Source organism: Streptomyces sp. NBC_01471 (genome assembly GCF_041438865.1).
Lineage (GTDB): Bacteria > Actinomycetota > Actinomycetes > Streptomycetales > Streptomycetaceae > Streptomyces.
This window is the reverse complement of sequence record NZ_CP109450.1, coordinates 3,731,322-3,788,041: the sequence shown is the minus strand read 5'-3', so window position 1 is coordinate 3,788,041 and position 56,720 is coordinate 3,731,322. Positions and strand designations below refer to the sequence as shown.

Below are 56,720 nucleotides of genomic sequence, written 5' to 3'. Positions count from 1 at the left end.
GGCGATCATCAGCGCGGGGTCGGAGTCCTCACGGACCACGTTCACCGCGTACGCGTCCCGCACGCTGAACCACTTCTTCGAGATGTCGGCCAGCAGCTCGTTCTCGTACTCGACCGCGAACTCGCGGTCCAGGATGTTCCCGCTGACCTCCAGCTCCGTGCCGTCGACCAGCTTCACGCGGTAGTGGTCGTGCAGCAGAGTGAGCTTCTTCTTCCTGACGGTGGCCAGTTCCTCGCCGTCCCGCTTCAGGGTCATCGTGTCGCTGATGGAGATCAGCTTCTCCTTGAGCGTGATCAGCACCTGTCCGTCGAGATCCTTGAGCTCAAGGGTGTCGCGGATGCGCATCACCTTGCCGTCGACGAGATAGGCCTTGTGGCCGTTCTCGTCCTCGATCCAGTAGTCGTCGCCGATGTCGAAAATACGGTCGCGCACAAGGAATTTCATGCGGATGACGTTACCGCCCGGGCCAGTTGGGCAGCGGGCCGCCGGCGCCCGGTCCGCCCCATCCGCACCATGCCGCAGGTCACACCGTTCGAGGTGGCACCCTTGACGGCATGAACGATGTGACCCCCGCACCCCGTCGCGCCCGTGTCCGCGCCCCCGAGCTGATCGGCAAGGGCGGCTGGCTGAACACGGGGGGTCAGCAGTACACCCTCGCTGACCTGCGCGGACGCATTGTCGTGCTGGATTTCTGGACCTTCTGCTGCATCAACTGCCTGCACGTCCTCGACGAGCTGCGCGAGCTGGAGCAGAAGCACAGCGACACCGTCGTGATCATCGGCGTGCACTCCCCGAAGTTCGTGCACGAGGCCGAGCACCAGGCCGTCGTCGACGCGGTCGAGCGCTACGGCGTGCACCACCCCGTCCTCGACGATCCCGAGCTGGCCACCTGGAAGCAGTACGCCGTCCGCGCCTGGCCCACGCTCGTGGTGATCGACCCCGAGGGGTACGTCGTCGCCCAGCACGCCGGCGAGGGGCACGCGCACGCCATCGAGACGCTGGTCACCGAGCTGGAGGCCGAGCACGCGGCCAAGGGCACGCTGCGGCGCGGCGACGGTCCGTACGTCGCGCCCGAGCCGGTCGCCACCGGTCTGCGCTTCCCGGGCAAGGTGATCACGCTGCCCGGCGGCAACCTGCTCGTGTCGGACACCACTCGCCACCAGCTGGTCGAGCTGGAGGTGGACGGGGAGACCGTCGTACGGCGGATCGGCGGCGAGGGCGTCTTCAACGAGCCGCAGGGGCTCGCGCTGCTGCCCGGCGGGAAGGTCGCGGTCGCCGACAGCGTCCACCACGCCATCCGCACGTACGACCCGGAGACCGGCGGGATCGCGCTCGTCGCGGGGACCGGGAAGCAGTGGTGGCAGGGGTCGCCGACCAGCGGGCCCGCTCTCGACGTGGCACTCTCCTCGCCCTGGGACCTCGCCTGGTTCGGCGGGCGGCTGTGGATCGCCATGGCGGGTGTGCACCAGCTCTGGACCTACGACCCGGAGAGCGGGACCGTCGAGGTGGCTGCCGGGACCACCAACGAGGGGCTGGTCGACGGACCTGCCGCCGAGGCGTGGTTCGCGCAGCCGTCGGGGCTCTCGGCCGCCGGGGACCGGCTGTGGATCGCCGACTCGGAGACGTCCGCGCTGCGCTGGGTCGAATCGGATGCCGAAGGGCGGGCCGTGGTGCACACCGCCGTCGGTACCGGGCTCTTCGACTTCGGTCACCGGGACGGCGACGCCGGGCAGGCCCTGCTCCAGCACCCGCTGGGCGTCACGGCGCTGCCCGACGGCTCGGTCGCGGTGTCCGACACGTACAACCACGCGCTGCGCCGCTACGACCCGGCCACCGGTGAAGTGACCACGCTGGCAACGGACTTGCGGGAGCCGAGCGACGCGGTGCTCGTCGGCGACGACATCGTGGTGGTGGAGTCCGCGCGGCACCGGCTGACCCGGCTGCGCCTGCCCGACGAGGCGGTGCGGGTGGAGAGCGTCGCGCACCGCACGCAGCGGGCGGCCACCGACGTCGCGCCGGGCAAGCTCCGGGTCGACGTCGTCTTCCAGGCACCCGCCGGCCAGAAGCTGGACGTCCGGTACGGGCCCTCCACCCGGCTGCTGGTCTCCGCGACCCCGCCCGAGCTGCTGCTCGACGGGGACGGGGCCGGTACGGATCTCTCCCGGGACGTGGTGCTGAATCCGGAGGTCACCGAGGGCGTGCTCCATGTGTCGGCGATGGCCGCCTCCTGCGACGACGACCCGGCCAACCCGTATCCGGCCTGCCATGTGCACCAGCAGGACTGGGGCGTCCCCGTCCGTGTGACGGACGAGGGGACGGACCGGCTGCCGCTGGTGCTGGCGGGAATGGACGGCTGACCGGCCGGATCCGCGGGTCGGCCGTCAGCCCAGGTGGTGGTGGTCGTCCTCGACGACGGTGGTCGCGGTGGGCACCGTCGGACGGCGACGGCGCAGGACGCTGGTGTAGACGGCGATGCCGATGATGCCGACGAGCATCATGATGATGCCGACCATGTCCAGGTTGACGCCGTTCATGTGCCAGTCGGTTGCGAAGGTGAGGATGCCCCCCACCACGAGAAGAATGATGCAGCCGCCAAGGCCCATCGGTGTTCGCCTCCGAAGTCGTTGTGGCTGTTCGGTCCGTACAGGGCGCGTACCCGGGACCCGGACACCCAATCAACGTGGCGTCGGCGCGGTGGACTTCGGCGGCGGCATCGGCCGGCTCCGCTCAGCGTTCCGGGGGAACCGGCCCCCGGGGAATCAGCCCTCCAGGAAAGCCGTCAGGGAGTTGGCGAGCAGGTACGGGTCGTCGGCCCCGCACAGTTCGCGCGCGCTGTGCATGGAGAGGATCGCGACGCCGATGTCCACGGTGCTGATGCCGTGCCGGGCCGCGGTGATCGGGCCGATGGTCGTGCCGCACGGCATCGAGTTGTTCGACACGAAGTGCTGCATGGGCACCCCGGCCTTCTCGCACGCGGCGGTGAACACGGCCCGGCCGCCGCCGTCCGTCGCGTACCGCATGTTGACGTTGACCTTGAGGATCGGTCCGCCGTTGGCGCGCGGGTGGTGCGTCGGGTCGTGGCGCTCGCTGTAGTTGGGGTGGACGGCGTGACCGGTGTCCGACGAGAGGCAGACCGACCCGGCGAAGGCGCGGGCCCGGTCCTCGTACGTGCCGCCGCGTGCGAACACGGAGCGCTCCAGGACGGTGCCGAGCAGCGGCCCGTCGGCGCCGGTGTCGGACTGGGAGCCGTTCTCCTCGTGGTCGAAGGCGGCCAGCACCGGGATGTGCGTCAGCTCGCCGGCTCCGGGCCCGGAAGCGACGGCGGCCAGCGCGGCGGTGGCGGCGTGCACGGAGAGCAGGTTGTCCATCCGGGGGCCCGCGAGGAGTTCCCGGTCGCGGCCCAGATAGGAGGGCGCCTCGACGGGGCTCACCATGAGGTCCCAGCCGGTCACGTCGTCGGCCGCGACCCCGGCCTCCTCGGCGACGAACCGCATCAGGTCGCCCTCGCGGACCTCGCCGAGGCCCCAGACCGGCTGCATGTGGCGCTGCTTGTCGAGCTTGAGTCCTTCGGTGTGGACCGAGCGGTCCAGGTGGATGGCGAGCTGCGGTACGCGCAGCAGCGCCCGGTCCACGTCGACCAGCCGGTGGCTGCCGTCGCGCAGCGTGAGCCGTCCGGCGAGGCCCAGGTCCCGGTCGAGCCAGGTGTTGAGCAGGGTGCCGCCGTACACCTCGACGGCCACCTGGCGCCAGCCGTCGCTGCCGGTGTCGGGGAGGGGCTTCACGCGCAGGTTCGGGGAGTCGGTGTGGGCGCCGACGATCCGGAACGGGGTGTGCGCCGACGCGTTCTCCGGTACGTACCACGCGATGACGGCGCCGCCCCGCAGCACGTATTTCCCGCCCGTGGACGCGTCCCAGGCGTCGGTCTCCGACACCTGCCTGAAGCCCGCCTTCTCCAGCCGCCCGGCGGCGTTCGCCACGGCGTGGTAGGGCGTGGGGCTGGCCGTGAGGAAGGACATCAGGTCGTCGGTGTGGCCGCGGTCGAAGCGGACGGATGCGCTCATGGCAGCCACCATAACGACCGCGGCGGCGGCCTTGCCCGCCGGAACGGAACGGGGCCGCGGGGCCGGTGGGCGCATGGGACATGTGGGACGGATCGCGGCCGCTGTCAGTGGTGGATGCCACTATCGGCGCATGGTCGAATACGGCGCCGACACCAGGGAGCCCGTGCTGCTGGGCGAGATCCTGCACCACGTGTTCCGCACGACAACCGTCCGCTCCCGCAGGCCCCCGTGCCCGGAGCGGGCGCCCGCGCGAACGCACGGCGCCGACGCGGCCCCGGAGACCGGGACCGCGCCGCCACCGGGGTGAGCGCAGCTTTCCGGACGGTCTAGAACGCAGCCTCGTCCAGGTCCATCAGCGAGGTGTCGACGGTCTCGGCGAGGGCGCGCTGCGCACTCACGTCCGGCAGGATGTTCGCCGCGAAGAACTTCGCGGCCGCGATCTTGCCCTGGTAGAACGCGGTGTCCTTCGCGGAAGCCGTCGGCAGCTTCTCGGCGGCCACCGCGGCACCCTTGAGCAGCAGGTACGCCACGACGACATCGCCCGAAGCCAGCAGCAGGCGGGTGGTGTTGAGCCCCACCTTGTAGATGTTCTTGACGTCCTCGCCGGTCGAGGTCAGGTCGGTGATCATCGCGCCGACGATCGCCTCCAGGTCCACCGCGGCCTTGGCCAGCTGGTCACGGGCGCCGGTCAGCTCCTCGCCGCCGGTGCCGGCCGCGAGGAACTTCTTGATCTCCTCGGAGAGGGTGTTCAGCGCGGCGCCCTGGTCGCGGACGATCTTCCGGAAGAAGAAGTCCTGGCCCTGGATCGCCGTCGTGCCCTCGTAGAGGGTGTCGATCTTGGCGTCCCGGATGTACTGCTCGACCGGGTACTCCTGGAGGTAGCCGGAGCCGCCGAAGGTCTGGAGCGACTGGGCCAGCTGCTCGTACGACTTCTCCGAGCCGTACCCTTTCACGATCGGCAGCAGCAGGTCGTTGAGGCCGTGCAGCGCCTTGGCGTCCTCGCCCGCGGCCTCCTTCTCCTGGATCGCGTCCTGGACGGACGCCGTGTAGAGGACCAGGGTGCGCATGCCCTCGGCGTACGCCTTCTGCGTCATCAGCGAGCGGCGCACGTCGGGGTGGTGCGTGATGGTGACCTTGGGCGCGGTCTTGTCCATGAACTGCGCGAGGTCGGGGCCCTGCACGCGCTCCTTGGCGTACTCCAGCGCGTTCAGGTAGCCGGTCGAGAGCGCCGCGATGGCCTTGGTGCCGACCATCATCCGGGCGAACTCGATGATGCGGAACATCTGGCGGATGCCCTCGTGCTTGTCACCGATCAGCCAGCCCTTGGCGGGGTGGCGGTCGCCGAACGTCATCTCGCAGGTGTTGGACGCCTTGAGGCCCATCTTGTGCTCGACGTTCGTCGCGTACACGCCGTTGCGCTCGCCCAGCTCGCCGGTGGTCCAGTCGAACTCGAACTTCGGCACCATGAAGAGCGAGAGGCCCTTGGTGCCGGGGCCCGCGCCCTCGGGGCGCGCCAGCACGTAGTGGATGATGTTGTCCGACATGTCGTGCTCGCCCGAGGTGATGAAGCGCTTCACGCCCTCGATGTGCCAGGAGCCGTCGTCCTGCCGCACGGCCTTCGTCCGCCCGGCGCCCACGTCCGAGCCGGCGTCCGGCTCGGTGAGGACCATGGTGGAGCCCCACTGCTTCTCGACCGCGATCTCCGCGATCTTCTTCTGCTCCTCGGTGCCCTCCTCGAAGAGGATCCCGGCGAAGGCCGGACCGGAGGAGTACATCCAGATCGCCGGGTTCGCGCCGAGCAGCAGCTCCGCGTACGCCCAGATCAGGGAGCGCGGCGCGGTGGTGCCGCCGATCTCCTCGGGCAGGCCGAGCCGCCAGTACTCGGACTCCATGAAGGCCTGGTAGGACTTCTTGAACGTGTCAGGCACGGGTGCCGTGTTGGTCTCCGGGTCGAAGACCGGCGGGTTGCGGTCGGCGTCGGCATAGGACTCCGCGAGCTCGTTCTCCGCGAGCCTGGCCACCTCGTCGAGGATGCTCTTCGCGGTGTCGACGTCCATCTCCGCGAACGGCCCGGCGCCGTACTGCTTGTCGCGGCCGAGGACCTCGAAGAGGTTGAACTCGATGTCGCGGAGATTCGACTTGTAGTGCCCCATGGCGACAGCCCTCTCGTAACGCGTACCTGTAACGAATACCAGCAAGTAGCTACGATGATGCTACCCGCCAGTAATAAGATGCAACCCCTATCGGGCAAGTGTGACGAGACCGCCCCTGCGGCGGGACCCCTTTACTCAGTACTCTTGCGCGCATGTACGGCTACGACTCGAACCCGAACCAGGGCGCCCAGCAGCAGTACGCCGCGCCGCAGCCCGGCTACGGTGACCAGCCGCTGTACCCCGAGCCGTCGCCGCCCTCGCTCGCCGACGGCGTGCGGGCCTTCACCACCGGCTCGATGGCCGCCGAGGACTTCCAGCAGATCTTCGCCACGTCGAAGGTCTACTGCCCGCGCGGTGACAACCCCGGATTCCTCGCCCTGCACAACACCCAGCAGCCGGTGATCCCGATGTTCACCTCGCTGAAGGAGCTCCGCAGGTACGCGGGCAAGGAGTCCAAGTACTTCGTGATCACCGGCGCCGAGGTGATCGATCTGCTGCCCACCGGGTACGGCTTCGTCCTCGACATGGAGGGTGAGCACCGGATGGTCTTCGACGCGAAGGCCGTGGAGCAGATGGTCGACTTCGCGATGCGGCGGATGTACGGCTGAGGGTTCGCCGTACGCAGCTCGATCCGGTCAATCTCTGGCTTGAACCGCGGGTCCGGCCCGCTCCGGGAATGCGCATGGCTTGCTGGATGTTCACCATTCAACTACTTTGAATGCCGAGCATCCTGCCAGGAGGGCCGCCATGCCTGCCGTGACCGTCGAGAATCCGCTGACCCTGCCGCGCGTCCACGCGCCCGAGGGCGCCGTGCCGCGTCCCGTGCTCGCGGTGTCCACCGCGCCGGGGGGCTTCGAGGGCGAGGGGTTCCCGGTGCGCCGCGCGTTCGCCGGGATCAACTACCAGTACCTCGACCCGTTCATCATGATGGACCAGATGGGTGAGGTGGAGTACGCGCCCGGCGAGCCCAAGGGCACGCCCTGGCACCCGCACCGCGGCTTCGAGACCGTCACGTATCTGATCGACGGCACCTTCGTCCACCAGGACTCCAACGGCGGCGGCGGCACGATCAACGACGGCGACACCCAGTGGATGACGGCGGGCTCCGGCCTGCTGCACATCGAGGCGCCGCCGGAGTCGCTGGTCGTGAGCGGCGGGCTCTTCCACGGGCTCCAGCTCTGGGTGAACCTCCCGGCGAGCGACAAGATGATGGCCCCGCGCTACCAGGACATCGGCGGCGGCCAGGTCCAGCTGCTCACCTCCGCCGACGGCGGTGCGCTGCTGCGGGTCATCGCGGGCGAGCTGGACGGCAATGACGGCCCCGGCATCACCCACACCCCGATCACGATGATCCACGCGACGGTACGGCCGGGCGCCGAGGTCACGCTGCCGTGGCGCGAGGACTTCAACGGCCTGGCGTACGTCATGGCCGGGCGCGGCTCCGTCGGTACGGACCGCCGCCCGGTCCGTACCGGCCAGACCGCGGTCTTCGGCGCGGGCTCCTCGCTGACCGTCCGCGCGGACGAGGCCCAGGACGCGAAGAGCCCTGACCTGGAGGTCGTCCTGCTGGGCGGGCGCCCGATACGGGAGCCGATGGCGCACTACGGACCGTTCGTCATGAACAGCGAGGCCGAGCTCAAGCAGGCGTTCGAGGACTTCCAGCGCGGCCGGCTGGGGACGGTGCCCGCGGTGCACGGGATGTAGTACGTGCCCGGGTGGCGGGCGGGCCTGCCCGCCACCCGGGCAGGTCCGCCACCCGCCCGGCCCCGGCGGACGAGCCGTCGCCCGGCCCCCGTGATCGGCTGGAGGCGTGCATACCCAGAAGCCGCTTCTCCCCGTCCACGCCCGTCGTCTGGCTGCCTGGTGTGTCGTCGCGCTGCTCGTCACGGGCGTGGCCGCGGTCGGGGTCTGGCTCTGTGTCACGCTCAAGAGCGCCGTCACCCCCGTGATGCTCGCCCTGCTCGGTACGGCGCTCCTCGGACCCGTCCACCGGTGGCTGGTCCGGATGCGGCTGAACAAATCACTCGCGGCCGGGCTCACCTGCGCCGTGCTCGTCGCCGTGGTCGGCGGCGCCGGGTACATCGTCGTCACCGCGCTCATCGACACCGGCGACCAGATCGTCGCCTCGCTCAAGGACGCCGGGAAGTGGATCGCCGATCACTTCGGGGTGGCCACCGGCGACGGCGTCACCAGCATCGCCGACAACGCCAAAAGCCTGCTCGGCAAGTTCGGCGCCAACGCGGCCGGCGGGCTGCTCAGCGGCCTGAGCCTGATCGGCACGCTCATCGCGACCAGCGTGCTGGCCCTGCTGCTCACCTTCTTCTTCATCCGCGACCGTGACCACGCCCGCGGCCTGGCGTACGCCATCGCGCCGAGCCACGGGGCCACCATAGAGGCCATGGCCCGCCGCGCCTTCGAGGCCGTCGAGGGGTTCATGCGCGGTACCACCCTGATCGCGCTCATCGACGCCGTCTGCATCTCGGTCGGCCTGCTGATCCTGCGGGTGCCGGGGGCGATCGGCCTCGGTGCGCTGGTGTTCGTCGGCGCCTACATCCCGTATCTCGGCGCGTTCATCTCCGGCGCGGTCGCCGTGCTGGTGGCCCTCGCGGACCGGGGATTCGTGATCGCGCTCTGGGCGCTGGGCGTGGTCCTGCTGGTGCAGGTGCTGGAGGGGCACGTGCTCCAGCCCGTGATCCAGAGCCGTACGGTCCAGATGCACCCGGCGATGGTGCTGATCTCGCTGACGGCCGGGGCCAGCGTCGCGGGGCTCCTGGGGATGCTGCTCGCCGTACCGGTGGCCGCGGCTGCCTTCGGGGTGATCGGCGAACTGCGGAGGCGCTACCCGCCGGAGCCCGAACCGGAGGCGGGGGCCGGTCCCGGCCCGGCATCCGGCGGGGACGGCTGAGCCGAACCGGTCCCGGTGCCCTGCGGGCCGTCCGGCTCCAGTAGTTCGTCGGGTGCGAGGTCGGCCAGGAAGTCGGACAGCAGATCGGCCGACGGCCCCTCGGAACCGTCCCCGGAATCACCGGAACCATCCGAATCCCCGGACCCGGCCGCCCCGTTCTTCGATTCACCGCGCGACTCGTAGAGCTCGAACCAGATCGACTTGCCGGACCCCTGCGGATCCACCCCCCACATGTCCGCGAGCATCTCCATGAGCAGCAGACCGCGCCCCGACGAGGCCATCTCGCCGGGGCGCCGCTTGTGCGGCAGTTCGTCACTGTCGTCGGAGACCTCGACCCGCAGCCGTCTGCTGCCGGGCTCACCGGTGACGTCCGCGATCAGCCTCGCATCGCCGTCCGTGTGGATGAGGACGTTCGTCGCCATCTCGGAGACCATCAGCGCGGCCGAGTCGACCTGTTCACTGTCCGCCCAGTCGTGCAGCAGCTCCCGCAGCTGGCTCCGGGCCGCCGAGATGCGCTCCGGCTGGGCCTGCGCGATCGTCAGGGAGATGTGGCGGGTCGTGCCCGCCCGTGCCGGCTCGCCCGCGCGGGACATCAGCAGGAGGGCGATGTCGTCCTCGCGGCGGTCCGAGAACGGTCCGGTGTGGTGGTGCTCCGGCGGGCCGTGCGCGGCCTGCACCAGTGCGTCGGCGAGGATCTCCAGGTTGTCCCCCGTGTGCCGCTCCAGCGTTCCGCGGATCCGCTCCCAGCCCGTGTCGAGATCGTGGCCGCCGGTCTCTATGAGCCCGTCCGTGCACATCATCAGCGTCTCGCCGGGCTGGAGCACCAGCCGGGTCGTCGGGTAGTCGGTGTCCGGATGGATGCCCAGCGGCAGCCCGCCCTCGACGGGCCGCACCAGTACCGTGCCGTCGATCGTGCGGACCGTCGGGTCGGGGTGGCCCGCCCGGGCGACGTCGAGTGTGCCGGTGGCCGGGTCGACCTCGATGTACAGACAGGTCGCGAAGCGCGGGGCGGGCGGCTCGTCGGAGTCGCCCTGGTCGTACGTGTCCGTGATGCCGTACAGGAAGCGCGAGGCCCGGGAGAGCACCGCGTCGGGCGGATGGCCCTCGGCCGCGTACGCGCGCAGGGCGATCCGCAGCTGGCCCATCATCCCGGCCGCCCGTACGTCGTGCCCCTGGACGTCTCCGATGACCAGCGCCACCCGGCCGCCGCCCTTGCCGTCCTCCTGCGCGGTGCTCCCCGGCAGCGCGATCACGTCGTACCAGTCACCGCCGACCTGGAGGCCGCCCCCGGTCGGCACATACCGTGCGGTGACCGTCATCCCGGGGATGCGGGGGCCCAGCATCGGCAGCATCGAACGCTGGAGCCCGAGCGACAGCTCGCGCTCGTTGTCGGCCACCCCGGCGCGGGCGAGGGCCTGGGCCAGCATCCGGGCGACCGTCGTCAGCACCGAGCGTTCGTCGGGCGAGAAGCTGACCGGATAGGCGAAGGCCGCCATCCAGGCCCCGATCGTCACCCCGGAGTCGACCAGCGGGACGAAGGCCCAGGAGTGCCGGTGGAGGGGCTCCACGGCGGGCCAGTACCGGGGATAGCGGTCGCGGTACGTGGCGGGCGTCGGCAGATAGATGGCCCGCCCCGTCCTGGCGACCTCGGCGGCGGGGTACTGCTCCGACGTGCTCATCGGGAACTCCGCGATCAAACCGTCCTGGCCGGGGTTGTGACCGTGGTGCCCGATGACCGTCAGCCAGTCGCCGGTGATCCCGAAGACCGCGAGGCCGTCCGGCTCGAACCCGGGCATGGAGAGTGAGGCGGCGACCCGCAGCACCTCCTCGGTGGACCTGGCCTCGGCGAGCGCGCGCCCCGCGTCCAGCAGGAACGCCTCGCGGGAGCGGCGCCAGTCACCGGTGATCGGGGTGTGCGCCGCGTCCCCCGGCTGCGGCTCCGCGACCTCCTGGAGGGTGCCGACCAGGACATAGCCGTCCGCGCCGATCAGCGGCTTGGAGCGGGTGCGGACGGTACGCAGCACCCGGCCCGTCTCGTCCACGATGCGCAGCCGGGCCTCGGCGAGGGTGTCCTCGGCGACCGCGAGATTCACCGTCCCGTTGATCTCGTTCCAGTCGACGGGGTGGAACCGGGAGCGGGCCGTGGCCTCGGAGACCGTGGACGGTTCGGCGGGCAGACCGAGGAGCCGGGCGGCTTCCGCGTCGAGCGTGACGATCCCGGCGGTGTTGTCCCATCGCCACAGGCCGGTCGCGATGGCGGCCAGGACGTCCTCGGTGCGCATTGACCCACTTTAAGAAGGTGGGACCGGCAGCCGCCACACAGGGTGCGTCCATGCGGCCTCCCCGGGGCTGTCGGCCCGGGCCGATAAAGGCGTAAAGGCATGGTGTGCCCGGCGGTACCCTGGTGCGAAGTACACCCTTCCCGCCTGTCTCGCGAAGAACTGGATGAACGATGCATCGGTACAGGTCCCACACGTGCGGCGAACTGCGCGCCTCCGACGTCGGCTCGGACGTCCGGCTGAGCGGCTGGCTGCACAATCGCCGAGACCTGGGCGGCATCCTCTTCATCGATCTGCGCGACCACCACGGCATCACGCAGCTCGTCGCCCGCCCCGGCACCCCCGCCAACGAGGCGCTCTCCAAGGTCACCAAGGAGACGGTCGTCCGGATCGACGGCAAGGTCTCCGCGCGCGGCACCGAGAACGTCAACGAGGAACTGCCGACCGGTGAGGTCGAGATCGAGGTCGGCGAGGTCGAGGTGCTCGGCGCCGCCGCCCCGCTCCCCTTCACCATCAACGCCGAGGACGGCGTCAACGAGGAGCGGCGCCTGGAGTACCGCTTCCTCGACCTGCGCCGCGAGCGCATGCACCGCAACATCATGCTGCGCACCGCTGTCATCTCCGCCATGCGGCACAAGATGACCGAGCTGGGCTTCAACGAGATGGCGACCCCGATCCTCACCGCGACCTCCCCCGAGGGCGCCCGTGACTTCGTGGTCCCCTCGCGGCTGCACCCCGGCAAGTTCTACGCGCTCCCGCAGGCGCCGCAGCAGTTCAAGCAGCTGCTGATGATCTCGGGCTTCGACCGCTACTTCCAGATCGCGCCCTGCTTCCGCGACGAGGACGCCCGCGCGGACCGCTCGCCCGGCGAGTTCTACCAGCTCGACGTCGAGATGAGCTTCGTCGAGCAGGAGGACGTGTTCGGTCCGATCGAGAAGCTGATGACCGAGCTGTTCGAGGAGTTCGGCAACGGCCGCCATGTCACCTCGCCGTTCCCGCGGATCCCGTTCCGCGAGTCGATGCTGAAGTACGGCAATGACAAGCCCGACCTGCGCGCCCAGCTCGAACTGGTCGATGTGTCGGACGTCTTCGCGGACTCCGGCTTCAAGGCCTTCGCCGGCCGGCACGTCCGCGCGCTGCCCGTACCGGACACCGCGGGCCAGTCCCGCAAGTTCTTCGACGGTCTCGGTGCGTACGCCGTCGAGCAGGGCGCCAAGGGCCTGGCCTGGGTGCGTGTCGGTGACGACGGTGCGCTCGCCGGGCCGATCGCCAAGTTCCTCACCGAGGCGGACATCGCGGCGCTCACCGAGCGTCTGGAACTCAAGCCCGGCCACGCGGTCTTCTTCGGCGCGGGCGAGTTCGACGAGGTCTCCAGGATCATGTCCGCGGTCCGCGTCGAGGCGGCCAAGCGGGCCGGCCACTTCGAGGAGGACGTGTTCCGGTTCTGCTGGATCGTCGACTTCCCGATGTACGAGAAGGACGAGGAGACCGGCAAGATCGACTTCTCGCACAACCCCTTCTCCATGCCCCAGGGCGGCTATGCCGACCTGGAGGAGAAGGACCCGCTCGACATCCTGGCGTACCAGTACGACATCGTCTGCAACGGCATCGAGCTCTCCTCGGGCGCCATCCGTAACCACGAGCCCGACCTGATGCTCAAGGCGTTCGAGATCGCCGGCTACGACCGGGAGACCGTGGAGCACGAGTTCGCCGGAATGCTCCGTGCGTTCCGTCTCGGCGCCCCGCCGCACGGCGGCATCGCCCCGGGCGTGGACCGTATCGTGATGCTGCTCGCCGACGAGCCGAACATCCGCGAGACGATCGCCTTCCCGCTCAACGGCAACGCGCAGGACCTCATGATGGGCGCCCCCACGGTGCTCGACGAGACCCGGCTGCGCGAGCTGAACATCCAGCTGCGCAAGCCCGCGGCCCCGGCGAAGGACAAGCAGGAGAAGTAACACCTCCCGGTTTCACGTGAAACAGCGGAACAGCCCCCGATCGACTGATCGGGGGCTGTTCCGTGCCTGCGGTGAGCCGTACGGGGCGTACCAGTACGACGTACTGATCGGCGTGCCGGTCAGGATCAAGACAGGGGACGGGGGCACTCTGATTCCGGCAAGTCCGTGTGTGCGCGGCGACGCGCCACGGCTCGCCCCGGAGGGAACTTCGCTGGGTTCCCGCAATGAATCGACGCCTACGGCACACACCAGTCGTTAACGGCGTGCAGCCGATGTGATCCGACGTTGATCCGACGTGAAAATGAAAGGCTCGTACATGTCTCTTCGCCGACTTCCCAGAGGTGCGCTCGTCGCGACCGCGCTGGTCACCGGTGGGTTGGTGCTCTCCGGATGTTCGGGGTTCCCGGGACACACGACAGCCCCGGCCCGAGCGGTCGAGGACAACAGCGGACATGGCGGGCCACCGGCGGCCGCAACACCCGTGACGCCCGCGGCCGGACCGCAGCTCCGCCGGGCCGCGGAGCTCCAGGTCAAGAAGATCCCCGCGCTCGGCCCCAAGACCCTGGCGAAGATCCCCGAGTCCGCCCGGCAGGCCGTCGTCGTCACCGGCGACGCACCGGACTCCAGCAGCTCCACGGCTCTCCTCTACGTCCGTGACCCGGCCAAGGGCTGGGAGCCGGTCTCCGACCCGTGGCCCGCGCACAACGCCCTGCACGGCTGGACCGAGAAGCACTACCAGGGCGATCTCCACTCACCCGCCGGAGTCTTCGGCCTGACCGACGCGGGCGGCCGCAAGGCGGACCCCGGCACCCGCCTGCCGTACGACCACCGGTCCTCCTTCGTCGCTGCGGGCATGGGCTTCGACGGAGAGTCCCTGGCGGGCGCCTTCGACTACGTGGTGGCGATCAACTACAACCACAAGCCGGGCACCACCCCGCTCGACTGGACCCGCCCGATGGGCGCGGACCGGGGCGGCGGCGTCTGGTTCCACGTCGACCACGGTGGCCCCACGCATGGCTGCGTCTCCCTGCCGGAGGACCGGATGAAGGAGCTGCTCCACTGGCTGGACCCGACGAAGGACCCGGTCGTGGTCATGGGGGACGCCGGGATGCTGGGGGAGTGAAGCCGCGCGGGGGCGTTGTGGCGCCCCGTAGGCTGGAGAGTGTCACCTACCCCTGAGGAGACCGTGGTGAGCGTCGTGGAAGAGCGGTGCACCGTCCTGACCCAGGAAGTGTTCGAAGAGCTGGCCCGGCACGCCATACGAACCGACGAAGCGGTGCGTCTGGAGTTCGTGAACGGAACGTTGGGGGTCAAGGCTGTGCCGGACGGGGACCACGGGCGGATCATCGAGTGGCTGACGCGCCTGTGCATGCAGGCCGACCCCAGGTTGTGGCTCTATCCGGAGCAGGGCCTGCGGATCGAGAGCTACCGCAGGGGCAACGCCCGCCCCGATGGGACCCTCGCTCCGAGCGGCACGTTCGTCGGTCAGGGTGAGTGGGCCAGTGCGGACGGTGTGCTGATGGTGGTCGAGGTGACCTCGAACGACGCCGACACCGACCGCCGGGACCGGGTGGAGAAGCCGCGCGCCTATGCCGAGACGGAGATCCCCGTCTATCTGCTGATCGACCGTGACGCGGGCGAGGTCAAGGTCCACTCGCAGCCGGACGGTGTGCGGTACGAACAGGTGGTCACGGTCCCGTTCGGAAAGAGCGTCGAGCTGCCCGGCCCGGTCGGGATCGAGCTGGACACCGAGCCGCTGACGGCCTGGGTGCGCTGACGTACAGCACGGCAGGAGGGCCCGGAACCGAGCACGGTTCCGGGCCCTCCTGCCGTAGCCCGGCCCGGTTACGCGGGCTTCTCCTCCAGGCGGGGGAACAGCACCGCGCCCTTCGTCACCGTCGCGCCGGCCGGGAGCTGACCCCAGGCGCCGGACTCCTGGAGCGGCTGGTCCGCCAGCGCGCCGAGACCCGCCTCGGCGCCCAGCGACTCCCACAGGCTCTGCGAGGTCTCCGGCATCACCGCGTTCAGCAGGACCGCGACACCGCGCAGCGACTCGGCGGCGGTGTAGAGGATGGTCGCGAGGCGGGCCCGGCCCTCCGGCGACTCGTCCTTGGCGACCTTCCACGGTTCCTGCTCCGTGATGTAGCCGTTGACCTGCTTCACGAAGTCGAAGACCGCCAGGATGCCGCCCTGGAAGTCCAGCTCCTCGCCGATCAGCCGGTCGGACGCGGCGACCGCCTTGGCGAGACCGTCCTGGACCGCCTGCTCGGCAGCGCCCGGGGCCTGGGCGGCCGGCAGGGTTCCGCCGTAGTACTTGCCGACCATGGCGGCCACGCGCGAGGCGAGATTGCCGTAGTCGTTCGCCAGCTCGGAGGTGTAGCGGGCGGAGAAGTCCTCCCACGAGAACGACCCGTCGCTGCCGAAGGCGATGGCCCGCAGGAAGTACCAGCGGTAGGCGTCCACGCCGAAGTGCGAGGTCAGGTCCTGCGGCTTGATGCCGGTCAGGTTCGACTTCGACATCTTCTCGCCGCCGACCATCAGCCAGCCGTTCGCCGCGACCCTGCCGGGCACCGGCAGGCCCTGGGCCATCAGCATCGCGGGCCAGATCACCGCGTGGAAGCGCAGGATGTCCTTGCCGACCAGGTGCACGTCGGCCGGGAACGTCTCGTCGAACTTCTGCTGGTTCGCGCCGTAGCCGACGGCCGTGGCGTAGTTGAGGAGAGCGTCCACCCAGACGTAGATGACGTGCTTCTCGTCCCACGGCACCGGGACGCCCCAGTCGAAGGTCGAGCGCGAGATCGACAGGTCCTGAAGCCCCTGCCGTACGAAGTTCACGACCTCGTTGCGCGCCGACTCGGGCTGGATGAAGCCCGGGTTGGCCTCGTAGAACTCCAGCAGCTTCGGGCCGTACTCGCTCAGCTTGAAGAAGTAGTTCTCCTCCTTGAGGATCTCCACCGGCTTCTTGTGGATCGGGCACAGCTTCTGACCGGGGAAGTCGGGCTCGCCCTCGATCAGGTCGCCGGGGAGCTTGTACTCCTCGCAGCCCACGCAGTACGGGCCTTCGTACCCGCCCTTGTAGATCTCGTCCTTGTCGAACAGGTCCTGCACGAACTCCTGCACACGGTCCGTGTGCCGCTTCTCCGTCGTCCGGATGAAGTCGTCGTTCGCGATGTTCAGATGATCCCAGAGGGGCTTCCAGGACTCTTCGACGAGCTTGTCGCACCACTCCTGCGGTGTGACGTTGTTCGCCTCGGCCGTGCGCATGATCTTCTGACCGTGCTCGTCCGTGCCGGTGAGGTACCACACCTTCTCGCCGCGCTGACGGTGCCAGCGCGTGAGCACGTCTCCTGCGACGGTCGTGTAGGCGTGGCCCAGGTGAGGAGCGTCGTTGACGTAGTAAATGGGGGTCGATACGTAGTACGCGTTCGTCCCCTGCTTCTCAGATCCAGTGGCCGCCATGGTCGAAATCCTAACGGCCCAGCGCCGGGCATCCGAACGGGATTGTGCCGGGGCCCCCGTCCGGTGGACGGGGGCCCGGTCGGCCGGTGCTGTCCGGTGTCAGCCCTTGCGCGCTGCCAGCCAGGCCGGGAAGGCCGCGAGCAGCTGCTCGTACACCTCGGAGTCGGCCAGCTCACGCGGGGTGGGACCCGCGTGGAAGAACGCGGCGTGCGGGACGTCCAGCTTCCGCAGGAAGTCGAACGCCTTCGACTCGTGGTCGCCGAAGGCCACGAACTGCCAGAACAGCGGCTTGTCGGCCACCTCGGCGATGGCCTGCTTGGCCACGACCTTGGCGTCCGGGGCGCCGTCCGTCTGGAAGATCACCAGGGCCGGGGCGGTGGGGTCGGCGGACTTCGCGTGCAGCTCGGCGACCTCCTCGACGGCCCGGTGGTAACTGGTGCGGCCCAGCCGTCCCAGTCCGGCGTGCAGCTCGTCGACGCGGCCCTCGTAGGTGTCGAGCGTCAGCTCTCCGGTGCCGTCGATGTCCGTCGAGAAGAAGACGACACGGACGGTGGCCTGCTCGTCGAGGTGCGCGGCGAGGGCGAGGGTCTGCTCGCCGAGAGCCTGCGCGCTGCCGTCCTTGTAGTACGGCCGCATGGAACCCGACCGGTCGAGCACGAGATAGACGGCGGCCCTGGCGTTGCTCAGCCCGGCCTTGTCGATCTCCGCTCCGGCGGCCTCGTAGGCGCTGACGAGCTGGGGCGCGCGAGTCGCGAGGCCGGCGGCGGCGGGGGCGGCGGTCGTCGCCGGGGATACGGGTTCGGCCGCTTCTTCCCCTACGCCAGCCTGCGCGTCTGCGTCGGCCTCTGCCGCTGTCTTCGCCTCTGCGTCTGCCTCTGCCTGTACGGGCTCGGTCGCAGGTGCGGCCTCGGGCTCGGGCTCGGTTTCGGGGACAGCCTCGGGCTCCGTTTCGGTGACCGGCTCTGCCGTCGGCTCGGCGGCCTCTGCCGTGGTCTCGACCTCAGCCTTGTCCTCCGCCTGGGCCTCCGCGTCGGCCTCCGGCTCCGCCTCAGCCACGACCGGTTCCGGCTCAACCGCGACCGGCTCCGGCTCGGCTTCCGCCTCCGCTTCCGTCTCTGTCCCGGTCGGCTCCGCGTCCGCCTTCTCCGGCTCAACAGCCGTCGCCTCGGCTGCAACCGGCTCCGTTTCGGCCTCAGCCTCCGGCTCGACGGCCTCAGCCTCCGGCTCCGCCGCGACGGGAGCGGGCTCCGGCTCGGTCCTCGGCTCCGGCTTCAGTTCCGGCGCAGACACCTCCGACGCCTTCGCCTGGGCCGGGACAGTCGGCTCCGCCTGCCTCGGCTTCGGGTTGTCGAAAGCCTCCGCCACCAGGTCGGACGCGATCCCGGTACCGGACCTGCGCACCGGCTTCGGCGCCGGCTTCTCGGCTGCGGGTACGGAGGTCGACGCCTTGTCGGCCTGGGCGGGCAGTGACACCGTGCGGGGCTTCTCCGACGACGCGCCCTCCGACGAAGTCCGTTCCGACGAGGCCCGTTCCGAAGATGCCTTCCCCGTTGCCGTCTCCGACGACGATGTCACCTTCTCCGGCGAGGACTCCGCAGAAGTCTGTGCCGTCGTTCCGGTGTGCGCCGCCTTCGCGGGCGTCGTCGTACGCTCGGCCTGGGCCGGAACGGTAGTGGCCGCCGACGGCTCACCGGACTCCACGCGGTCGCGTCCAAACACCTTGCGCAGCAAGCTCCGAATGCCCATGGGCGAGACCTTTCGCAATGATTCGCAATGAGTCGAGTACGAGACAAGTCCGCGCCGACGGGAGTCGATCCCTGGCCAGGGCGGACACGTAAGGTTAGCGACCGCCTTGGGCGATCTTGGACCGACCGGCCCTGAACGGCCGGTCTCAGGAGAGGGTAGGACTCACGCCGCCGGGTCGGGCTCCAGGTCGAGCCGTGCGCGGGTCGTGTCGGCGAACAGTGCCGACAGCCGGGCGCCGTCCGGCTCTCCAGGAGCGAACAGCCCGGCCGCACGGGCCCGTACGACCAGCCGGTCGTGCGCGTCCACGGTTTCCGAGACGCCCCGGGTCTCCACCACGTCCCACCAGGCATCGAGGTTCCGGCCGAACCAGTCGGGCAGCCCGCACGGCCGGGACACCGCGTCCCAGAAATCGTCGAGCGAGGCGAGCGGTAGCGTGCGCAGATCCACGACCAGTTCGGAGCCCATGGCAGCGGATGGTACGCGGTAGGTACGACCGGTGTACCGGGCCGACGCCACCCGGACTCGACGGTGGCTCCACGGGGAACACGGCCTCACCCTCAGTGACGGTCTAGAGCAACTCCCCGTAGGCCGCTGCCAGCTCCTCGTACACCACGTCCAGCTCCGCCCCGTCCGTCCCGGGCCGTGCCGCGAGCAGCAGCCGCACCCCGAGGGGGTCCCCGTGCAGCGGTCTTATCACCAGGTCGGGTCTGGGTCTGGTCGTCGGCTGGCAGACCGTGACCACCTCGCCGGACGCGACCAGGGCGAACGCCGTGAGGTAATCGCCGTGCAGCACACGGGGATTGAGCCCTGCCTCGCGCAGCATCCGGCGCATCCCGTCCCACTCGCCGTCCACGGTCGGGTCGACCATCCACTGGTCCGTCGCCAGGTCGGCCAGTTTCACCACCGGGTCGGCCGCCGCCGGATGATCGGCGGCCAGCGTCACGGACTGCGGTTCGCGCTCGACCAGGACGCGGATCTCCAGGCCGTCCGGTACGCGCAGCGGGCACCCCTCGACCTCGTGCACGAAGGCCACGTCCAGCTGACCCGAGGCCACAAGACGCAGCAGCGCGTTGGCCGACACGTCCATGTGGAGCGACGTATCGGTGTCCGGCAGCCGGGTGCGCAGCCGGCGCAGCCAGCCGGGGATGGCACGGCTCGCCGTCGCACCGATCCGCAGCCGGGGCCCGGCCGCGCGCGCGGCGGCGGCCTTGGCCTCGGTGACCAGCGAGCGCATCTCGTCGATCAGCGGCCTGGCCCGGCTGAGCACGGTGCGCCCCAGCGGGGTGGGCCGACAGCCCGTGCGGGCGCGGGAGAAGAGCTGCCCGCCCAGGGAGTTCTCGATCCGGCGGAGCTGTGTGGTGAGCGAGGGCTGGCTCATGCCCAGCTCACGGGCCGCCCGGTGCAGGCTGCCGGTGTCCGCTATGGCGCACAGTGCGCGGAGATGCCGCACCTCAAGGTCCATGGAACCAGAGAGTAGGGGTGTGCCCGGGGCCGCACCAGACCATCAAACCCGCACCGATAGCCCCAAGTTATCGCCAGTTGCCATCATCCCGGCGGGGCGCCCGCACAGCACACTCTCCGGTACCACCCGTTCACCCCCACACCGGACGAGTAGGAGCCCCCACATGAAGCACCGTAATACCGCGTTGTCCGCGATCCTCGGCCTCGGCATCGCCGCCGCCCTCGGTACCGCGGCCCCCGTCCAGGCGGCCACCACCACGGTCGCCCCCGTACCGCACACCGCGGCGCAGGGCGCCCAGCACTACGCGAGTGCGAAGCAGGAGGCGGGCAACAAGGCCTTCTTCGAGGCCGTCGTGAAGTCGGTCGCGAAGAAGCAGGCGGCCCACCCCGGGCTCAAGTCCGTCACCATCACCTACGACGCCTCGGCCGCGCCCAGTTACCAGAGCCAGATAGCGGCCAGCGCGCAGATATGGAACGCGGCGGAGACCAACGTCAAGCTCCAGGCGGGCTCCTCCGGCGCCGACTTCTCCTACCGTGAGGGCGACGACCCGCAGGGTTCGTACGCCTCGACGGACGGACACGGCAGCGGCTTCGTCTTCCTGGACCACGCGCAGACCCAGGAGTACGACTCGGTCCGCGTCACCGCCCATGAGACCGGCCATGTGCTCGGCCTTCCCGACGACTACAGCGGCCCGTGCAGCGAGCTGATGTCGGGCGGCGGCCCCGGCCCGTCCTGCACCAACCAGCAGCCGGACGCCCAGGAGCGCGCCCAGGTCGACGCCCTGTGGGCGAACGGTTTCGCCAAGGCGCTGGCCAAGGCGAACGTGGCGCGCAGGTCCTGACAGCCGGACCGTCGCGTCGGACCCCGACACCCGGATCCTGACGCGGATGCCCTGACGCCACCTCCCCGGCGTCGGCCCCCCACCCCCGCACCCGGCGTCGTTGACGATGCCGGGTGCGGGTGACCTGCCGGGGCGGAACAAGCCGGGCCGGGCCATCCCGGCCCGGCTCCGCCGTGTCCGGGTCCGTGCCGGTCGCTGGAGCCAGGACCGGTGTCCGGCCCTCCGTTCAGCGTTGCGGCGAGGCGATCTCCCGTGCCGCGACGACCTCCTGGCGCAGCGGGGCGAGTACGCCCTCGTCGTCGCCCTCGATCCGGGTCGGTACCTCCACCAGGGTCGCGCTGGACCGCAGCCCCTGTGCCAGTTCCCGCAACTGCTTCGTCACCTCGCCGACTTCCTCCGGAGCGGGCGGCCGGGCCCCGTGGTCGACGCGTACCCGCGCGGCCGTCGTCGCGTCCACGATCCGTTCCGCCGCGACGACCAGTGGCCACCAGGCGGCGGCCCGCTTCCCGGTCGGCGGCGGTTCGGTCAGGGCCCGCTGGAACTCCGTCCGTACGACCGACAGATCGCGATAGAGCCGCCGCCGCAGCCGCGCCCGGTCACCGTGGTCGCCCGGGGCGGCCGTACCGCCGTCCGTCCGCGCCCCCGTGACACCGTCCGTCCGCGTACCCGCACCGCTGTCCGTCCGGCCGGATCCGATTCCCCCGCCGAAGGCGCACTCGACGTAGCGCGCGCTCTCCTCGACCGCCACGGCCAGCCGGTCGCCGATCCGGGTGTGCCAGCTCTCCGGCCAGAGCAGATACCCCGCGATCAGGGTGATCCCGCAGCCGATCAGGCTGTCGAGCAGCCGGGGCAGCACCAGATGGAACCCCAGATGGTTGAGCTGGTCGGAGATCAGCAGGATCACCGGGGTGATGGCCGCGGTCTGGAAGGCGTACCCGTTCGCGGAGACCGCCGGGATCAGCGCCGCGAGCACCACCATCACCGGTACGTCCCACCAGCCGCGCGGCACGACCCCGAGGACCAGCGCGGCGGTGAGCACCCCCACCGCCGTGCCGAGCGCACGCAGCACCGCGCGGGAGAAGACCGAACCGAAGTCCGGCTTGAGCACGAAGGTGACGGTGAGCGCGACCCAGTACGAGCGGGGCACGCTCACCACCGACACCAGCACCTGCGCGAGGCCGATGCAGAGCGCGAGCCGCAGTCCGTAGCGCCAGGAGGTGGGCGAGAGCAGGACGGTGGCGGCGGCGCGGCGGGCCCGTACGCCGAGTTCGGCGGGGCGGCCGAGCCGGTCGTCCGCGCCGTAGTGGTCCGGGTGGTCCGAGTCCGCGTGGTGGACGACGGCGGCCGCGTGCCGCAGCGCCGCGTTCATGGCGCGGTCGGCGGGCCCCTCGGGCTCGGGGAGCACCAGGTCGGGCACCGCGTCCGACCGGCCCGTGGCGACGACATCGGCCAAGTCCCGCACCGCTGCGGCGATCTCGGGACGGCGTGAGGCGCGGCCGTGCAGATGGGCCGCCGCGGCCGCCTCGATCAGCGGGACGAGCACATTGAGCTGGGCGAGCAGCCGCACCATCGACGTGCTGCGGCCGTGGTAGTGGGCGCGCCGGGCGAGGATCAGGTCGTACGAGGCGTTGAGCGAGCCGGTCACGGCCTGGCGTCTGTCGCCGTACGCGGTCGTGCCCGCGGCCGCGAGCAGTTCGGCGGCTGCCCGGTAGGTCGCGGCGACCGCGGTCCGTTCCGGGGTCCGCGCCCGCAGCGGCCAGCCGACCAGCGCGAGCACCAGCACGAAGAGCCCGCCGAGCGAGAGCAGCAGCGGGGCCTTCCACCAGGGGCCCGGCATCGGGAGGCCCGCGCCCACCACGGAGTTGAGCAGGAGCAGCAGCCCCGACACGGACGCCACCGCGCCGATCGTGGAGATCATCCCGGAGACCAGCGCGACCAGCGTGAGGACGGCGACGGCGATCCAGCCGTCGCCGTACACGAGGGTGCCGATCATGACGCCGACCGCGCCGAAGCACTGCGGCACGGCGATGTTGAAGATCCGCATCCGGTACGCGTCTGCGGTGTCGCCGATGACGCCCGAGAGCGCGCCCATGGCGACCAGCGCCCCGTACCCGGGCTGTCCGGCGGCGAGGCCGACCGCCAGCGGCGCGGCGAGTGCGATGCTCGCGCGGACCACGGCGGCCCGGGGGATCGGCGCGCGCTGCGGGCGCAGCCCCCGGATCAGCCACTCCGGCGGCGAGATCAGCGGCTGTTTCCGCTGTGTGTCTGCTCTGCTGCCGACCGTGTCACCCATGCCAACAAAATACGTCCTGGCGTGCGGTTTTCGTCCGCCGCGTGCGTCCAGGGACATCGCGGGGTGCACACGGGGCGCGAGATGCCCCGGTACGCCGCCTGTTACGCCGTACGAGTTGCCGGGACGCGGCTGCGGGTGTGCGCTGGTGGGAGGCGAGCGGAAGGAATCTGCCATGGCCACACCGACAACACTCCGCGGACACCGGCGGGCCCACCGTCGCCCGGCGGCGCGCGGTCACCTCCCGGTGGCCGCCGTGGCGGTGCCCGTAGTCCTCGGCATCGTCTACGGCCTCTACACCGCGTTCATCCTCAGCTCCTCGTCCGACAACGCGTTCACCACCGCCAAGACGGTGCTCAGCATCGTCTCGGGCCTGGTGCTCGCCGTGCTGGCCTTCGGTTTCGGCCGCATCCAGCACGCGCTGCCGCGCGAGGCGAGGGCGGCCGGGTACGGCGTGCTCATCGGCGGAGCGATGGGGTTCCTGTACTCGATCACCGGGGAGAGCGTCCTGTTGTCGTCCTTCATCGGTGCGGGGTTCGGCATCGGGGCCCTGATCACGACGTTCTACCTGTTCTACACACACGAGGACTGACCTCACACCGGCCACCTCACACCGGCCACCCCGCGGCCCGGCACCGCTCACCGAGGGCGGGCCGCCGACGGCGGGCGCGGGGTCCCGTCGTCGGCGGCCAACTCCACCAGTGCCAGGGCGACGAGCACGGACAGGACGATCCCCACCACGACGCCCGCCGTGGGCCGGTCCCACACCAGGTAGACGGCGAGCGCGACGGCCACCACCGTGCCGTTCAGCCAGGCCCTGGCGCGCAGCACCCGGAGCCCGGCGCGTCCGGTGCGCAGGCCCAGGGCGTCGCGCACGGCGCCGACGGAACCCCGCCACACCGTCCGGACCCGCACCGCGGCCCGGCCGGGGCCGCCCAGCCAGGCGGCGAGCGCCACCACCGCGCCCAGGACGGCGATCATGCGGACCGCTGTCCGCAGGAAGGCCGTCAGCGCGTCGATGACGGCGGCCGCCGCGGGCTCCGGGATGTCGGCGGGCAGCCGGTCCAGATACAGGCTGCGGAGGACGGCGAGCGCCAGGCCGAGCAGCAGCGCACCGGCGGCCACCGCCAGGCCCGCCGTGACCAGGGCGCGCCGTCTGCGGACCGCGAGGAGGATGCCGGCCGCCGCGATCAGGACGGTCACCAGCGGCAGCCAGAGCCCGCCGATCCGCAGCAGCCGGAAGGCCGTGCGCGCCCGGCCCACGGCCTCGGAGTCCAGCACCGTGAACCGGGTGTGCACCGTGGGGATCTTCGACGCGATGGTCAGCCCGCTGTCCACGAGCCGCTGTTTCGCGGCGTCCGTCACGGGCGCCAGATCGATGGTGAGCGGGCTGCCCCGGTCGCTGGTCAGGGCCTTCTCGGCGGCCGTGTGCGCGGTCCTGTTGAGCTGGACCCAGACGCCGGTGAACGCGCCGCTGCCGACGAACCCAGCGACCGTGCTGTGCACCAGTTCCCTGAGCCCCGAGGCGATCGGCTTGTTCAGCGCACCGATGGCCAGCTCGATCTCGGCCCGTTCCGCGGGCCCGACCGACTTGAGCAGCGCGTCCACACTGACGTACTTCACGACGGCGTCCGTCGCCCGGTCGGTCACGGCCGACCGCACGGCCGGGTCCGAGGCCAGCGGCCGCATCACCGCGACATACCGGTCGGTGTCGCCGACCACGTCGCGCGTCCAGACGGCGACGGTGGAGACCGGGGTGAGGATCCCGGCGACCACGATCAGCAGGACGGCGAAGAACGACCGCACCCGGCGGCCCGGCGAACGCCCCTGAGGCGCGGCGGTCGCGGTCCGCAGCCCGCCGAGTCCGCCCGCGCCGTCGTCCGTCACGTCTCCAGGGGATGCCACCGGCCGGTGGCCCGCACTCCGGACGGCGCCATTCGGCCATTTCCGCCGCGCCCCGGATCGGTACCGCGCCACCGGGCCTCGCCCCCGGGTGTCCGGGCGAGGCCGGATCCTGCACTATCCGTTTCCTTGGTCGCCGAGCGCTGAGACGATGGCCGGAAAGCGGCCGGGAAACGGGAGGAACACATGGCAGAGGTCTTCATGCGCCGGCTGACCAGGTGGCAGGCCGAACAGCAGCGGGAGGCCCTGGCGGACACCTATGTCGAGGCCTACCGGGGCCCGCGCGGTGAGGAGTTCCACGACCGCCAGCAGTTCCTGGAACGCTTCGCCGAGGACATGCAGCGCCCCGGCTTCGACATGATGGTCGCCGACGGCCGGTCGCTGGCCGGATGCGCGTACGGATACGTCCTGGAGCGGGACGGCGGCCTCTGGCGGGGCTTCCGCGGGGGGCTCCCGGTGGACATCGAGGAACTGACCGCGTCCGGGCAGGTGTTCGTGCTGGCGGAGCTGATGGTGCAGCCGTCCCACCGGCGGCAGGGGATCGCCACCCGCCTCGTCGGCCAGCTGCTGGTGCGTTCGCGGGCCGCGCTGGTCGCCGCCCTGGTGGAGCCGGAGAACGAACCGGCCAGGCGCGCGATGCAGGGGTGGGGCTGGACCCGCTTCGGCGATGTGCGGCCGCGTGAGCCGCAGGAGCCCCTGGAGCCGGCGCAGCCGCAGCCCACGTACGAGGCGTGGAGCCGCGCCATCGAGCACGCGGGCAGCGCGGGGTAGGGGGAACAGCAGGGGGCGAGGGGGGCTCACAGCCAGCCGTTGCGGCGGAACCCCCGGTACATGAGCAGGCAGGCGGCGGCGATCACGGCCATGGCCAGGGGATAGCCGTACTCCCAGCGCTGCTCCGGCATGTGGACGAAGTTCATGCCGTACACCCCGCACACCATGGTCGGTACGGCGACGATGGACGCCCACGCGGTGATCTTCCGCATGTCCTCGTTCTGCTCGATGCCCACCTGCGCCAGATGGGCCTGGAGGATGGAGTCGAGCAGTGCGTCGTACGCCGCGGTCTGCTCGGCGATCCGGGTGACCCGCCCCGCCACGTCGCGGAAGTACGTCCTGATGTCGTGGGTCATCAGCGGCAGCGGCTGCCGGGCGAGCAGTTTCTCCAGCGGGCGGCAGAGCGGCACCACCGCCCGCCTGAACTCCATCAGTTCCCGCTTGAGCAGATAGATCCGCCCGGCGTCGCCGCTCGCCGCCTGCTGCGAGAAGACCGTGGACTCGACGGCGTCGATGTCGTCCTGCACGGCGTCGGCGACACAGGCGTACTGCTCGACGACGTGGTCGGCGATGGCGTGCAGCACGGCCGCCGGCCCCTCGGCGAGGTGGCCGGGGTCCGCCTCCAGGGCCTCGCGGAGGGGCCCGAGCGAGCCGTGCCGGCCACGCCTGACGGTGAGGACGAAGTCGGCGCCCGTGAAGACCACCAGCTCCCCGGTGTCGACGATCTCGCTGGTGGTCGTCAGCTCCTGGTGCTCGACGTAGCCGACGGTCTTCAGCACGGCGAAGAGCGTGTCGCCATAGGTGTCGATCTTGGGGCGGGGATGCGGGCGCAGCGCGTCCTCGACGGCGAGCCGGTGCAGCCCGAACAGTTCCCCGAGCGCGGCGAGCTCCGTCTGCTGCGGCTCGTGCAGTCCGATCCAGACGAAGCCGCTGCCCTCCGCCCTGACCCGGCGCACCGCCTCGTCGGCCGGGCAGTCGCCCGGCTGCCGGACCCCGTCCCGGTAGACCACGCAGTTCACGACCGCGCTGCCGAGCGGGGAGCGTACGGGGTGGCTGAGATCGACCGTGCGCTGGTGAGGGAGCCGCACGGTACGGCGCAGGGTGCGGAACATCGGCATGGGTGGCTGCTCCTTCGGCGGACCGCGAGCCAGTGTGCCACCGCAGGTCCCCGCGGGTGGGGGCGGTACCGGCCGAGCCGCCTCACAGCCCGGCACCGTCAGCCCCGCGGCGGCTGCCGCCTCACAGCCCCGCGGCGGCGGCCGCCTCCCGGAACACCGCCTCCAGCATCGGCCGGGTCAGCCGTCCGGTGTTCACATTCCGCTGGCTCGGGTGGTAGCAGCCGAAGAGCCGCAGCTCGTCGCGGCCGTCCGTACCGGCGAGCACCACCTGCGCGCCGTGGCCGAACACCGGCCGCGGCCGGGGCAGCAGCCAGCCCGCATCGGCGAGTACGGGCAGCAGGGCCTGCCAGCCGAAGCCGCCGAGCGCCACCACCGCGCGCAGCCCGGGGCGCAGCAGCGCCAGCTCCGCGGCCAGCCACGGCCGGCAGGTGTCGCGCTCCTCGGTGGTGGGCTTGTTCTGCGGCGGCGCACAGTGCACCGGGGCGGCCATCCGTACGCCCCGCAGGGTGAGCCCGTCGTCGGCCGCGGTGGCGGTCGGTTGCGAGGCGAGGCCGACGGAGTGCAGCCCCGCGACCAGGAAGTCGCCCGCCGGGTCGCCGGTGAACATCCGCCCGGTCCGGTTCCCGCCGTGTGCCGCGGGTGCCAGACCCACCACGGCCAGCGCGGCATCGGCGGGGCCGAAGCCGGGGACCGGCCGCCCCCAGTACTCCTGGTCCCGGTACGCGGCCCGCTTCTCCACGGCCACCTGCTCCCGCCAGGCGACCAGCCGGGGGCAGGCGCGGCAGCCGGTCACCTGGGCGTCCAGGGCCCCGAGATCGGCGCAGCCGGGCGCACGGCGGGCGGGGAAACGCCGGTCGTCGGCGCTGGGCTGCGGCTCTGGTGCTCCGGACTCCGACTCGGCCATCCCGCCACGGTACGGGGCGCGCGCCCACCGGCCGCGGCGGCGCGAAAAAACCGGTCGCCGGGCGGGGCGCGCGCCGGTAACCTCACGTGCTCCGCCGCGGCGGATGCGGCGGGCCCGGCAGGGTCGGAGAAATTCAGAGAAATTCAGAGAAATTCAGAGAAAGAGGAAGACGATGCGGCAGTTCCACGGAGTCATCAGGCCGTCTCTCTCTTCCCACCCCACTGAGGACCTCTGTGCCCGACGCCATCCTGAATCCCGGAACGACCCTGAACCTGGGCGTGCTCGCCCACATCGACGCGGGTAAGACCAGCCTCACCGAACGGCTGCTGCTCGACAACGGCGCCATCTCCGCACTCGGCAGCGTCGACGCCGGAAGCACGCAGACGGACACCGGTGAGATCGAGCGGGAGCGTGGCATCACGATCCGTTCGGCGGTGGCACCCTTCGCCGCCGGGGGCCGGCAGATCAACCTGGTGGACACCCCGGGCCACCCGGACTTCATCGCCGAGGTCGAGCGGGCGCTGTCCGTGCTCGACGGCGCGGTCCTCGTGCTGTCCGCCGTCGAAGGCGTACAGGCGCAGACCCGTGTCCTGCTGAGGTCGCTGCGCAGACTGCGGCTGCCGACCCTGCTCTTCGTCAACAAGATCGACCGTGCGGGCGCGCGCTCCGACAGTCTGCTGGCCGACATCCGCGCCCGGCTCACACCGGACATCCTCGCCATGAGCACGGTGCGGGACGCGGGTACGGCAGCCGCCCGGACGGCCGTACGGGCGCTGGAGCGGCCGGAGTTCCGCAGGGAGGCCGCCGAGGCGCTCGCCGAACACGACGACGCCCTGCTGGCCCGCCTCGTGGCGGGCGAGCTGCCACCGGCGGACGGCGTACGCGCCCTGCTGGCCCGGCAGTGCGGGGCCGGGCTGCTGCACCCGGTCTTCTTCGGCTCGGCCCTGACCGGCGAGGGCATCGCCGCGCTCACGGACGGCATCACGACGCTGCTGCATCCGTCGCGTACCGTTCCCGCGCACTCCGGGCCGGGCCCGCAGGGCACGGTCTTCGCCGTCGAGCGCACGGGCACCGGGGAGAAGGCCGCGTACCTCCGGCTGTTCTCGGGAGAGGTACGCGAACGGCAGCGCGTCACCTACTGGCAGCGTGAACCCGGCGGCCGGCAGGCCGAGTTCAGCGGCCGGATCACCGGCATCGACGTCGTGCGCGTCCCCGGCGCCCCGGACAACCGCACTGCGCACGGCGCCGCGGGCGGGACGGCCGGCCGGCGGCTGACGGCGGGCAGTATCGGCCGGGTGCGCGGTCTGCCCGGCATCCGGGTCGGTGACCGGCTGGGCGAGCCCGAGGACCGCCCGGAGCAGTTCCACTTCTCCCCGCCGAGCCTGGAGACGGTCGTACGGGCATGCCGTCCCGGGCAGGAGGCGCGGCTGCACGCGGCCCTGCTGGCGCTCGCGGACGAGGACCCGCTGATCCGCACCCGGGCGGCGGGCGGCGGCGCGACCTCCGTACTGCTCTACGGCGCCGTGCAGCAGGAGGTGCTCGCGGCGCGACTGGAGCGGGACTTCGGCGTGGAGGTGCGGTTCGAGCCGGTCCGCCCGGTGTACTTCGAGCGGCCGGAGGGCCGGGGCGAGGCGGTCACCGAGATCGACCGGCGCGGCCCGAACGACTTCCTGGCGACGGTCGGTCTGCGCGTGGAGGCCGCTCCGCGCGGGGCGGGTGTCACCTTCGTGCGGGAGGTCGAGCTGGGCGCGCTGCCCCGCGCGTTCCACCGCGCCATCGAGGAGTCCGCGCTGGGGGCCCTGCACCAGGGTGTGTACGGCTGGGAGGTGACCGACTGCGCGGTCACGCTCATCCGGACCGGTTACGTGGCACCGCTCACCGTCGCGGCGCACTTCCGGCATCTCACGCCGCTGGTCCTGATGCGCGCCCTGCAGCGGGCGGGCAGCCGGGTCTTCGAGCCGTACCAGGCGCTGGAGGCGGAGATCCCGGAGGACGCCCTCAACGCCGTCGTCGGCGCGCTCGTCCCGCTCGGAGCCGAGGTCACCGGCTCCACCGAGGCCGGCCCGTCCTGGAGGGTCACGGCGGACCTGCCGGTCAGGCGGGTGCAGGAGTTCCGGCAGGCGCTGCCGGGCCTGACCCGCGGGGAGGGCGCGATGTGGTCCCGCCCGGGGCAGGACCGGCCGGTGCGCGGCCCGGCGCCGACCCGGCCGCGCACCGACGGCAATCCGCTGAACCGGGAGGAGTACCTGAGGTTCCTCGCCGACCGCAGCCTCGCCGACTGAGGTACTGGCCGGGGTGGCCGTGTACGGGGCCGTAACCCGTCCGTACAGGGCGCTGCGCGGCGCATTACCCTGCCGAGCATGATTCGCGCTGTGGTGTTCGATGTCGGTGAGTGTCTTGTGGACGAGACCCGTGAGTACGGGACCTGGGCTGACTGGCTGGGGGTGCCGCGGCATACCTTTGCGGCCATGTTCGGGGCGGTCATCGCGCAGGGGCGGGATTACCGTGAGACGTTCCAGGAGTTCCGGCCGGGGTTCGACCTGGCCGAGGAGCGGGACAGGCGTGCGGAGGCCGGTAAGCCGGAGTGGTTCGGCGAGGACGATCTCTATCCGGATGTGCGGCCGACGCTGGCCGGGCTGCGCGAGGCTGGTCTCTGGGTCGGCATCGCCGGCAATCAGACGGTGCGGGCCGGGGGTCTGTTGCGTGGGTTGGATCTGCCGTCCGATCTCATCGCCACGAGTGATGACTGGGGTGCGTCGAAGCCGGACGTGAAGTTTTTCGAGCACGTCATCGAGGCGACGCCTGCCGAGCCGGGCGAGATTCTGTACGTCGGCGACCGGCTCGACAACGACATCCGCCCGGCCGTGCAGGCGGGGCTGCTGACGGCGCTGATCCGGCGGGGCCCGTGGGGCAGGATCCAGCAGCGTGATCCGGACGCGGCTGCGATCACCACGATGCGGATCGATTCGCTGGCGGAGCTGCCGGAGAGGATCGCCGGGTTCAACGCTGGAGAGCGCTGACCGTCGTCCCCCAGTCGTAGAGCCGGTCGTCGAAGTCCCGGACGCACTGCTCGTTCTGCCACGGAGCGAGCGTGCGCCGCACTTCGCGCACGCGGTCCATGCCTGTGGCGTACCAGGTGGCGGCGAGCTGGTCGAGGGCCTGGCCGGCGTAGTGGCATGCCTCCTGCGGATTGCTGTCGGCCGCTGCCACCGCGGCCAGGTCTCCGAGGACGACGGTGCGTTGCTTGGCCGACTCGGGCGGCAGGTCTTCGAGGACCTGCTGAAGGGTCTCGCGGGCCTGAGGGAGGTGGCCTGCTTTGAGCTGGGTGTTGCCCTTGAAGGCCGCCAGGCGGGCGGGGCCGAACCAGTCCATCCACACGGGAGTGGTGTGCTCGGAACCGGCGGTGAGGATGTCCTCGGCGTGGCTGATGAGGTTCAGAGCGGTACGGGTGTTGCCGCAGCGGGTCTCGCACTCGGCTTCGACGGCGTCCAGCCAGGCGTGGAACTCTGCGGATGCGGGGCCGCGGCGGGCGTAGGTGCGGGCCGCCACCATCCGCTCCACTGCCGTCTCGCGCTCGCCTGCCCAGCCCGGGATGAAGGCCGTGTGCGCGAGGATGGCTGAACCCAGGAGCGGATCGTCCGCCTCACCGGCGGCCTGGAGGGCGCGCAGCAACGTGTCTCCGGCCTGGTCGGGTTGGCGGAGGTCGAAGAATTCAATGCGGCCTGCCAGCAGGTAGGACTCGGCGAGTGCGGCTGCGAGCCGGTGCCTGGCGGGTTCGACCGTCTCGGGCAGAAGCGCGCAGCCCAGCCGCGCGTGTTCCAGGATCGCGGGGTGCAGCGTGGCCGGCGCGACGGACCAGTACAAGTGCCGATGGGAACGGGTCACGGCTTCGAAGTTGGCTCCGACGCTGGTCGGTTGTGTGATCGCGACGGATTGGGTGGGCACCGTCGCCAGGCGCGTGCCGGGCATGGAACGGGCCTTCGAGATCGGGCGGGGCTGACCGTCCGGATGTTGTCCTGAGCCCCAGGGAGCGGTGAAGCCGAGATCTTCGGCGTCCTGACCCAGCAGATGGGTGAGTACGCGACGGACGTCCGGCTGGGGCCACGGCGGATTGTCGGACTCCCACCGCCGGACCTGGCGGACACCAACGGCCAGCCCCCGGATGCCGAGTTGCGGCGCGTCGCTCGTGATGGCGTCCGCGAGGGCCTGCTGCGAGTTGTAACCAGCCGCCACCCGGGCGGCTTTGAGGCGAGTGTTGCCTATGGGACGGGACATGACTCCTCCGTGGTATCGGAACCTCAACCTGAGGCTCTCACGCTACGTCCCCTTCGCAGCACCAACCCATCAACCAGGTGAATGGAAGCCCTCTTGGAGTCCTCTGAGTGACCCTTTGAAGTCCTCGAATAGGACGTAAGGCCTCGCGAGGATGACACCTCCGCACATTCAAGCCTCAGTGCTCAGTGAGGAGTTGTCCCTTCGTGTCACAAGAGACCCCGGAACCACCCACGATGCGCACGGCAGGAAGCTGCGAGATCCAGGGCGCCGGATTCCGCTGGGACGCCGTACGCGTGCCTCGAAGCCTCGGGGCGCGTGTGCTGGTCGCTCTCGGTTCTCGTAGCGGTGCTGTGATCGAAGATCCGCGTGAACCGGCCCTCTACTGGTTCGTACGGACGGGCACCGCGGCCGTCTGGGACGTGCCTGACACGCGGCCGCTCGGCCTGTCCCAGCACCTTGTCGTCCCTCCGCCGCATCGCATGCGCGGGCCGGGTCCCCACTGGCGGATCAGTCCCGGGGACGGCCCCATGCTGACGGACGCCCAGGTCCTTCATTCGGCAGTCGAAGGCGTGACAGCTCCTCTCCGAGCACCAGTTACGGAGACGGCATGACCACTTCCCTGTACTCGGGCCCCTCACGGCAGCGATTCGGCGCGTCGGTCACGGCCGCACGCCCGGGCCGTGACCTCCTCGGCATGGTTCTCGGCGTCATATGGGCCCTCGGCTCGCTCGTCGCCGTGGGCGGGCTTGCCTACGTCACCCAGCACAGCCCGGCGCCGGTGCAGACGGGCAGCGCAGCCGCGTCCGTCCCTGACTCGGCTATCAGTTCCTGACCCGGTCAGTACACGGGCCAGTTGACCGGGCCCACCCCAGCCAGATCCCTCCCTCCAGGCCACCGGCTTGCCATGCCGAAGGAGCAACGTCACATGTTCCAGCACCGCGCTTTACGGAACGTCAGCGATGACGTTCCCATCCATGTCTCGATGGACCGGACACTGCGCGTCAAAGTCATCGACGCATGCGGTATGACGTGCACGTTCTGCCATAACGAGGGAACTCCGGTCAGCGCCGACAACCACCCGCGCTGGCCCGAACGTTTCACCCCGACAGGCCCCTCGGGGCGAACCTCCCTTTACGCCGCCACCAATGGGGCCCGCTTCACCAGCGCCCCCGTCATCCCGGACGAGGCGTTCCGCGGCGCCCTCACTCAACTCCGCGACGCACTGGACTTCGACGAGGTCCACCTCACCGGCGGGGAACCGACCCTGCACCCCAAGCTGCCGCAGATCGTCGCGCTCGCACGGCAGGCCGGCTACTCGGCCAGTGTCACCTCGAACGGTGAGAACGGTGTGAGGTCCTTGTCCGGCTGCGTGGACGCCGGGCTTCGACATGTCAACTTCTCGATCTTCGGCACTACCCCTGACGAGCTTGCGCAGGTTCAGAGCACACGGTTCAGGGTGCGGGCACTGGCAGCGCGCAAGATCGAAGCGCTGGAGGACTCGATCCGCGTCGCTGTGTCGCTCGGCATCGGAGTGCGGGCGAACGTCGTCATCCCCGATCACACCCACGTACAGCGGGTCCACCGGCTGCTGGAGAAGTACTCGCCGAGATTATCCGTGCGCATACTGACGTCGCTGGCTGACGGTGATGCGTCCCTTGACGCCGTCGATCTCCTCCTGGCCGAGCTTGGTGCCGTCCCACAGGAAGTCCGGCTGATCGCAGGTACGTCAGGCTTCCGCATCACCTATCAGCTTCCATCGGGCCGGCAGCTCGTGGTGAAGCACATCCGTTCCCTGCGGCTGCCCGATACATGTACCGGCTGCAGGTTCAACAACAGCGTTGACTGTCATGAGGGTTACTACGGGGTGCGCCTTTACCGCGATCCGGACGGCACCTTCCACGTCGGCGTGTGTATTCAGCGCATGGACCTGTGCCTGCCCGTGGAAGAGTTCGTGGACAGCGACGCGTGCACCGAGATCAGGAAGATGCGCGAGCAGGACCTGCATGACCTGACCGCGTAGAAGTGAACCCTAGAGAGAGCGAGGACGCTGTGGCCCAGCACGAATACGAAGCCAAGTTCCTGGAGATCGACGCGGACGCCGTACGCGACCGCCTGCGAGCGGCCGGGGCCGAGCGGGCTTTCGACAAGACCATGTTCACCCGCCTGATCTTCGAGAACGACGCCGTCCAGGGCGAGCAGTGGCTGCGCCTGCGTGACGAGGGCGGCAAGACCACGCTCACGCTCAAGCAGGTCACCGACGCCACCCACATCAACGGCACCACGGAGATCGAGATCGAGGTGAACGGCCTGGAGCGGACCGCGGAACTCCTCGCGGCCCTGGGCCTGCGTCAGGTCCGGTACCAGCAGAACTACCGCGAGGAATGGCAGCTCGACGGCGTCACCTACGACTTCGATACCTGGCCGGACCTCCCCACCTTCCTGGAGATCGAGAGCAGCTCCGAAGAGGCCGTACGCAAGGCGGTGGCCTCGGTCGGACTCGACTACACCGAGGCCCGCTTCGGCAGTATCGATCTGATCTACACGAGCGAGCGGGGCAGGGACATCCTCGCCGAACCCACTCTGCTCTTCGCCTGACGCCTTGCCCCCTGCCAGTTGCCGCATCGGGTGCCCGCCTGCGACCCAACAGGCGGGCACTGGGCCTACATCACACGGCGTTCACCCAGGTGTACGCAGAAATCGCTTCTGCCGGGCCGACGAGCCCGTGCGGGATGGTGCTGATCCATTGGACGATGTTCGCGAGATTAACTCCCCGTCCGCTCATGCACACCGCTGACGCAAACGACGGGCCGACCGGGGGGGAAAAATGTGCGCTGCCCCTCCCGGCCGCCCCGCCTCAGCCGAGCGGCTTGTCCAGGACCGCCTTGCGGTGACTGAACGTCTCCAGTGAGTACCGGCCGTGGTAGCGGCCCATCCCACTCTCGCCCACCCCGCCGAACGGCAGGTCGGGCACGGTGAGATGGGCCACCGGCAGGCCGAAGCCGAGGCCGCCCGACGAGGTCTCCGTGGTGAGCCGGTCGCGGGTCAGTACCGACTCCGTGAACGCGTACAGCGCCAGCGGCTTGTCCCGGTCGTTGATGAACGCGATGGCCTCGTCCAGCCCGTCGACCTCGACGACGGGCAGGATCGGCCCGAAGATCTCCTCGGCCATCACCGGTGAGCCGGGCGCCACTTCGGCGAGCACGGTGGGTGCCAGATAGCGCTGCGCACGGTCGCTGTCGCCGCCGACCACGACCCGCCCCGAGCCGAGCAGACCGGTCAGCCGGTCGAAGTGGCGTTCGTTGATGATCCGGCCGTAGTCGCCGGAGGTGGCCGGGTCGGCGCCGAACAGCTCGCGTACGGCCGAGGCCAGCGCGCCCTCCAGCTCCCGGGCGGTCGCGGGGTCGGTGAGGACGTAGTCCGGGGCGACGCAGGTCTGGCCCGCGTTGAGGAACTTGGTCGAGACGAGCCGGGCGGCCACCGCCGCGAGGTCCGTGCCCCGGTCGACGAACGCCGGTGACTTGCCGCCCAGTTCCAGCGACACCGGCGTCAGATGCTCGGCGGCGGCGCGCATCACGATGCGGCCCACGGTGCTGTTGCCGGTGTAGAAGATGTGGTCGAAGTGCTCTTCGAGCAGGGCAGTGGTCTCCGGTACCGCTCCCTCGATCACGGTCACCGCGTCGCGGTCGAGATAGCGCGGCAGCAGCCCGGCGATGGCCCGCGAGGTGGCGGGGGCCACTTCACTGGGCTTGGCGACGACGCAGTTGCCCGCGGCGAGCGCCCCGGCCACCGGGGCCAGGAGCAGCTGGAGCGGATAGTTCCAGGGGGCGATGACCAGGACGACCCCCAGCGGGTCCAGCACCGTCCAGGCGCTCGCCCCGCCGAGGTGTTCCGGTACGTCGACGGGCTCGGGCCGCAGCCAGCCCTCCAGCCGTTCCAGGGTGTGGTCGATCTCGCGCACGGTGAAGTCGATCTCCGTGCGGAACGCTTCGCGCTCGCTCTTGCCCAGGTCGGCGTGGAGCGCGGCGGCCAGCTCCTGGCGGTGCCCGGTCAGCATCGCCCGCAGGCCGTGCAGCTGCTCGGTGCGCCAGGACAGCGTCCTGGTCCGGCCGGTACGGAAGGTGGCACGCAGCCGGGCGACGGCTTCGGCGGGCTTCTCGGTGGGCTGCACGGATGCTCCTTGGTTCGGTTCGGTTCGGGTTGATCCGGTTCGGTTCGGTCCGGTCCGGAAGGCCTGGTTCAGGTATTTGTATTTACCAACAATCTGGGGAAGCGGCTTCTTCCCTCGCCGTCCGGGCGGCCTCCCGATGCCCGCTCGGAGGGAAATACACGCCTCGGGCAACCGAATAGTCCTCCGTTCGGGTACGCGTTGTGTCATTCGGCCTCAGCGGACGGGCCTTGCGTCCCCCTCTTGCCCAAGGCTCGGGAAGACACCCGTGCTGTCCGGCGCGGGGAAGGAGATGGGACGCGATGGGTACCGATCACATCGACACCGGGTTGTTGAAGGAGCTGACCGAGCAGTCGCAGGATTTGAACAGCGACGCGCTCCGGGTGACGAACTCCGCTCTGGCGGATTTCGCCGAAACGGCCGAATCTTCGAGCCGCCGCTGGTGGCAGCGCCGGGGGACTCTGCTGGGAGCCGCGGGTGCGGCGACCCTGCTGGGTGCCGGACGCGCCGCGGCCGCGTCGAGCACTGACGTCATGGCACTTCAGACAGCTGCTTCGATCGAGAACCTGGCGGTGAGCGTGTACCACACCGCTGCCGGGCTGCCGTTCATCAAGACCGGCAACAAGACCGTGCTGGCCTTCATCACGAAGACGGCGCAGCAGCACACCGCACACGCCCAGGCGTTCAACGCCGCCGCCAAGAAGGCCGGCGGCAAGGAGCAGACGGGCACGGACCCGAAGTACGCGGCGGTCGTCAAGAAGACCCTGCCGACGATCAAGACCCCGGCGGACGTGGTCAAGCTGGCCATCACGCTGGAGGACGTCGCGGCGCAGACGTACACCAAGAACATCGGGCAGGTCCACGACACGAACCTGCGGCAGCTCTTCGCCTCGGTCGCGCCGGTCGAGGCCCAGCACCGGGCCACGCTGCTGGCCGTGCAGGCCCTGCTGGCCGACGGGAAGACGAACCTCATCGCGATCCCCACGGACGTGGCGAAGCTTCCCGCCAACATCGGCAGCGTCGGCTTCCCGGACGCCTTCTACCCCACCAAGATGGCTTCGCCGGTCAGTGAAGGGGCCGTCAAATGAGCAGCAGCAGGGGCAGCTGGGAGCTGCCGATCAGCGAGGGCGAGATGTCCCGTCTGACGGGCGAGATGGACGAGGCGCACCGGGCCACCCTGCCCGTCATGGCCGCGTCCGCCCGCGACCTGTCGACGGAGCTGAAGGACCTGGAGGCCTCCGGTCCCGACCCGGTCCACGAAGAGCGTGTGCACGTGGCGCGCCGCCGCTTCCTGGCCGGCGCCGGTGCGTCCGCGGCCATGCTGGCGCTCGCCGCGTGCGGCGGGAAGTCGGACACCTCGCCGACCGGTGGAAGCGCGTCCGGCTCCCCGTCGACCGGCGCTTCGGCGTCCTCGTCGGGCGGGGCCGGCAAGTACACCGGTGACCTGAAGGTCGTCGCCCTGGCGGTGGCCCTGGAGAACCAGGCCGTCGCCGCCTACCAGGCCGCTCTCAAGGCGGCCAACGCGGGCAAGCTCGGCAAGGTGCCGCCGGCGGTCGCGACGTTCATCCAGACCGCGATGGCGCAGCACAAGGACCACGCCAACGCGTGGAACGGCGTGCTCTCCAGCGCGGGCAAGCCCAAGATCACCGGTGTGCCGCTCTCCAGCCAGCCCGCTGTCACCAAGGCGCTCGGCCAGGTCAAGGACGTCACCGGGGTGGCCAAGCTGGCTCTCCAGCTGGAGGACCAGGCCACCGAGACCTATGTGTTCGCGACGTTCAACGTCAAGAGCATGGGCGGGGTGAACACGGCGGCGACCATCGCTCCGGTCGAGGCCATGCACGCGGCGATCCTGCACTATGTGCTGGGCCAGTACCCGGTGCCGGACGCCTTCATCGGTACGAAGAAGGCCGCAAGCCCCAGCCTGCTGACGGTCTGACTCCGCCCGCCCGTCCCCTTCCGGCTCCCCGGCCAGGCGCGTACCCCCCCCACGCGCCTGGCCGGGGCCGGGCCGGCCGCACCGAGACCACCGGAGACACGATGCTCACCCGTACCCGCAGACCGCGTGTGGCGGTCGCCGCAGCGGCGCTGTGCATGCTGACCGCCGTCACCAGCTGTTCGGACAGCGGGTCGAAGTCCTCTTCGCCGTCGTCCACCACGCCCACGACCGCTGCCTCCACGGCGAGCGGCAAGGGCACCCAGATCACGATCAAGAACTTCAAGTTCACGCCCGCCGCCCTGTCCGTCGCCCCGGGGACGAAGATCACGGTGACGAACAAGGACTCGACGACCCACACCCTGACGGCCACCGGCAAGAAGGCGTTCGACACGGGTGACATCGCCGCCGGGAAGACAGTCACCTTCACGGCGCCGTCCGCCAAGGGCAAGTACCCCTACATCTGCACCATCCACCAGTACATGAAGGGCTCGCTCACGGTCAGCTGACCCGCGGCCCGTGCTCACCGCAGCGTGCTGAGCCGGTGGCGCTCGCTCCCGACTGCGCCTGCTTTCGATCTTTCGACCGTGCTGACTCGTCTGTGCTTACTCGACCGTGCTGATTCGACCGTGCTTACTCGACCGTGCCGGGAAGGGGCCCCATGCCGTCCGATCCCTCGCTTGCCGAGCCGCCGGACCCCGCGCCCCGTCCGGGCCGCCGGTATCTGCGGGCGCTGCTCTGTGTGCTGGCCGCCGCGGGTCTCGCGGTCGACGCCTATGTGCACGCGCACCTCGCCGACCGGTACGACCCCGTCTCGGCGAGCATCAGCCAGGGCACGCTCTTCCGTATCGAGGCCGGGCTGGCCGCGTTCGCGGCGCTGCTCGTGCTGGTCTGGCGGCGTGCCGTGACCGACGCGTTCGCCTGGCTGGTCGCGGCGGGCGGCCTCGCGCTGCTGCTCGTCTACCGGTACATCAACGTCGGCAAGCTGGGCCCGGTGCCGAACATGTACGAGCCGGTCTGGTTCGGTGACAAGTGGCTCACGGTGATCGCGCAGGCCGTGACCATCGTCGCGGCCACCCTGCTCCTGCTCACCGGCTCCTACCGCCGCCGCTTCACCGCCCGCCGCCGGAGCCGTCGCCGGGTCGAGTGACCGCGGACGGCTCGGCCACGGATTCCACCGATTCAGCGGCAGGCGGCGGGGACTGCGCGGCCGGTGACCCCGGCCGGGCCGCGGACCGTACCCAGCGCAGCGTCACCGCACTGAGCAGCGCCACCGCGACCAGGCCGCCGCAGTAGAGGGTCAGGCCGTTCCACGCTCCCGCGGAGTAGGCGATACCGCCCACGGAACCGCCGACCGCGCTGCCGATGTAGTAGAAGAACAGGTAGACCGCCGCGCCCTACACCCCCAGCACGGTGGACCGCCCGCCGACCCAGCCGCTGGCCACCGCGTGGGCCGCGAAGAAGCCCACGGTGAAGATCACCAGGCCGGGGATGACGGCGCCGAGGTGCGGTACGAGCATCACCACGAGCCCCGCGATCGTGACGAACAGCGCGGGCAGCAGCACGCGGGGGCGGCCGTACCGGTCGACCAGCCGGCCGGCGGCGGCCGACGAGAACGAACCCGCGGTGTACGCGATGAAGAGCAGCCCCGCCGTCGTCTGGGACAGGTTGAACGGTGCCTCGATGAGCCGGAACCCGAGGTAGTTGTAGACGGTGACGAACGCGGCCATCGCCACGAAGCCGATCAGATAGAGCCTGAGCAGGGCGCCGTCCGGCAGCGCCCGTCCGATCGCGGACGCCAGCGCGCGCGGCCTGGCCTCCCGGCGGACGAAGCGTACGGAGGCGGGCACCGTCAGATGGAAGACCCCGGCGGCCACGGCGGCCACCGCGCCGACCGCGCCGATGGCCCAGCGCCAGCTGCCGGTCAGGTCCAGCACCCCGTCGGCGACGAGGCGGCCCGCCATCCCGCCGATGCCGTTGCCCGCCACATAGAGCCCCATGGCCTGGCCGAGCGACTCGCGGTGCACCTCCTCGGCCAGGTACGACATCGCCGTTGCCTGGAGCCCGGCGAGCGCGAGGCCCTGGAGGACCCGGAAGACCAGCAGCGTCGGGTAGTTGGGCGCGAAGGCCGCCGCGATGCCGAGCAGCGCCGCCGCGCCCAGCGCCAGGCTCATCATCCCGGTCCTGCTCCACGCGTCGGAGAGGGCGGTCAGCGGCACCACGGCGACGGCCATGGCGGCGGTCGAGACCGAGATGGTCAGTGACGAGGCCGCGGGGGACAGGTCGAAGTGGGTGGACAGGGCGGGCAGCAGGGCCTGGACGCAGTACAGCGTCATGAACGTGGTCATCCCGGCGGCGAAGAGCGCCCCGGTGGCCCGGCGGAAACCGGGTGTCCCCCGCGTGTGCGCGGCAGGCGATATGTGCGGGTCAGTCACCGGACGACGGTAGGCCGGACGCTGTTCATGCGTCCAATGCATGGATGCCCGATGTATGTTCCGTATATGGAACACCGATCGTACGGTTCCGGCCGCCCCGCACCCGTACTTCCCCCATCGGCAGCGCCCGGCGCGCTGCCGATGGAGGCCGCGCTCCTGTCGGCGCCGCTGCTGGGGATGTGCCCGGACCTCGTGCGGTTCGTGACGGTGGCCGGTCTGGAGCATCTCTCCGCCGCGGCGAGCGAGCTGGGCACCCCGCAGTCGACGGTCAGCCGCAGTGTCGCCCGGCTGGAGGCGGCCGTCGGTACCCCGCTCTTCGACCGGGAGGGCCGGGGGCTGCGGCTGACCCGGCAGGGTCGCGCCTTCCTGGCCCGGGTGCAGCGGGGCCTGGAGGAGATCGCGACGGGCTGCGAGGAACTGCGGCTGGCCACCGACATGCCGGGCACCGTCGCCCTGGGCTTCCTGCCCGCGCTCGGCTCGGCCCCGGTGCCGCTGCTGGTCAGCTGGTTCCGGGACCGGCACCCGCAGGTCCGCTTCCAGCTGGTCCAGGACAACGCGCAGGGTCTGCTCGACCGGCTGCGCGCGGGCGAGGTCGATCTCTGCCTGACCTCGCCGCTGCCCGACGAACCGGGCATCACCACCCTGCCCGTCGCCGCCGAGCCGCTGAGCCTGGTCGTCCCGGCCGGCCACCGGCTGGCCCGGCGGGGCCGGGTCCGGCTGGCCGAAGCGGAGCACGAGGACTTCGTGATGGCCGCCTCCGGCTACGGCCTGCGCCGTCTGGTCAACAGCCTCTGCACCGCCGCCGGTTTCCCGCCGCGCGTCGCGTTCGAGGGTGCCGAGATCGCCACCATCCGGGGCTTCGTCGCGGCGGGCCTCGGAGTCGCGGTGCTGCCCCCGTCACCGGTCCGGGTCCCCGGTCTCGTGGACCTGCCGCTCGACGACCCGGGCGCCTCCCGCACGGTCGGCCTGACCCGGGTGACGGGCCGTACCCGCACCCCCGTCGTCAGCGACTTCATCGACCTGGTGCTGAGCCGGGCCCAGGAGTGCTTCGGCGGCCCGGCGCCGGGCCAGGGGGCTGTCGGGTGACCTCTGAGCCCGTCCGGGGCCGTCCGTAGGGGCCCCTGAGGCGGGGGGTACCCCCCGCCCGCGGCCTCGTGCCTGTCGTATGGGCACGGTCGTTCGGTTCAACAACCCTTGTCCCCATGACCAGTTACGCCCGCAGGGGCCTCTTCCGCGCACTGTCCGCGACAGCCGTCGCCGCCGCTCTCACCGCCACCGCCGTACCGGCCGCACACGCCGGGGCGGTGCCCGCAGCCGCAGCCGCACCGGTCCCCTCGCTCGCCTGGCGGGACTGCGCCCGGCCCGGTGGCCCCGCCGACCAGGAGTGCGCCGAGCTGCCCGTACCGCTCGACTACCGCCGTCCGGACGGGCCGCAGCTCACGCTCGCCGTGTCCCGGCTGCGCAGTGACCGGCCGGCCGCGCGGCGCGGGACGCTCATCGTGATCCCCGGGGGGCCCGGCTCGTCCGGGGTACAGCGGCTGACGCAGAAGGGGGCGGCGCTGCGCGGGCAGTTGGACGGCGCGTACGACATCGTCAGCCTCGATCCCCGTGGCGTGGGCGGCAGTACGCGGGCGGGCTGCGGGCTCGACGCGGCCGACCGGCATCTGGTGACGCTCCGGTCCTGGCCCGCCGCGGACGGCGGGATCGCGGCGAACACCGCGAGATCCCGGCGGACCGCGGAGGCGTGCGCCCGCAACGGCGGCGCGGTCCTGCGCAGCCTCACCACGGCCAACGAGGTGCGCGACATCGACCGCTTCCGGCAGGCGCTGGGCGAGGAGAAGCTGTCGGCGTGGGGGGTGTCGTACGGGACGTACGTCAGTGCCCAGTACGCGCAGAAGTACCCGCAGCACACCGACCGCTGGGTCCTGGACAGCAGTGGCGACCCCGACCCGTCGCGGGTCGGGCGCGGCTGGCTGGCGAACGCGGCGGTCGGCGTGGAGGACCGGATGCCCGACTTCGCGGCCTGGGCCGCCGATCCGGCCAGGGCGGACGCGGGGCTGCGGCTGGCCCAACGGCCCGCCGAGGTGCGGCCGTTGTTCCTCGCCCTGGCCGCGAAGCTGGACCGGGAGCCGAAGGAGACGACCACCCCGGGCGCCCCGCTGACCGGCACGCTGCTCCGGCAGGCGCTCCAGACCGCGCTGTACGGGGAAGACGCGTTCCCGCAGCTGGCCCGGCTGATCGAGGCCGCGCAGGACCCGGCCGCGACACCTGTCCTAACCCCCGATCTGGCGCAGGCCATGACCGACGAGGACGCGGCGGTCTCGATCGGGGTGATCTGCAACGACGTGCGCTGGCCGGGTCCCATCTCCTCGTACGGGCCCGCGGTGGCGGCCGACCGGGCCGCCCACCCCCTCACGGCGGGGATGCCGGTGAACGTCACGCCCTGCGCCTTCTGGAAGGACGCGCCGGCCGGGCAGCCCGCCCGGATCACCGACCGGGGCCCGTCCGACATCCTGATGATCCAGAACCGCCGGGACCCCGCCACCCCGTACTCCGGCGCCCTGAAGATGCGCGCCGCGCTCGGCGGCCGGGCCCGCCTGGTGACGGTCGACAGCGGCGGGCACGGCTCCTATCTGGGCACCGGGAACGACTGCGGTGACCGCACCGTGACGCGGTTCTTCACCACGGGGCAGCGGCCGGAGCACGACACGGAGTGCGCGGGCTGAGCCGGACGGAGCCCCGCTGAGCTGTGGCGGGGCCCTGTCCGGCCGGTCTTCGTGGGCCCGCGACGCCCGGCACGACACCTCGCCACGTTGTCGGAGTCGCCCTGATCCGCTTGCTTGGAGAGCACTCCAGGGTCATAGCGTTTGAGACAGCTGAACCGAACACCCAACGCGTCGACGCGTCATCCCACACGATCAACTGGAAAGACGGCAAGTGGCAGACCACCGATTCACAACGCATGCAGAACTTTTCGATCTGCGTGGAAAGCGCGCGCTCGTCACCGGTGGCACCCGAGGCATCGGAATGATGATCGCGCGCGGCCTTCTCCAGGCGGGCGTCCGCGTGGTCATCAGCTCACGCAACGCAGAAGCGTGCGCTCAGGCGCAGGAACAGCTGTCCACATTTGGTGAGGTGCGAGCCATCCCCGCCGACCTGTCCCGCCACGACGAGTGCCGGCGACTGTCCGACCTCGTCACCGCCGGCTCGGAGCCTCTCGACATCCTCGTCAACAACGCGGGCGCCATATGGGACGAGCCGCTGGCGACGTTCCCGGACGCGGCCTGGGACACGGTCGTCGACCTCAACCTGAAGGCGCCGTTCTGGCTGGTCCAGGCGCTGCTGCCCGCACTTCGCGGGGCGGGCACCGCCGACGATCCCGCACGGATCATCAACATCGGCAGCATCGCCGCCATCCACATCCCCCAGCGGCCCAACTACTCGTACTCCAGCAGCAAGGCCGCACTGCATCAACTCACCAGAGTGCTCGCCAAGGAACTGGGACCGCAGCACGTCACCGTGAACGCCGTGGCGCCGGGACCGTTCCCGTCGACGATGATGGCCGCAACCCTCGATGAGTTCGGCGAGGCGATCGCGGCGGCGGCCCCACTGGGCCGGATCGGCCGCGACGACGACATGGCGGGTGTCGCCGTGTTCCTCGCCAGCCGGGCAGGCGCATACCTGACAGGCGCCGTGATCCCCGTCGACGGCGGCATCGCCACAACCGCGTAGGCCGGCCAGGCTCTTATTGCGAAAGTTGATCCTGATCGTTGATGGTCACGTCCCGGGGGACGTGGGGATCTGACGAACGGCCAGTGGGCCCGACTTGAGCCGCTGTTGCCGCGGGGCATCAAGTCGGGCCGTCCGCCGGTGTGGACGCGGCGGCAGCTGATGGACGGCATACGGTGGCGGACCCGGACGGGTGCTCCCCGGCGTGACGTGCCGGAACGCCACGGGCCGTGGGACCGGGTCCATGACCTGTTCCGGGCTGTAGCCACGAGGTATGGCGGGCTCGCGGGCCGCTACGGGACGACCGTGCTGGTCGCAGTCCTCAACGAGCGGCTGTGACCAGCACTTTCACAACGGACCCTAGTTGGCCGGGATGCAGCTGGGCAGTTGGTGTACCAGCTTGACGGCCAGCCCCGACACCGGGCCGCTCTTCGAGTCCGGGATGAACAGCAGGTGGTCCCCCGGGACGATGGCACCGGGCTTGAAGTCGCGGGTCCCGTTGCTGTGGAAGCCGGACCGCGGCGCCACCTTCAGGAGGCTGCCGTGCGGGCTGGTGTCGGGGCGGCCCGTGGTGGAGCAGGAGGCCGAGGGCACCAGCACCTTCGCGGGGATGCCCGCCTTGTCCAGCGCGGCCTGCAGGCCGGGAGCGCCCTTCAGGTTGAACAGTTGCACGGAGACCAGGCCGCCCGCCTTGGCCTGCACGGCGTAGTCGGCGTTGACGATGTGGAGGCCCCCGGCGGCCGCGGTGCCCTGCGAGTCCGGTGCGGCCGACGCGCCGGTGCCCGTGGTGCTGTGCGGTGCCGACGCGGTCTGGTGTGCGTCCTGCGACCCGGACATCTGCGGCACCGCGACCGCCACAGCGGCGGCCGCGGCGGCGAGGCCCACCGTGAGAGCCACCCGGCGGCGGGGCGCGGGGAGCCGGAGCAGGGTGCGGTGGCCGGTGGGGGCGGACAGGGAGGTGGCGCGGGCGTTCAGTTCGGCGGCGAGCTGCTGCTTGAAGTGCACGGGGGCGTTCACTGGGTGGCCTCCAGAAGGGTGTCGTGGGTGACGGCATGGGACTGGCCGGCGGTGCGCAGGACCTTGCGGGCGCGGTGCAGCCGTACCCGGGCGGTGGTCGAGCTGATGCCCAGCGCCTGTGCCGCCTCTCGGATCGGGAGCCCGTCCAGGACGACCAGGTCGAGCACCTGGCGCAGCGGTTCGGAGAGGCCGGCATGGGCGGACGCGAGCTGCCGGGCGGCGCGGCCGGCGTCGATCCGCGCTTCGATGGCGGTGACGTCCTGGTCGTCCAGCAGCCGCCGCCCGCTGATCCGGGCGACCGCCTGCTGCTCGCGTGCGCTGCCGTGGAAGTGGGCGTGGATGACGTTGCGGGAGATGCCGTAGAGCCAGGCGACGGGTGCGCCGCGCCGGGTGTCGTAGGTGTGCGCGCCCTCCAGGGCGGCCACGAAGATGTCCGCGGTCAGGTCGGCGGCGAGGTGCGCGTTGTCGACGCGCCTGGTGACGAAACCGAGCACAGTGTCGAAGTGCTGCTCGTAGAACGCGGCGAACCCGGCCGGGTCCCGCGCGGGTGGTGCTATCGGATGCTCCGCTGGCACGGACGGCTCCTCAGGAGAGGTCAAAGGTGCGATGCCTTACACCCCGTACTAGTCCGCGGCGCCGAAAAGCGTTACATCCGCAGCCCGCAGTTCCCGCCCCTGCGCGACGAAAGCATGCCCCCGCCCCGCCGCGGGGCGTTGGGGCAGGGGCAGGGGCAGGGGCAGGGGCAGGGGGGCGCGGCACCGGTACGTCGCCCGGGCCGCGCGGTGCCGTGCCGGCGTCGCGGCCCGCGAAGACCGACCGGACGGGCTCTAGTCGTGCGCGGCCAGCAGGTGGTCGAGGCGGGCGTCCGGGAACGCCCGCTGGAAGGAGTTGGCCTGCCACTTGTCAGGGAAGAGCGCCAGCACCTCCTTGTCGCGGACCCGGGTCAGCGCCTCGCCCTGGACCAGCCGCGCGCTGTTCAGCGCCTCGCCGCCCGCCGCGTCCGTCGACCTGGCCAGGTGGTACGGCAGGAACTCAAGACGGACCGGCGAGGAGAACTCGCCCGCCATCCGGTGCGTCACCACGTCGAACTGCATCGGCCCCACCGCCGCGAGCACCGGCGACTGGTCCCCGCGCCGGTCCGAGACCAGCACCTGGACCACGCCCTCCTCGTCGAGCTGGGCGATCCCGCGCCGGAACTGCTTGGAGCGGCTGATGTCGACCGGGCGTACGGCGGCGAAGTGCTCGGGCGCGAAGGTCGGCATCGGCGGGAACATGGCGGGCGGTCCGTCGTACAGCGTGTCGCCCACCCGGAGCGCCGCCGCGTTGCCCAGGCCGACGACGTCGCCGGGGTAGGCGGTGTCGACCATCGAGCGGTCCTGGCCGAAGATGCTGTGCGCGTACTTGGTGGCGAACGGCCGCCCGGTCGCGGCCCGGGTGACGGTCGCCCCCCGCTCGAAGACCCCCGAGCACACCCGCAGGAACGCGATGCGGTCCCGGTGCGAGGGGTCCATGTTCGCCTGCACCTTGAAGACGAGACCGGAGAAGGGCGAGTCGACCGGGCGGGCGCCGCCGCCCTCCATCTCGCGGGCGTACGGTGCCGGGGCGAGATCCACGATCGCGTCGAGCAGCAGCCGTACACCGATGTTGGAGACCGCCGCACCGAAGAAGACCGGCGTCGACGTGGCGCCGAGGAACGTCTCCGGGTCGAATTCGGCGCCCTCGGCCTGGAGCAGCTGGAGCTCCTCGGTGGCCTGCTCCCAGCGGTCGCCCTCCTCGGTGGCGGCCTGCTCGGCCGAGATGATCTCCTCCTCGGCCTGGTGGGCGCCGCCGGGCGCGCGGGTGTAGCGCAGCATCCGCTCGGGCGAGCGCGCGTCGATCAGACCGCGCATCTCACCGGCCTCGCCGACCGGCCAGGTCACCGGTGTGGGCCGGACGCGCAGCTCGCGCTCGATCTCGTCGAGCAGTTCCAGGGCCTCCCGGCCCGGCCGGTCCCACTTGTTGACGAAGGTGATCACCGGGATACGGCGGTGCCGGCAGACGTCGAAGAGCTTGCGGGTCTGCTCCTCCAGGCCCTTGGCCGCGTCGATGAGCATCACCGCGCAGTCGACCGCGGCGAGCACCCGGTAGGTGTCCTCGGAGAAGTCCGCGTGACCGGGGGTGTCGAGGAGGTTGAGCACATGGCCGCGGTGGTCGAACTGGAGCACAGCCGACGTCACGGAGATACCGCGCGCCTTCTCCATCTCCATCCAGTCGGACGCGACCGCGCGCCGCCCCGACTTTCCGTGCACGGCGCCCGCCTCGGTGATGGCGTGCGCGTGCAGGGCCAGGGCCTCGGTGATCGTCGACTTGCCCGCGTCCGGGTGGCTGATGACCGCGAAGGTCCGCCGCCTGGCGGCCTCGCCCGCCGCCCCGCTCACACCGGCTCCGCCGGGGGAGTCCCCATTGCCCGCGGAAGTCCCGTACGTCTGCACCCTCGCCACCAGTCCCTCGTCCGTCCGAACCACCAGTGTGCGGCAAAGCGCCACCCGGCCGGGACCGGCGCCCGGTGCCGGACGGTCCGCGCCGCCCGCTGTGGGACCCTCCAGGGGCGCCGGGCTCCGCCCGGCCGTGCCTACGGAGAAAGTCAGCGGATGAGTGCTCGTTTCCAGGAAATCGACTGGCAGCCCACGCCGATGGGCGAGATCAGTCTGTGGCGCAGGCGGGACCCGGCCTCGGGTGACGACGTGTACGAGGTGAAGCTCGGGGACGAGTTCCTGATGTCGAGCCTCTTCACCTTCGGTGAGACCGAGCTCACCCGGCTCGGCCTGGCGGGGCTGCCGGACACCCCGCTGGACGTCGCCGTGGGCGGTCTCGGCCTCGGATACACCGCGCGGGCCGCGCTGGACGATCCGCGGGTGGCCACGCTGATGGTGGTCGACGCCCTGGGCGAGGTCATCGACTGGCACCGGCGCGGTCTGGTCCCGCTGGGTTCCGGGCTCGCATCGGACGACCGCTGCCGACTGGTCCGGGGCGACTTCTTCGCGCTGGCCGCCGACCCCGGCGGCCTGGATCCCGAGGCGCCGGGCCGCCGCTTCGACGCCATCCTGCTGGACGTGGACCACTCACCGCGCCATGTGCTGCACCCGAGCCACGCGGCGCTCTACCGCCCGGCGGGACTGCGCGCCCTCGCCGGTCTGCTGCGTCCCGGCGGGGCCTTCGCCCTGTGGTCGAACGATCCGCCGGACGCCGAGTTCAGCGCCGTACTCGCGGAGGCGTTCGCCCATACGGAGGCGCACGTGGTCACCTTCGACAACCCCCTCCAGGGCGGAACGTCGACCAACACGGTCTATGTGGGCCGCAGGGGTGCGGAGGACTAGGCGGTGACGGGGAGCCGCCCACGGGACAGGCGGCCGACTCCCCAGGCGATGGCGAGGACCGCAATGACAATGGCGGCGCCGACCGGTGAGCCCGTAGCTGTCGTGGCCCACGGTGCGCCGGCCACCAGGATCGCGAGGATGTGCCGGGGACGGACCCCCGGGACCGCGGTGCGGATGGCGATAAGCAGCATGATGGGACCGAGTTGCTGAATCATCCCGAGGAAGAAGTCGCTGTCGCCCGAGAGGGCCGCGCAAAGGGAAGGCAGCCAGGTGATGACGGCGTAGGCCGAGGCCAGTCGGCGGTCGATTCTTCCTGGTACGACCGCTGCAGGCATCACCGCCACCAGGGCCACTAGCGGGATCAGCCAGGCGGAACCCTGGGCCCCTGCGAGCAGCGCCACGAGGGACAGCGCCCCCAATACCCGGGACATCGACCAGCGTCCCAGGCAGGCCGTGGCTCCGGCCGCCAGCACGGTCACGTACACCGCAGCGCCGAGGAGATTCATACCGGCCGTGCTCCCGCCACGCGCGGCGTCCGCCACCGCGGTGGTCAGCCCGGCGGCGGCGATCGACCCGGCGGCCGCCAGGGCGTACGGGGCTGTGGCCACCAGGAAGCGGCCGGCCCGATGGCTGGAGCCGGTGCGCGTCCTTACGCGCAACGCATGGGCCGCGATGTCCAGTTGCTCCAGACGGCCGGCAGCCGCTGAGGCTCCCTCGCCGGCATCCCGGTACATCTGCAGGATCTCGGCACCGTGGCTTGCCCGATATCGGCGTGGGTAGAGAGACAGGACACGGGAGGAGTGCTGGGCGTCAGTCATGCGGGGGCTCCGGTCGGCTCGACGGTGGCTTGCTTGAGGCGTCGGGTGGCCTCGCGAGCGGTGGCAGTGATGCGCCGGACTTCCACGGTGAGGGTGTCTCGTCCGGCGCGGGTGAGGGTGTACGTGCGCCGGAGCCGCCCCTCGACCCGCTCCTCCGAGAAGACCTCAATCAGGCCTTCCTCCTGAAGGCGTTCGAGGGACCCGTAGAGCGTCCCGGTACGTAGCCGCACGCGGCCCTGAGAAATCGTCAGCACCTCCTGAGCCAGTCCGTAGCCATGCCGGGGTCTGTCGGCCAGAGCCGTGAGGATGAGCAGGGTCGGTTCCTGCATGGATCTACCGCGATCAACCATGCGAGCGACCATAGTACGTTCACCGGACTATTGAACAGCGGTTGACGAGCAGCGACTCGATCAGGAAGCGAGTGGCGGACGGTCGCGTGGGGCCGAGAAGACCGCGGCCGCCCGCCTGACCGGAGCGACATCACAGGTACCTCCGAAAGTCCGCACGATGATCCAGACGAAACCGCCTGGCTGTTCGGTCCACGGAGGCCGGGATCAGGCCCGGTCGGCTCCGTCAGCACCGCCTCCCCTGCCCGGTCCCGCCCGGTTCGACGGCGGGGGAACGGAGCGGGAGGCCATCGGGAACCGGTTGTTCCACTCTGTCCTCGGCACGGGGCCCAGCGGCGGGCCCGTGAGGAGGAGAGCCGGTGGACACCCCCCTGAAGATCGTTCTTGTTTCCGGTAGTACGCGCCGGGAGTCGGCCAACACCGCACTCCTGGCCACCGTCGGGCGGCTGATCACCGAGCGGGCCGGGGCCGTCGACATCCGCCGGCTCGCCGTCGGGGAGCTGCCGCACTACGAGCGGGAGCTCGAACTCTCCGGAGCCAGCGAACCCGTCCTGGCCGCACACGAGATGGTCGCTTCGGCCGACGCGCTGGTCATCAGCACGCCCGCGTACAACGGCGAGATGCCGGGAGCGTTGAAGAACGCCCTGGACTGGTTGTCGCGTCCGCAGGGCGGCGCCGGGCAGGACGCGCTGCGCGGCCGGCTCACCGCTGTTCTCAGCGCCTCCCCGGGCGCCAGGGGAGCAGCCGGCGCGCAGGTCACCCTCAAGGCGGTGCTGGGGCGTTGCGGGGCGCGCGTGGTGGAGCATCCGCAGGTCGCGGTCGGTGACGCGCCGGCCCTGCGGGGGGCCGACGGTCTGGTCGCCGACCCCGATGTGGTGGCCGCCCTCGCAGGCCTGACGGACGCCCTGCTGGCGGCGGTCGGGCCCCGCGAGTCGGTGCCGGTGTGAGGCGGCCGAGCGCGGCGAGCGGATCCGCCGCCCTCCGGTCCGGGCCGGAGGCGGACACCGCCGAGCTGGGACTCCTGCGCACGCTGCGGGAGGACCTCGACGTGGTCGTCGCCCGTGACCCCTCGATCCGCAACCGGCGGGAAGGGCTGCTGCACGCGGCGCTGCCCGCGCTCTGGGCGCACCGGGTGGCGCACCGGCTGCACCGCCGCGGCCGGCGGCTGCCGGCCCGGCTCGTGGCGGCGTTGGCACGGCGTGCGACCTCGGTGGAGATCCACCCGGGGGCGCGGATCGGACGCCGGGTGTTCATCGACCACGGGGCGGCCGTCGTCATCGGCGAGACCGCAGCCGTCGGCGCCGACTCGACGCTCTACCACCAGGTGACGCTCGGGGCGGTCGGCTGGTGGAGCGATGTGCTCCGCCCCGAGGGCGAGCGCCGCCATCCGGTGGTGGGCCGGCACGTGGTGCTGGGCACCGGCGCCACCGTCCTCGGTCCTGTGACCGTCGGCGACCACGCCGTGATCGGTGCGCAGGCCCTCGTCCACCGGGACGTGCCCGCCGGGGCGCGGGTGCTGGCGCCGACGGCGGTGGTCCACACGGCGGGCGGCGCGAGGCGGCCCCTGACCGAGAGCCTCGCCGTGACCGCATCCGCCGGCTCCTGGTAGCCCCCCCCCGCGGGACATCCGCCCCAGCAGACTTCCGCCCCCGCCGCGCGGCCGTGAGAGCGCCGCGCGGCCCCCGACGTCGTGGAGAAGACAGTGAAGAGCACCAGCACCGAGCGGCCCCGTACCGCCGATCAGCCCCTCGGCACAGGGCGGCCCCGTATCGCGGACAGCATCGAGGACCTGGTCGGCGGTACGCCGCTGATCCGCCTGAGGATCGAGGGAGCCGCGCCGGGCGCCACCGTCCTGGCCAAGCTGGAGTCGGCCAACCCGCTGTCCAGCAGCAAGGACCGGGCGGCTCTTTCGATGCTGCGGCACGCCGAAGCCCGCGGTGACATCACCGCGGGCGGCACCGTCGTCGAGGCGACGAGCGGCAACACCGGCATCTCGCTCGCGGCGTTCTCGGCGAGCCGCGGCTACCGCTGCGTCATCGTGCTGCCCGACAGCGCCACCGCCGAGCGGGTGGCGCTGCTGAAGGCGCTCGGCGCCGAGGTGGTGCAGACGCCACAGGCCGACGGGTACCCGGGGGCGATCGAGAAGGCGGAGGAGCTGCACGCGGCGACGCCCGGTTCGTGGTTCCCGTGCCAGCACGAGAACCCGGACAACGTCGCCGCCCACTACGAGACCACCGGGCCCGAGATCTGGGCCGACACCGCAGGCCGGGTGGACGTGCTGGTGTGCGGGGTCGGCACCGGCGGCACGCTCACCGGAATCGCCACGTACCTGAAGGAGCAGGCCCCTTCGGTGCACGTCGTGGCCGTCGAGCCGGAGAACTCCCCGGTCCTCTCGCGCGGCACCGCGGGCCAGCACCGCATCCCGGGTCTCAACGGCGGATTCGTCGCGCCCACCACGGACGTCTCGCTCATCGACCAGGTGATGACCGTCGGCGACGAGGAGGCGCTGGACGCCGCCCGTGGACTCGCCCGCAGCCAGGGCATCTTCGCGGGGGTCTCCGCCGGCGCGGTGGCCCACGCCTGCGCACAGCTCGTCGCCAAGCCCGAGTACGCGGGGAAGACGGTGGTCACCGTCTTCCCCGACACCGGGGAGCGCTATCTGAGCCTGTGGGGCGCCTCCTGAGCGCCGGTTCACCCATCCCCCCTTCGGAAATTCGGAAAGGCTTCGACATGCCGGTGATCACAGTGGACTGGTGGCAGGGCAACGACCGGGCGCGGCGGGCGCAACTCGTCAAGGAAGTGACCGACACCGTCAGCCGCGTCGCGGGCTGCCCCGCGTCGGCGGTGACCGTCCTGGTGCGGGACGTGGAACGCGGCTACTGGGGCATGGGCGGTGAACTGGCCGACGCGGGCGACGCCCGGCCGTCCGAAGACGCCCAGCTGTCAGGGGACCCGCGGCCGTCCGGCGGGGAACCGCCGAGGGGCGGGGTGTCGTGAACTTCCGTCAGCTCCACCCCAACATCAAGCTGCGGATGGGCGTCGGCTTCGTCCAGCGCATGCTGGCGGTCATGCTGGTGCCGCTCATGGTCATCCACCTGGCGGCGCTGTACGGAGCGGCCGCCGCCGGTGTGCTCACCCTGGTGGTGGCCGCCGCCGGTATCGGCAGCAACTTCGTCGGCGGCCACCTCGCCGACATCGTCGGGCGCAAGCCGCTGCTCGTCGCGGGTGAGGCGGGCGCCGCGGTGTCCTTCGCCGCACTGGCGCTCGCCAACTCGCCCTGGTGGCAGTCGGGTGTGGCGACGTTCGTGTTCTACCTGGTCAACACCTGTCTGTCGGGGGCGGCCACGCCCGCGGCCGACGCGATGATGGTGGACGTCTCCACACCGGAGAGCCGCCCGCTCGTCTACACGATCAACTACTGGTCGATCAACATGGCGTTCACCGTCGGCGCGCTCGTCGGCGGCTTCCTCTACGGCGGTCACTTCGCGCTGCTGCTGACCGGCGGCGCCGCGCTCTCCATCGGCACCGCGTTCGTCACCTGGCGGTGGCTGGCGGAGACCGCCCCCTCGCTGGACCCCGCGCTCGTGGGCACGCCGGATGCCGTGGAGCGGCCCGCGGGCGGCATCATGCCGATGCTGCGGGGCTACCTGTCGGTGGCGCGCGACCACGTCTTCTTCCGGCTCCTGGTCGCCGCGGTCCTCACCCGCTCCATCGAGGTGCAGATCAGCTACTACATCGCGGTGCGGCTCTCCGCCCACTTCCCCCGGCAGACCCTCACCGGCCTCGGCGCATGGACGCCGCAGCTGGACGGGGTGGCGATGCTGGGCGTGCTGCGGGCCGTCAACACCGTGCTGGTGGTGGCGCTCGCGCTGTTCGCCAACTCCCTCTTCCGGAAGCTGTCCGACCGCGCCCGGCTCTACTTCGGCATCGCGGTCTTCACCGCGGGCTACATGGTGTGGGCGGTGAGCGACTCCGGGTGGGTGCTGATCGCCGCGGCGGTGGTCCTCACCATCGGCGAGGTCGTCAACGTACCGGTCAAGCAGGCCATCCTGGCGGACCTGGTGGACCCGGCGGCGCGCAGCAAGTACATGGCGGCCTACGGCCTCAACGCCCGGATCGGCCTGCTGGTCGGGTCGCTCTTCGTCACGCTCGGCGCACTCGTCCCGCCGCTCGGCATCAGCCTGCTGTACGGGGTGTTCGGGGCCGCCGCGATCGTGCTGTACCGCTCGCTGCTGCGGCTGCGTGAGAACCGGGCCGTCGCACCCGTGAAGGCCACCGTGGCAGCGACACCCCAGCCGAAGGGAGCGACCTCATGACGCAACCACGCAACGCGGACCGGCTGTTGATGGTCATGCCGTACCACCAGCTCGTCCGCAAGGCCGTCGACGCCGGATTCCGGGTCTGGTCGGTCTGGGACCCCTCGCTGCGCGACGCCGGTTATCTGCGGGAAGTCGCCCGGCACTCGGAGGAGTTGCTGTTCGTGGACTTCTCGGACGAGCAGGCGCTGTGCGCCCTCGTCGAGGAGACCGCCCTCGCCCACGGGGTGGGACACATCCTGCACCTGGGCAGCGAGAGCAGCATGGTGCCGGTGGTGCGGGTCGCGGAGCGGCTCGGGCTCTCGCCCAACCGCGCCGAGTCGGTGCGGCTGCTCAATGACAAGGCCGCCACCCGGGAACTCCTCAACCGCAACGGGGTCTCCCCGGTGCGGGTGGCCGAGGCCGCCCGATGTTCCGAGGTGTACGAAGCCGCGCGGAGCATCGGCTTCCCGTGCGTCGTCAAGCCGGCCAGGTCGGCCGGCAGCCGGGGCGTCGCGCTGCTGCACTCCCCGGCCGACCTCGTCGGCTGGTCGGACCGGATCGAGGCCGCGGGCCTGACCGGGCCGTTCGTGGTCGAGGAGTATCTGCGGGGCCCCGAGTACAGCGTGGAGACGCTCACCGTCGAAGGCCAGCACCACGTCGTGGGCATCACGGCGAAGGAGACCAGCGGCCCGCCCTGTTTCGTGGAGCGCGGCCACCTCCACCCGGCGCCGCTGCCCGGCGCGGACACCGCCGCCGTACGCGCCACCGTCACCTCGCTGCTCGACCTCGCCGACTACGAGTTCGGCCCCGCGCACACCGAGGTGATCCTCACCGCCGACGGCCCCCGGGTGGTCGAGTCGCAGGCACGGCTCGGCGGGGACCGCATCCCGCTCCTCGTGGACGTGGCCGGCGGCTTCGACCTGGAGGCGGTCATCTTCCGGGCGCTGGCGGGCGAGGAGGTGCCGCGGATCGTGCCCGGCCGGTACGCGGCGGTCGGGTTCTTCGAGTTCACCGCCGGGATCCTCACCTCCGTGACAGGTCTGGACGAGGCGCGGGCGCTGCCCTGGGTCCACGCCCTCACCTTCCGGTTCCGGCCGGACGACGTGCTGCCGCCCACCACGGACTCCGCGAGCCGCCACGGCCATGTGGTCGTCGACGCGTCGTCGCCGGAGGAGGCCGCCGCGCGGATCGCCGTCGTACGGAACACCATCCGGGCCGAGGTCCGGCGCGCCGGCGCCCCCCTGCCCACCGCAACCCCCGAGGAAGCCCTGCGATGACTGCGAAGACCCTGCTGCTGGTCGGCGGTACGGACCGCCACCTGGACCGTGCGAAGGAACTGGGCGTGCGCGTGGTCATGTTCCAGCACCCCGACAAGCTCACCACCCGGCAGACGGCGCTGGCCGACGCCCTGCTGATGGTCGACTACACCGACTGGGAGACCGTGCGGCCGCTGGCGGGTGCGGCGCACCAGGTGTGGGGGTTCGACGCGGTGGTCTCCCTCACCGAGGGCGGTCTCGCCGTCGCGGCGCGGCTGCGCGAGGAGCTCGGCTTCCCCGGCACCCCGCACCTGGCGACGGTCCGGCTGCGGGACAAGGGCCGGATGCGTGCCCGGCTGCGCGAGGCCGGTTCCCGGCTGACGGTGGAGTGCGAGCCGGTCACCGACCGGGCCTCGCTCACCGCGTTCGGCGAGCTGGCCGGCTACCCGTTCATCGTCAAGCCGACCGACACCACGGCCGGGTTCGGGCTGATCAGGGTGGCCGACGCGGCCGACGCCGACCGCGCCTGGGACCGTATCGAGGAGCTCAGGGGCGGCCGGACCGACCGCGGTTCGACGCTGTACACCGTCACCGCGTTCCTGATGGAGGCGTACATCGACGGGCCCGAGTTCAGCGTGGAGGCCTTCAGCTTCGCCGGCTCGCACGTCGTGGTCGCCGTCACCGAGAAGCTCGTCGACGAGGCCCACTTCGCCGAGCTGGGGCACGCGGTACCGGCCCGCCTCACCGGGGCCGACCGGGCGTCGGTCACCGCGGCTGTGACGGAGTTCCTCACCGTGATGGGCGTGACGGACGGCCCGAGCCACACCGAGGTCCGGCTCTCCGGCCGCGGCCCCGTCGTCATCGAGGGCCACAACCGGGTCGGCGGCGGCCAGATCGGTGAACTGGTGCGCGAGGCCTACGGGTTGGACCTCACCTCGTACGGGGTGGCCTGGCCGCTCGGTCTGGTGCCGGAGCTGCTCGGCGCGCCCGTCGCCTCGGCCGCCGCCTGCACGCGGTTCCTGCTGCGGGACCCGGGGCGGGTGGTGGCGGTCGGCGGGGTGGCCGAGGTCGCGGCCCACCCGGGGGTGCTGTCGGTGGAGGTGTCGGTCCAGGCGGGCGACACGGTCCGCCCGGTGCGCGACAACTGGGACCGGCTCGGGCACGTCGCGGTACGCGCGGCGGACACCGGAGCGGCGGTCGAGCTGTGCGAGCGCCTCGCGGGCAGCCGGATCCGGATCGAGG

General features: G+C 71.3%; 55 protein-coding genes (2 of these 55 cut by a window edge). 33 read left to right on the top strand and 22 right to left on the bottom strand.

Features of this window, described 5'->3' with window-relative positions:
- Positions 1-444, bottom strand: partial view of an LURP-one-related family protein gene (locus OG285_RS16580; protein WP_356826677.1) — the 5' portion only. Its footprint begins 60 nt before the window's first position; 444 of the gene's 504 nt are visible here — the first part of the coding sequence; its start codon is at positions 442-444; the stop codon falls past the left edge of the window.
- Between the two features lie 110 nt (positions 445-554).
- On the opposite strand from OG285_RS16580, the gene OG285_RS16575 reads away from it, so the two are divergent.
- A complete protein-coding gene (locus tag OG285_RS16575) occupies positions 555-2,357 on the top strand; it encodes an NHL domain-containing thioredoxin family protein (RefSeq protein WP_371791405.1) in 1,803 nt (600 codons plus the stop codon).
- A gap of 24 nt (positions 2,358-2,381) precedes the next feature.
- Here the strand turns inward: OG285_RS16575 and OG285_RS16570 are convergent, their stop codons facing one another.
- Together OG285_RS16570 and OG285_RS16565 are read right to left on the bottom strand one after the other, a co-directional pair.
- Positions 2,382-2,603 (bottom strand): DUF6458 family protein, encoded by a 222-nt coding sequence (locus OG285_RS16570; RefSeq protein ID WP_356826673.1) that lies wholly within the window; start codon positions 2,601-2,603, stop codon positions 2,382-2,384.
- Between the two features lie 156 nt (positions 2,604-2,759).
- Positions 2,760-4,061 (bottom strand): M18 family aminopeptidase, encoded by a 1,302-nt coding sequence (locus OG285_RS16565; protein WP_356826671.1) that lies wholly within the window; start codon positions 4,059-4,061, stop codon positions 2,760-2,762.
- Here OG285_RS16565 and OG285_RS16560 point away from each other — a divergent pair.
- A complete protein-coding gene (locus tag OG285_RS16560) occupies positions 4,060-4,368 on the top strand; it encodes a hypothetical protein (protein WP_371791404.1) in 309 nt (102 codons plus the stop codon). The two genes, OG285_RS16565 and OG285_RS16560, sit on opposite strands and share 2 nt — an antisense overlap.
- A gap of 19 nt (positions 4,369-4,387) precedes the next feature.
- Here OG285_RS16560 and OG285_RS16555 read toward each other — a convergent pair whose 3' ends face one another.
- Positions 4,388-6,214, bottom strand: a complete 1,827-nt coding sequence (locus OG285_RS16555) for an acyl-CoA dehydrogenase (RefSeq protein WP_356826905.1) — start codon at positions 6,212-6,214, stop codon at positions 4,388-4,390.
- 152 nt (positions 6,215-6,366) lie between these two features.
- On the opposite strand from OG285_RS16555, the gene OG285_RS16550 reads away from it, so the two are divergent.
- The 3 genes from OG285_RS16550 to OG285_RS16540 all read left to right on the top strand — a co-directional run bounded on the left by OG285_RS16550 (position 6,367) and on the right by OG285_RS16540 (position 9,119).
- Entirely contained in the window at positions 6,367-6,822 is a 456-nt protein-coding gene (locus OG285_RS16550) for an SseB family protein (RefSeq protein WP_164264700.1), read from the top strand.
- A gap of 139 nt (positions 6,823-6,961) precedes the next feature.
- Complete coding sequence (locus OG285_RS16545) at positions 6,962-7,918, top strand: pirin family protein (RefSeq protein ID WP_371791403.1); 957 nt, start codon at positions 6,962-6,964, stop codon at positions 7,916-7,918.
- Between the two features lie 106 nt (positions 7,919-8,024).
- Positions 8,025-9,119 (top strand): AI-2E family transporter, encoded by a 1,095-nt coding sequence (locus OG285_RS16540; RefSeq protein WP_371791402.1) that lies wholly within the window; start codon positions 8,025-8,027, stop codon positions 9,117-9,119.
- Here OG285_RS16540 and OG285_RS16535 read toward each other — a convergent pair.
- Entirely contained in the window at positions 9,053-11,401 is a 2,349-nt protein-coding gene (locus tag OG285_RS16535; protein ID WP_371791401.1) for a SpoIIE family protein phosphatase, read from the bottom strand. The two genes, OG285_RS16540 and OG285_RS16535, sit on opposite strands and share 67 nt — an antisense overlap.
- A 170-nt stretch (positions 11,402-11,571) precedes the next feature.
- On the opposite strand from OG285_RS16535, the gene aspS reads away from it, so the two are divergent.
- The 3 genes from aspS (at position 11,572) to OG285_RS16520 (ending at position 15,133) form a co-directional block, all read left to right on the top strand.
- Positions 11,572-13,356: an aspartate--tRNA ligase gene (aspS, locus tag OG285_RS16530; RefSeq protein WP_356826661.1), complete on the top strand. Its 1,785-nt coding sequence runs from the start codon at positions 11,572-11,574 to the stop codon at positions 13,354-13,356.
- A gap of 316 nt (positions 13,357-13,672) precedes the next feature.
- On the top strand, positions 13,673-14,479 hold the full coding sequence (locus OG285_RS16525; RefSeq protein ID WP_356826659.1) for a L,D-transpeptidase family protein: 807 nt from the start codon (positions 13,673-13,675) through the stop codon (positions 14,477-14,479).
- A gap of 66 nt (positions 14,480-14,545) precedes the next feature.
- On the top strand, positions 14,546-15,133 hold the full coding sequence (locus OG285_RS16520; protein WP_371791400.1) for a Uma2 family endonuclease: 588 nt from the start codon (positions 14,546-14,548) through the stop codon (positions 15,131-15,133).
- A 68-nt stretch (positions 15,134-15,201) separates the two neighbouring features.
- On the opposite strand, the gene metG is transcribed toward OG285_RS16520, so the two are convergent.
- Together metG and OG285_RS16510 are read right to left on the bottom strand one after the other, a co-directional pair.
- Positions 15,202-16,815, bottom strand: a complete 1,614-nt coding sequence (gene metG / locus OG285_RS16515) for a methionine--tRNA ligase (RefSeq protein ID WP_371791399.1) — start codon at positions 16,813-16,815, stop codon at positions 15,202-15,204.
- A 99-nt stretch (positions 16,816-16,914) separates the two neighbouring features.
- The gene (locus OG285_RS16510; protein WP_371791398.1) at positions 16,915-18,288 is read right to left on the bottom strand and encodes a VWA domain-containing protein; all 1,374 of its coding nucleotides are present in this window, start codon (positions 18,286-18,288) and stop codon (positions 16,915-16,917) included.
- Between the two features lies 1 nt (position 18,289).
- Between OG285_RS16510 and OG285_RS16505 the strand changes: the two genes are divergently transcribed.
- Positions 18,290-18,592, top strand: coding sequence for a hypothetical protein (locus OG285_RS16505; protein WP_371791397.1), 303 nt, complete (start codon positions 18,290-18,292; stop codon positions 18,590-18,592).
- Positions 18,593-18,723: 131 nt separating this feature from the next.
- Here the strand turns inward: OG285_RS16505 and OG285_RS16500 are convergent, their stop codons facing one another.
- Positions 18,724-19,026 carry a barstar family protein gene (locus OG285_RS16500; protein WP_356826651.1) on the bottom strand — a complete coding sequence of 101 codons (303 nt, stop codon included), beginning with the start codon at positions 19,024-19,026 and terminating at the stop codon, positions 18,724-18,726.
- 103 nt (positions 19,027-19,129) lie between these two features.
- Entirely contained in the window at positions 19,130-20,023 is an 894-nt protein-coding gene (locus OG285_RS16495; protein ID WP_371791396.1) for a LysR substrate-binding domain-containing protein, read from the bottom strand.
- A gap of 163 nt (positions 20,024-20,186) precedes the next feature.
- On the opposite strand from OG285_RS16495, the gene snpA reads away from it, so the two are divergent.
- The gene (gene snpA / locus OG285_RS16490) at positions 20,187-20,864 is read left to right on the top strand and encodes a snapalysin (RefSeq protein ID WP_356826647.1); all 678 of its coding nucleotides are present in this window, start codon (positions 20,187-20,189) and stop codon (positions 20,862-20,864) included.
- Between the two features lie 226 nt (positions 20,865-21,090).
- Here the strand turns inward: snpA and OG285_RS16485 are convergent, their stop codons facing one another.
- Positions 21,091-23,157, bottom strand: a complete 2,067-nt coding sequence (locus OG285_RS16485) for an FUSC family protein (protein ID WP_371791395.1) — start codon at positions 23,155-23,157, stop codon at positions 21,091-21,093.
- Between the two features lie 172 nt (positions 23,158-23,329).
- Here OG285_RS16485 and OG285_RS16480 point away from each other — a divergent pair, with 172 nt between their 5' ends.
- On the top strand, positions 23,330-23,746 hold the full coding sequence (locus tag OG285_RS16480; protein WP_371791394.1) for a hypothetical protein: 417 nt from the start codon (positions 23,330-23,332) through the stop codon (positions 23,744-23,746).
- Between the two features lie 47 nt (positions 23,747-23,793).
- Here OG285_RS16480 and OG285_RS16475 read toward each other — a convergent pair whose 3' ends face one another.
- Positions 23,794-25,041: a hypothetical protein gene (locus OG285_RS16475; protein ID WP_371791393.1), complete on the bottom strand. Its 1,248-nt coding sequence runs from the start codon at positions 25,039-25,041 to the stop codon at positions 23,794-23,796.
- A 201-nt stretch (positions 25,042-25,242) separates the two neighbouring features.
- Here OG285_RS16475 and OG285_RS16470 point away from each other — a divergent pair, with 201 nt between their 5' ends.
- Entirely contained in the window at positions 25,243-25,827 is a 585-nt protein-coding gene (locus tag OG285_RS16470; protein ID WP_371791392.1) for a GNAT family N-acetyltransferase, read from the top strand.
- Positions 25,828-25,853: 26 nt separating this feature from the next.
- Here OG285_RS16470 and OG285_RS16465 read toward each other — a convergent pair whose 3' ends face one another.
- Positions 25,854-26,945 carry a magnesium and cobalt transport protein CorA gene (locus OG285_RS16465; RefSeq protein WP_356826637.1) on the bottom strand — a complete coding sequence of 364 codons (1,092 nt, stop codon included), beginning with the start codon at positions 26,943-26,945 and terminating at the stop codon, positions 25,854-25,856.
- Between the two features lie 121 nt (positions 26,946-27,066).
- On the bottom strand, positions 27,067-27,849 hold the full coding sequence (locus OG285_RS16460; RefSeq protein ID WP_356826635.1) for a uracil-DNA glycosylase: 783 nt from the start codon (positions 27,847-27,849) through the stop codon (positions 27,067-27,069).
- A 233-nt stretch (positions 27,850-28,082) separates the two neighbouring features.
- Here OG285_RS16460 and OG285_RS16455 point away from each other — a divergent pair, with 233 nt between their 5' ends.
- Both OG285_RS16455 and OG285_RS16450 read left to right on the top strand, forming a co-directional pair.
- Positions 28,083-30,131, top strand: coding sequence for a GTP-binding protein (locus tag OG285_RS16455; RefSeq protein ID WP_371791391.1), 2,049 nt, complete (start codon positions 28,083-28,085; stop codon positions 30,129-30,131).
- 78 nt (positions 30,132-30,209) lie between these two features.
- On the top strand, positions 30,210-30,869 hold the full coding sequence (locus OG285_RS16450; protein WP_371791390.1) for an HAD family hydrolase: 660 nt from the start codon (positions 30,210-30,212) through the stop codon (positions 30,867-30,869).
- Here the strand turns inward: OG285_RS16450 and OG285_RS16445 are convergent.
- Entirely contained in the window at positions 30,850-32,124 is a 1,275-nt protein-coding gene (locus tag OG285_RS16445; RefSeq protein ID WP_371791389.1) for a transcriptional regulator, read from the bottom strand. The genes OG285_RS16450 and OG285_RS16445 overlap by 20 nt on opposite strands.
- 607 nt (positions 32,125-32,731) lie before the next feature.
- Between OG285_RS16445 and OG285_RS16440 the strand changes: the two genes are divergently transcribed.
- From OG285_RS16440 to OG285_RS16430, 3 genes are read left to right on the top strand one after another with little or no spacing between them, the layout of a single operon-like run.
- On the top strand, positions 32,732-32,956 hold the full coding sequence (locus tag OG285_RS16440) for a hypothetical protein (protein WP_371791388.1): 225 nt from the start codon (positions 32,732-32,734) through the stop codon (positions 32,954-32,956).
- A gap of 21 nt (positions 32,957-32,977) precedes the next feature.
- Positions 32,978-34,144, top strand: a complete 1,167-nt coding sequence (locus OG285_RS16435) for a radical SAM protein (RefSeq protein ID WP_371791387.1) — start codon at positions 32,978-32,980, stop codon at positions 34,142-34,144.
- Positions 34,145-34,173: 29 nt separating this feature from the next.
- Entirely contained in the window at positions 34,174-34,719 is a 546-nt protein-coding gene (locus OG285_RS16430; RefSeq protein WP_371791386.1) for a class IV adenylate cyclase, read from the top strand.
- A gap of 259 nt (positions 34,720-34,978) precedes the next feature.
- Here OG285_RS16430 and OG285_RS16425 read toward each other — a convergent pair whose 3' ends face one another.
- Entirely contained in the window at positions 34,979-36,292 is a 1,314-nt protein-coding gene (locus tag OG285_RS16425; RefSeq protein WP_371791385.1) for an aldehyde dehydrogenase family protein, read from the bottom strand.
- A gap of 299 nt (positions 36,293-36,591) precedes the next feature.
- Here OG285_RS16425 and OG285_RS16420 point away from each other — a divergent pair, with 299 nt between their 5' ends.
- From OG285_RS16420 to OG285_RS16405, 4 genes are all read left to right on the top strand, one after another.
- Complete coding sequence (locus OG285_RS16420; RefSeq protein ID WP_356826629.1) at positions 36,592-37,377, top strand: ferritin-like domain-containing protein; 786 nt, start codon at positions 36,592-36,594, stop codon at positions 37,375-37,377.
- On the top strand, positions 37,374-38,225 hold the full coding sequence (locus tag OG285_RS16415; protein WP_371791384.1) for a ferritin-like domain-containing protein: 852 nt from the start codon (positions 37,374-37,376) through the stop codon (positions 38,223-38,225). Before OG285_RS16420 ends, OG285_RS16415 begins: the two co-directional genes overlap by 4 nt.
- 101 nt (positions 38,226-38,326) lie before the next feature.
- Positions 38,327-38,731 carry a cupredoxin domain-containing protein gene (locus tag OG285_RS16410; RefSeq protein ID WP_356826625.1) on the top strand — a complete coding sequence of 135 codons (405 nt, stop codon included), beginning with the start codon at positions 38,327-38,329 and terminating at the stop codon, positions 38,729-38,731.
- Positions 38,732-38,883: 152 nt separating this feature from the next.
- Positions 38,884-39,372, top strand: coding sequence for a hypothetical protein (locus OG285_RS16405; protein ID WP_356826623.1), 489 nt, complete (start codon positions 38,884-38,886; stop codon positions 39,370-39,372).
- On the opposite strand, the gene OG285_RS16400 is transcribed toward OG285_RS16405, so the two are convergent.
- Both OG285_RS16400 and OG285_RS16395 read right to left on the bottom strand, forming a co-directional pair.
- Positions 39,335-39,565: a hypothetical protein gene (locus tag OG285_RS16400; protein ID WP_371791383.1), complete on the bottom strand. Its 231-nt coding sequence runs from the start codon at positions 39,563-39,565 to the stop codon at positions 39,335-39,337. The two genes, OG285_RS16405 and OG285_RS16400, sit on opposite strands and share 38 nt — an antisense overlap.
- A 54-nt stretch (positions 39,566-39,619) precedes the next feature.
- Positions 39,620-40,657: an MFS transporter gene (locus OG285_RS16395; protein WP_371791382.1), complete on the bottom strand. Its 1,038-nt coding sequence runs from the start codon at positions 40,655-40,657 to the stop codon at positions 39,620-39,622.
- Between the two features lie 66 nt (positions 40,658-40,723).
- Between OG285_RS16395 and OG285_RS16390 the strand changes: the two genes are divergently transcribed.
- From OG285_RS16390 to OG285_RS16375, 4 genes are all read left to right on the top strand, one after another.
- On the top strand, positions 40,724-41,743 hold the full coding sequence (locus OG285_RS16390; RefSeq protein WP_371791381.1) for a LysR family transcriptional regulator: 1,020 nt from the start codon (positions 40,724-40,726) through the stop codon (positions 41,741-41,743).
- A 116-nt stretch (positions 41,744-41,859) separates the two neighbouring features.
- A complete protein-coding gene (locus OG285_RS16385) occupies positions 41,860-43,383 on the top strand; it encodes an alpha/beta hydrolase (protein WP_371791380.1) in 1,524 nt (507 codons plus the stop codon).
- A gap of 211 nt (positions 43,384-43,594) precedes the next feature.
- A complete protein-coding gene (locus OG285_RS16380; RefSeq protein ID WP_371791379.1) occupies positions 43,595-44,389 on the top strand; it encodes an SDR family oxidoreductase in 795 nt (264 codons plus the stop codon).
- Positions 44,390-44,458: 69 nt separating this feature from the next.
- Complete coding sequence (locus OG285_RS16375; protein ID WP_371793552.1) at positions 44,459-44,725, top strand: transposase; 267 nt, start codon at positions 44,459-44,461, stop codon at positions 44,723-44,725.
- A gap of 21 nt (positions 44,726-44,746) precedes the next feature.
- Here OG285_RS16375 and OG285_RS16370 read toward each other — a convergent pair whose 3' ends face one another.
- The 3 genes from OG285_RS16370 to OG285_RS16360 all read right to left on the bottom strand — a co-directional run bounded on the left by OG285_RS16370 (position 44,747) and on the right by OG285_RS16360 (position 47,820).
- On the bottom strand, positions 44,747-45,403 hold the full coding sequence (locus tag OG285_RS16370) for a hypothetical protein (RefSeq protein ID WP_371791378.1): 657 nt from the start codon (positions 45,401-45,403) through the stop codon (positions 44,747-44,749).
- Positions 45,400-45,978, bottom strand: coding sequence for an RNA polymerase sigma factor (locus tag OG285_RS16365; RefSeq protein ID WP_371791377.1), 579 nt, complete (start codon positions 45,976-45,978; stop codon positions 45,400-45,402). The genes OG285_RS16370 and OG285_RS16365 overlap by 4 nt, the downstream gene beginning before the upstream one ends.
- Positions 45,979-46,230: 252 nt before the next feature.
- Positions 46,231-47,820, bottom strand: coding sequence for a peptide chain release factor 3 (locus OG285_RS16360; protein WP_356826609.1), 1,590 nt, complete (start codon positions 47,818-47,820; stop codon positions 46,231-46,233).
- Between the two features lie 213 nt (positions 47,821-48,033).
- On the opposite strand from OG285_RS16360, the gene OG285_RS16355 reads away from it, so the two are divergent.
- Positions 48,034-48,759, top strand: coding sequence for a spermidine synthase (locus OG285_RS16355; RefSeq protein WP_371791376.1), 726 nt, complete (start codon positions 48,034-48,036; stop codon positions 48,757-48,759).
- Here OG285_RS16355 and OG285_RS16350 read toward each other — a convergent pair.
- Together OG285_RS16350 and OG285_RS16345 are read right to left on the bottom strand one after the other, a co-directional pair.
- Positions 48,756-49,577 (bottom strand): hypothetical protein, encoded by an 822-nt coding sequence (locus OG285_RS16350; protein ID WP_356826605.1) that lies wholly within the window; start codon positions 49,575-49,577, stop codon positions 48,756-48,758. The genes OG285_RS16355 and OG285_RS16350 overlap by 4 nt on opposite strands.
- On the bottom strand, positions 49,574-49,906 hold the full coding sequence (locus tag OG285_RS16345) for a PadR family transcriptional regulator (protein WP_371791375.1): 333 nt from the start codon (positions 49,904-49,906) through the stop codon (positions 49,574-49,576). The genes OG285_RS16350 and OG285_RS16345 overlap by 4 nt, the downstream gene beginning before the upstream one ends.
- A gap of 377 nt (positions 49,907-50,283) precedes the next feature.
- Between OG285_RS16345 and OG285_RS16340 the strand changes: the two genes are divergently transcribed.
- The 7 genes from OG285_RS16340 to OG285_RS16310 form a co-directional block, all read left to right on the top strand.
- Positions 50,284-50,871: an NADPH-dependent FMN reductase gene (locus OG285_RS16340; RefSeq protein ID WP_371791374.1), complete on the top strand. Its 588-nt coding sequence runs from the start codon at positions 50,284-50,286 to the stop codon at positions 50,869-50,871.
- A gap of 65 nt (positions 50,872-50,936) precedes the next feature.
- A complete protein-coding gene (epsC, locus tag OG285_RS16335) occupies positions 50,937-51,533 on the top strand; it encodes a serine O-acetyltransferase EpsC (protein WP_356826904.1) in 597 nt (198 codons plus the stop codon).
- Between the two features lie 159 nt (positions 51,534-51,692).
- Positions 51,693-52,607 (top strand): cysteine synthase family protein, encoded by a 915-nt coding sequence (locus OG285_RS16330; protein WP_356826903.1) that lies wholly within the window; start codon positions 51,693-51,695, stop codon positions 52,605-52,607.
- Between the two features lie 47 nt (positions 52,608-52,654).
- Entirely contained in the window at positions 52,655-52,921 is a 267-nt protein-coding gene (locus OG285_RS16325) for a 4-oxalocrotonate tautomerase family protein (RefSeq protein ID WP_371791373.1), read from the top strand.
- A complete protein-coding gene (locus OG285_RS16320) occupies positions 52,918-54,240 on the top strand; it encodes an MFS transporter (RefSeq protein ID WP_356826597.1) in 1,323 nt (440 codons plus the stop codon). The genes OG285_RS16325 and OG285_RS16320 overlap by 4 nt, the downstream gene beginning before the upstream one ends.
- The gene (locus OG285_RS16315; protein WP_356826595.1) at positions 54,237-55,499 is read left to right on the top strand and encodes an ATP-grasp domain-containing protein; all 1,263 of its coding nucleotides are present in this window, start codon (positions 54,237-54,239) and stop codon (positions 55,497-55,499) included. Before OG285_RS16320 ends, OG285_RS16315 begins: the two co-directional genes overlap by 4 nt.
- A protein-coding gene (locus OG285_RS16310; protein ID WP_371791372.1) for an ATP-grasp domain-containing protein crosses the window boundary here: on the top strand, positions 55,496-56,720 show its 5' portion. The gene runs 38 nt beyond the window's last position; only the first 1,225 of its 1,263 coding nucleotides appear in the window; the start codon lies at positions 55,496-55,498; its stop codon lies off the right edge, out of view. Before OG285_RS16315 ends, OG285_RS16310 begins: the two co-directional genes overlap by 4 nt.

Coding starts and splice junctions, on each gene's coding strand:
- OG285_RS16575 (WP_371791405.1), top strand. CDS start 555: ATGAACGATGTGACCCCCGCACCCCGTCGCGCCCGTGTCCGCGCCCCC.
- OG285_RS16570 (WP_356826673.1), bottom strand. CDS start 2,603: ATGGGCCTTGGCGGCTGCATCATTCTTCTCGTGGTGGGGGGCATCCTC.
- OG285_RS16560 (WP_371791404.1), top strand. CDS start 4,060: ATGGCAGCCACCATAACGACCGCGGCGGCGGCCTTGCCCGCCGGAACG.
- OG285_RS16565 (WP_356826671.1), bottom strand. CDS start 4,061: ATGAGCGCATCCGTCCGCTTCGACCGCGGCCACACCGACGACCTGATG.
- OG285_RS16555 (WP_356826905.1), bottom strand. CDS start 6,214: ATGGGGCACTACAAGTCGAATCTCCGCGACATCGAGTTCAACCTCTTC.
- OG285_RS16550 (WP_164264700.1), top strand. CDS start 6,367: ATGTACGGCTACGACTCGAACCCGAACCAGGGCGCCCAGCAGCAGTAC.
- OG285_RS16545 (WP_371791403.1), top strand. CDS start 6,962: ATGCCTGCCGTGACCGTCGAGAATCCGCTGACCCTGCCGCGCGTCCAC.
- OG285_RS16535 (WP_371791401.1), bottom strand. CDS start 11,401: ATGCGCACCGAGGACGTCCTGGCCGCCATCGCGACCGGCCTGTGGCGA.
- aspS (WP_356826661.1), top strand. CDS start 11,572: ATGCATCGGTACAGGTCCCACACGTGCGGCGAACTGCGCGCCTCCGAC.
- OG285_RS16525 (WP_356826659.1), top strand. CDS start 13,673: ATGTCTCTTCGCCGACTTCCCAGAGGTGCGCTCGTCGCGACCGCGCTG.
- metG (WP_371791399.1), bottom strand. CDS start 16,815: ATGGCGGCCACTGGATCTGAGAAGCAGGGGACGAACGCGTACTACGTA.
- OG285_RS16500 (WP_356826651.1), bottom strand. CDS start 19,026: ATGGGCTCCGAACTGGTCGTGGATCTGCGCACGCTACCGCTCGCCTCG.
- OG285_RS16495 (WP_371791396.1), bottom strand. CDS start 20,023: ATGGACCTTGAGGTGCGGCATCTCCGCGCACTGTGCGCCATAGCGGAC.
- snpA (WP_356826647.1), top strand. CDS start 20,187: ATGAAGCACCGTAATACCGCGTTGTCCGCGATCCTCGGCCTCGGCATC.
- OG285_RS16485 (WP_371791395.1), bottom strand. CDS start 23,157: ATGGGTGACACGGTCGGCAGCAGAGCAGACACACAGCGGAAACAGCCG.
- OG285_RS16480 (WP_371791394.1), top strand. CDS start 23,330: ATGGCCACACCGACAACACTCCGCGGACACCGGCGGGCCCACCGTCGC.
- OG285_RS16470 (WP_371791392.1), top strand. CDS start 25,243: ATGGCAGAGGTCTTCATGCGCCGGCTGACCAGGTGGCAGGCCGAACAG.
- OG285_RS16465 (WP_356826637.1), bottom strand. CDS start 26,945: ATGCCGATGTTCCGCACCCTGCGCCGTACCGTGCGGCTCCCTCACCAG.
- OG285_RS16460 (WP_356826635.1), bottom strand. CDS start 27,849: ATGGCCGAGTCGGAGTCCGGAGCACCAGAGCCGCAGCCCAGCGCCGAC.
- OG285_RS16450 (WP_371791390.1), top strand. CDS start 30,210: ATGATTCGCGCTGTGGTGTTCGATGTCGGTGAGTGTCTTGTGGACGAG.
- OG285_RS16445 (WP_371791389.1), bottom strand. CDS start 32,124: ATGTCCCGTCCCATAGGCAACACTCGCCTCAAAGCCGCCCGGGTGGCG.
- OG285_RS16440 (WP_371791388.1), top strand. CDS start 32,732: ATGACCACTTCCCTGTACTCGGGCCCCTCACGGCAGCGATTCGGCGCG.
- OG285_RS16420 (WP_356826629.1), top strand. CDS start 36,592: ATGGGTACCGATCACATCGACACCGGGTTGTTGAAGGAGCTGACCGAG.
- OG285_RS16415 (WP_371791384.1), top strand. CDS start 37,374: ATGAGCAGCAGCAGGGGCAGCTGGGAGCTGCCGATCAGCGAGGGCGAG.
- OG285_RS16410 (WP_356826625.1), top strand. CDS start 38,327: ATGCTCACCCGTACCCGCAGACCGCGTGTGGCGGTCGCCGCAGCGGCG.
- OG285_RS16405 (WP_356826623.1), top strand. CDS start 38,884: ATGCCGTCCGATCCCTCGCTTGCCGAGCCGCCGGACCCCGCGCCCCGT.
- OG285_RS16390 (WP_371791381.1), top strand. CDS start 40,724: ATGGAACACCGATCGTACGGTTCCGGCCGCCCCGCACCCGTACTTCCC.
- OG285_RS16385 (WP_371791380.1), top strand. CDS start 41,860: ATGACCAGTTACGCCCGCAGGGGCCTCTTCCGCGCACTGTCCGCGACA.
- OG285_RS16355 (WP_371791376.1), top strand. CDS start 48,034: ATGAGTGCTCGTTTCCAGGAAATCGACTGGCAGCCCACGCCGATGGGC.
- OG285_RS16350 (WP_356826605.1), bottom strand. CDS start 49,577: ATGACTGACGCCCAGCACTCCTCCCGTGTCCTGTCTCTCTACCCACGC.
- OG285_RS16345 (WP_371791375.1), bottom strand. CDS start 49,906: ATGCAGGAACCGACCCTGCTCATCCTCACGGCTCTGGCCGACAGACCC.
- OG285_RS16325 (WP_371791373.1), top strand. CDS start 52,655: ATGCCGGTGATCACAGTGGACTGGTGGCAGGGCAACGACCGGGCGCGG.
- OG285_RS16315 (WP_356826595.1), top strand. CDS start 54,237: ATGACGCAACCACGCAACGCGGACCGGCTGTTGATGGTCATGCCGTAC.